Origin of the sequence: Paenibacillus vini (assembly GCF_018403325.1) — a bacterium.
In the GTDB taxonomy this organism is placed as follows: Bacteria; Bacillota; Bacilli; order Paenibacillales; family Paenibacillaceae; genus Fontibacillus; species Fontibacillus vini.
In genome coordinates, this window is record NZ_BOSL01000026.1 from 1 (window position 1) to 50823 (window position 50823).

The following is a 50823-nucleotide window of genomic DNA, read 5'->3' on the forward strand; positions in this document are numbered from 1 at the left end:
ATATTACAACCATCACAGGTATCAATGGGGATTAAAAAAGATGACCCCTGTTCAGTACAGGAATCATCTATTGTCTGTTGCCTAAGCCTTCTCTTTTTTAAGTGTCCTTGACAAGGGTACCAGTTTATAGTCCGGGGACTTTCTTTTTTTTACGTATCCGGAACATTTCTCTGACATTCCCCTAATACTGGCCCTTTAAAATCTACATAGTGTCAATAAATGGGAGGGGACAAAATGAATAAATTCTGGAGAGGGCTTGCAGCTTCCGGGTTAGCATTATCCGTCATCGCAGCCGGACCGGCGGCCGTCGCTAAAGAAAACGGGAATGATGCGGCAGGCGGGAAGTCGAAAAATCTGATCGTATTGATCGGGGACGGCATGGGGCCGGCGCAAGTATCGGCAGCACGTTATTATCAGCAGTATGTCAAAGGAATTGATAAATTGAACCTCGACCCCTATTACGTCGGGCAGGCTACTACATACGCCGACCGCGGTGAAGACGGCGGTACGATCGTCTCCGGAATCGTTACGGATTCGGCTTCGGCCGGAACCGCTTTTGCAACCGGACATAAAACCTATAATGCGGGCATCAGCGTCTCCAATGAGGATGTTTCCAAGCCTTTCGCTTCCATTATTGAAGCGGCCGAAATTAACGGAAAATCTACAGGCCTCGTGACGACTGCACGGATTACTCACGCTACACCGGCCGTATATGCTTCGCATGTCCGGAGCCGCGACAACGAAAGTGCGATTGCTTCCCAATATCTGGACAGCGGAGTGGATGTATTGTTCGGCGGAGGCAAATCTTTCTTCGTGACCAAAGAGGAGAAGGGCAAACGGACTGATAAAAACCTGCTCCCTGATTTTGAGGCCAAGGGCTACAAAATAGTAGAGAATGCACAAAGTCTGAAGTCGCTGACCGCGAAAGACGCCAAGGTGCTTGGGCTGTTCGGTGGCTCGCATGTTGCTTACGTACCGGATAGATCGTCGGAAACGCCAAGCCTTGCGGATATGACATCCAAAGCGCTGGAAATCCTGTCTGCAGATTCAGACGGCTTTGCGATCATGATTGAAGGCGGCCGGATCGACCATGCCGGACATGCCAACGATCTTCCGACCATGGTGCAGGAAGCCCTGGACTTCGATGCCGCTTTTAAAGTTGCGATAGATTTTGCGAAAAAGAACGGAAATACTTCCGTCGTAGTAACCGCGGACCATGAGACAGGCGGACTGTCGCTGTCCAGAGATAATATTTACGAGGTGAATATCGATCTGTGGGATAAGCAGAAGCATTCGTCGGAGTCCTTGATCGGCGCATTGGATGGAGCCAAAACGGTAGCCGATATCAAGAAAATCGTGTCCGAAAACACTTGGATTAACGATTTGACCAATGAGGAAGCACAGCAGATTTTGGATGGAGACGGTTCTTCCTATAAGCGGGAAGGCGGATATAACGCCGTCATCTCCAAGCGTTTGCTGATCGGCTGGTCCGGTCACGGCCATTCGGCGGTGGATGTAGGCGTTTGGGCTTACGGACCGATTGCCGATAAGCTGAAAGGGCAGGTCGACAATACGCAAATCGCGATTGCCGGGGCGGAAGTGCTTGGTGTTGACTTATCCAAAGCCACCTCCAATTTGCAATCCAAGCATTTGTATCCGAAGTTCAAAATTAACCGTGACAAAGAGGTGCTCTATCCGGCTAAAGCTTTAACCGAATCGCTTGGAGGAACTTACCAGGCAACCGGAAATAACGTGACATTAACCGGAAAAGGCGCAACCATAACCGTCGATCTTGGCGCGGGAACGGCCAAAACGGGCGGCAAGTCCGCTTCCTTTACCGTAGACATGGACAACGGAACCTTATACCTGCCGCTGTCGGCATTCAATCAGCTTACCGGCAAAACGCTGAAATGGGATGCTTTGTCGGAACGGATCCAATTAAATTAACGGAACAGGTCAGGACAAAACAAGGCAGAAGAAAACAGGAGAAGCCGCTTCTCCTGTTTTCCTTTTCATGATGGTTAGGGGGAAGAGTCATGCTTCAGATCCGCGGTTTGAGGAAACAGTTTCATGTGGCGGGAAAAGAGATTCCGATTCTGGACATTCCGGAATGGCATGTCGGACAAGGCGAAAAAATCGCGATTACCGGACCGAGCGGCTCCGGCAAAAGCACGCTGCTTCACTTGATTAGCGGCATTATGCGGCCGGATGAAGGGGATATCCTGATCGGAGAGAACAAGCTATCCGGCATGAGCGAGGCACTCCGAGACCGTTTTCGGGGAGAGCATATTGGTTACATTCTTCAGGATTTTCATCTTATACCCTCTCTTACGGCGAGAGAAAACGTGGAGATCGCTTTAGCCCGGAACCGGAATACCGGGCGGGGTGAACGCCTTGAACTCATCAACCACTGGTTTGAACGGGTTGGGATGCTGGAGCGGAGGGATCATAAGCCCTCCCAGCTCTCCAGAGGACAACAGCAGCGTGTGGCCATTATCCGGGCGCTGATCTCAGGACCCACGCTGGTCCTTGCCGATGAACCGACAGGCAGTCTGGACTGGGAGACCGCGGACGAAATCGCGGAGCTCCTGCTGGAGCTATGCGGGAGCGACCGTCATACCCTGCTTGTCGTTACCCATGATTTAAGAATGGCGGAGCGTTTCCCGACATGCAGGCACATTCATGAAATTAACGAAATTCATCGCCGGGTTCGTAAGCAAGGGGGGCTTGCGATATGAGTCTCCTCCGTTATTTATTTAAAAATTTGCTGCACCGTAAATATTTATCGCTGCTGACGATTGTGTCCGTCTCCGCAACCGTCGCCTTTATCATTTTGCTTACCTTGTCAAAAGCGGGTGTAGAGCAAGGAGCGGAGAAAGGCTATGGTCCGTTCGATTTGGTGATCGGGGCGGCGGGCAGCGAAAGTCAGCTTGTGTTGAACACGTTTTATCATGTTGGTGCACCAACCGGGAATATACCTGGTGAAACACTGGAGAAGGTGCGTAAGAACAACTCCGTCGAAAAGGCGTACGCTTTGACGACAGGGGACCATTATAACGAATATCCGATTGTCGGTATCGATCCGCAATATTTTATGACCAGGTACGGCGATCAGCCGATGACAGAAGGGCATTTATATGGGCAGACCGGAGAAGTCGTGATCGGTGCTTATGCGGCGAAAATGCTTCATGTGCAGGTCGGAGATACGTTTTCAGGGGCGCATGGCCTGGTGGAAGAGGTTCATCTCGAAGAAGAGGAGAATCACGGAGAGCATGATGAACATGAGGGTTTTGTCTATACGGTCAAGGGAATTTTGCCGCGGCTGAATACCCCGGATGACCGGGCTATTTTTACGACGGTGGACTATGCATGGGCTGTTCATGGGGAAGCCGCAGAAGACCGCGATATAACGGCTATCCTTGTGAAGCCAGGAACGCTGCAGGCCGGGCAGGATTTACGGTCCTTGCTTGAAGGAGAAGGCCGGGTTCAAGTTAATTATACAAGCAAAGCGGTTGCCGATGTGGTTAATCTCGTGGATAAAGGCTCCGAACTGCTTGGAATCGTGACGGCGCTATGTATTTTGCTGGCTGCGGTGTCGATCCTGCTTTCCTTGATCGCCGCTGCAGGAGAGCGGACGAAGGATGCGGGGCTGCTGCGTCTTTTGGGGAAAACGCGTGGTTATATCGTGATGGCCATGTTGGGCGAAGGTCTGGTGCTGACAGGGGCCGGGCTCGTCCTTGGGATTGCGGCGGGTCATGTCGGTGGTTACTTTTTGCGGGACGCTCTGTTTCAATACGCCGGAATTCAAATTTCACCGTTCCTTGTTTCAGGTAATCACGCTTTAATCGCAGCAGGCACTCTCGCGATCGGAATCGCAGCTGCATTGCTGCCCGCTGTCCGGATGTATCGGCTGGATCCGCTCGCCTTGTTCAAAGCTTAAGGAGGTAGATGAGGTGAAAAAAACATGGGTATGGGGGCTGCTGCCTTCTATCATCGTTTTTGCGATGCTTATGCAGGGCTGCGGTCAAAACAAGGCGCTTACTCCGTCTGCTGGTTCTTTTGGAGAGGCCGCCGGTTCTTTGCCGTCAAAGTCCGGTTCGAGCGAAGAAGTTCCTGCGAAGACGGGGTTAGCAGAAGCTGAATCGGCTTCAACAGGAGTACCGAGCCAAGTACAGGAAACAGAAAAAGCCGGAGATAAAGTGAAGGAAGAAGATCCAACCGCTGAGGAGAAGAAGGCAGCTCTAGCTCCATTGCCAAAGTCCGCTTCAGAACAGCCGAAGGATTTGGAAAGCCAGGTGGAGAACAAGCCGGATGGACGGACGAACTCCACGGGCGGAGCGGTTTCGGCGAAGGAGCAAACGGCGTCAAAGGAGCTGAAATCGACGGAAACGCAAACCAAGGTAAAGGCGGGAACGGGGAAAGATAGCAACGCGGTCTCCGGTAAAGCGACAGCAAACGTTGCTTCTACTAAGCCCGATACATCCCAAGGGAATAAAGCCACATCAGGTGTTAAGGATAAAAAGGGGGCTCAGCCGATCGGATGGTCCCAATTTTTTGACGGTGACGATCAAACGACTCCATCCGAAGCATTCTGGGACCTTAGCGGATCAACCGTAACGATCAAGGGGTTTATGGGAGAAGTGTTGTCTTTTGAAAATAACTGGTTCCTGCTTATTCCCGAACCTGGAGCGGAGTGTCCTTTTGATAACGGGGACGAAACTTACTGGAACAAAATTATGATTGTGTTTGTGCCGGAGGATGTCAAATTGAGATATAAATCCGAGCCTCTCGAAATAACGGGCCGGCTCGATGTCGGGATCAAAATAGACGAATCCGGTTATAAAACCATGTTCCGTCTTTATGATGCCTCCTTTAAAGAGATCAAGGAGTAGCTTTGGATAGAATCAAAACCCCCGCAGCGCCTTGTTTACAAGGAACTGGCGGGGGGTCTTATCAGAACAGAACCGTTTGAACCAGCAGGTATACGTTCAGCACGACGATAATTCCGGCGATAAGCCAGGCCAGAAGGTTCAGCCAAAGCTTGTTGGCGAATTCGCCCATCTTCGTTTTACTCGAAGTGAACCTGACCAGCGGGATAACGGCGAACGGAAGCTGCAAGGACAGAATGACTTGGCTAAAAATAAGCAGATCCTGAGTCCCTCTTTCCCCGTAAATGGCGGTAACGATAACGGCCGGAATGATAGCGATCAGGCGCGTAATCAAGCGTCGCAGCCAAGGAGTCAGGCGGATGTTCACGAAGCCTTCCATGACGATCTGCCCGGCGAGCGTCCCGGTCAACGTAGAGTTCTGCCCGGATGCAAGCAGCGCGACCGCAAACATGACGCTTGCCAGAGTGGTGCCTACAATCGGAGTAAGCAGGTGATAGGCTTCGCTGATATCGGCGACCTGGGTCATTCCCGCAGAATGGAATGTCGCGGCGGAAACGATCAAGATCGCCGAGTTAATAAACAAAGCGAATGTTAGCGCGATGCTCGAATCCCAGGTCGCGAACTTGATCGCCTGCCGTTTGCCGGCCGGAGTCCGGTCATACTGTCTGGTTTGCACGATGGAGGAGTGCAAATACAGATTGTGCGGCATGACTGTCGCTCCCAATATACCGATCGCGATATAGAGCATTTCCGGCCGGCGGATGATGTCCGCGTTAGGAATATAACCGAGGGCGACCTGCCCCATATCCGGTTTGGAGAGAAACAGATCGATGCCGAAGCAAATCCCGATCGTAGCGATAAGGACGACGACGAAAATTTCCAGCGTTCGAAATCCTTTGTTCTGAAGCAATAGTATAAGCAAAACGTCCACGGCGGTGATCATCACCCCGTAAATGATCGGCAATCCGAAAAGCAGATTAAGCGCAATTGCGGCCCCGATGACTTCAGCCAGGTCCGTCGCGGCGATCGCCAATTCGCAGAGCAGCCAGAGTGTGATGACGACAGGTTTGGAATAATTGTCACGGCAGGCCTGCGCCAAATCCTTGCCGGTTACAATGCCGAGCTTGCCGGAGAGGGACTGGAGCAGGACTGCCATAAGATTGGATAACAAAATAACGGATAAAAGCGTGTAGCCGAAGCGTGAACCGCCTTCGATGTCGGTCGCCCAGTTCCCTGGATCCATATAACCGACGGCAACCATATAGCCGGGTCCGGCAAAGGCCAGAAATTTCCTGAACCAAGAGCCAGTCGCCGGAATGCGCATGGAGCGATGGGCTTCCGGCAGAGAAGGCTGATCGCCGTTCATTCTCCACCCGGGGATACCGGCCTCTGCTTTATCTTGAGTCTCATTCATGGTATCTCACCCTATCTATTGAAAAGATCTTTTTATATTGTACACCTCCAAGAGTTTTTGTCTAGGGAAACTTTTTGGGGTTTGTCCGTTTCAAATCGGCCGTATTGCTTTAAATGGACTGTGACCCCCCCATTTTATATTGGCTTTAAGGAGGTATTGCCATGAAGACTTTATATACGGCTACTGTGACAGTAAAAGGCGGACGCACAGGTTCGCTTGAATCCTCGGATGGCGTCTTGAAACTTGACCTTAGTATGCCCGAATCCATGGGAGGACAGGGAGGCAGCGGAAGTAATCCGGAGCAGCTCTTTGCTGCCGGATACGGAGCGTGCTTTGCAAGCGCGTTGGCCAATGTAGCGGAAAAGGCTGGAGTGAATGCGGAGAACGCGGAAGTAACCCATCATGTCGGCATCGGAAAAGACGAAAGCGACGGCGGTTTTAAACTTGCCGTGGAAATCGACGTCAAGCTGCCGGGTGTGGAACGTTCCCAAGCCCAAGATCTGCTGCATAAGGCTCATGATTTTTGCCCTTATTCCAAAGCGACCCGCGGGAATATCGAAGTGAAACTAAATCTTGTTGAATAGGCCGGAACTTCTTCTCAATAAAATGACTTCCTTTGGGTATAATGTAAAGGAAGTCTCTTTTTTGACCGGAGGGTATGCATCTTGTTGCAATCGAGAGTCTTTGTCATCCCCTTCCAAGTTGACACGCCGCCCAAAATTAATTAATATGTCTAAGTACTAAAACAGGATTCTAATTTGATAATGCGGGTGATGACCATGTCTTACAGACCGAGTGTTGATAACGTGACCAAGGCCGGGAGCAACGACAAAGAGGGATTGTACGAATTTATCGTCAAGCTGGCCGACGGCACCGAATGCCGTGTGTTTTACCATCGTTTTCCTGAATGGCGGCTAACCAATATCAGCCGTTTGCAGAAAACGCCTTGTCCGGTCTGCCGCAAAGATTTCATATGCAAATGCATGGATAGTTTTGCGGGAGATATCGGACGTCAAGTCGAAGACGGACAATGGATTGACAAGGCTTTGGCCGAGTAACGGCGCAAGGTTCTGGATAGTAGGCGCGGGGCTGTTGGCTCCGTGCTTTTTTCTATAGTTTCTCGGGAGGCGAGGATACTGGGACAAAATAATCGTGAGGTCGATACAGTGATTTTATTTGATGGGGTCTGTCACCTTTGTCAGGGGGCTGTGAAGTTTATTATCAAACGCGATCCGCGCGGCATATTTCACTTTGCTTCTCTTCAATCCCCTGCGGCCGATCGCCTGCTCGAAGGAAAGACTCCGGAAGGCGGTTTTTTGAACACGATCGTCCTTGTGGAGGACGGAGTTCATTATACCCGCTCCACGGCTGCGCTGCGAATCGCCAGACGGCTGCGCTTCCCTTGGCCGCTGATGTATCTCTTTATTGTAATTCCCCGCCCGCTCCGCGATGCTGTGTACGGCTGGATAGCAGCGAACCGCTACCGCTGGTTCGGTAAGGATGACGCCTGCATGATGCCGACGCCGGACATCAGGAAGCGTTTCTTGGAGAAATAGGACTTGTCCGAACAGCTCTTCTATGTTATTCTAATTGTAAATTTTAGGAATACGGAACGGAAGCACCGTCCAATTGACCGAGAGATCGGTTATTGGGCGGTGCTTTTTTGCGTTCCCAAGAAGAGGTGGTGGACCGTGTTACCAGTCAGAGTCGTGCTTGCCGTTCAAGATGAGCAATATATCGAGCCGTTTCTTCATTACGTACGATGCAGCGAGTTTGCCCGGCGACTGATCATGACGGCATTTAGCCGGAAGGAGGCGTTCTTGAAGTTTTTGGCGGAGTCTTCGGAAATAGTGGATGCCGTACTTGGCGAATCGTCTTTTCTTGAAGCCGCAGGGGAAGGAAATCATGGGAGAATCACATTTATTCGCCTGAGCGACGGGGAGCAAGAGACTTTTACAGGCAAGCAGTTGGCCAAGTATCAACCGCTGCATTTATTGCTATCTTCCCTTCTTGAGATTGTGCGTGGGGGTAGCGAAGGAATCGCTCCGATGGACGGCAGGGCCAGGATTATCGGGGTTACGTCTACCGTAGGAGGCTGCGGCAAGACGACGGTGGCGCTGAACATGGCCAGACAGTTGGCGGCCGAGGGAGCCAAAGTCTTTTATTTGAATCTGGAGACGATCCAGAGCGGATTTATGCGCGAAGGGCATGAAACCCGGGGCGACGGGCATCGCGCGGGATTGGCCCGGCTGCTGTACGACCTGAAAGCTGCGGAGGACAGGCGGGAACCTTTGAAATTTCCGGTCTCCGCCTATGTCTACAGACATCCGTTGCTCCAGGGGGATACCTTCGGTCCATTGGACAACTTGAATGAACTGTTGGAGATGGAGCGGAAGGATACGTCCGAATTGATCGACTATATCGCGGGGAGCGGGCTCTATGACTCGGTGATCGTCGATACCGATTCGTTTCCGAACGGGCGGACCGAAATGGTTCTCGAGCGATCGGACAAGCTGGTCTGGCTTGTGACGGAAGACTGGAGCGTCATGAGAAAGACGGAAGTATGGCTGGCCCATCTCGAGCGTTCCCATCCTTCCTTATACAACTCCGTGATCGGCAAATCGCTGTTTGCGGCTAATCGGGTTACCGGGGAATATGCGCTTTCTCCGGCAAGAAAAGAAATGGCCGTGGCGGTAACATTATCGTTTATTCCGGCTTGGAGCCAAGGAAATGGGGAAAACGGCGCCTTGATGCATTCGCCGATCTACCAGCGCGATGTCATGAAGCTGTGCCGATTGTTGAATCCGGGTATGGCGGGAGTGGATGAGATAGGGAGTGCGGCAAGATGAAGGAAGATATATTCGCCTTGCTCCGCAGGGAAATCCGCTCCGGTTTGGATGTGACTTCTTCCATGCAGGACGATCAACTGATGGATTATATCGAGCGCCAGGTGCTTGAAGAACAGCGCCTCGCGGGTCTGACGGCAGCGGATAAACGCAGGTGGGTAAGGCGGTTGTATGATTCATTCCGCGGTTTGGATGTCCTTCAGCCGCTTGTCGATGACCTTACCGTAACCGAGATCATGATCAACGGACATGAGGAAATATTCGTGGAACAGGATGGGCAAGTGCGGCGCCTGCCGGTTCATTTCGAGTCCAGGGAAAGGCTTGAGGATATTATTCAGACCATAGTGTCAGGAGTCAATCGGGTCGTAAACGAATCCTCGCCCATCGTCGATGCAAGGCTGAGGAATGGATCCCGGGTAAACATCGTTCTTCCGCCTATAGCGCTTAAAGGACCAACCATGACGATCCGGAAGTTCCCGGAGCGTCCGATGACCATGGAGGATCTGGTTGAGAAGGGATCTCTGGATACGGAGACGGCGAACTGGCTGCAGACATTAGTAAGGAGTAGGTACAACATCTTTATCAGCGGGGGAACCGGATCCGGGAAAACGACTTTTCTGAATGCATTGTCCCAGTATATCCCGGGTGATGAGCGGGTTATCACGATTGAGGATTCGGCGGAGCTGCAGATCGTGACTGTTCCCAATCTGGTGTCCCTGGAGACGAGGAATGCCAATACGGAAGGCAAGGGAGAAATTACGGTCAGAGATTTGATCCGTTCTTCACTACGGATGCGGCCCAATCGGATCATCGTCGGCGAGGTACGGGGAAGGGAGGCTTTGGATATGCTTCAGGCGATGAATACTGGCCATGACGGGAGTCTATATAATATAAAATGGTATTGAAATTTAGTTAAACTTTATCTCATCAATATAGGCATCAAAGAACTTGTTCTTCACACCTTTTACGTTTGTTAAATTAGTATTGACTGTTATCTTTTCAAATGTAGTGAAGACAATTTCTTTCCTCTCTTCATCGTTCGCAATTTGCCAAGATTCTTCGTAACTCATTAATGTTTTTAGCCTAGGTAATCCGGAAATATTGTTTTTACTTTCAGCAATTTTCCGTCTTAGTTCTTGTTCAATTTCTTCCTCGTTCTTGATTCTTTTACGAATGTCTTCTTTCGATATTAACCCTTCTACAAACATGAATTGCCAGTTTTCCTTACGTTTCAGGACCTTCGCTAATTCCTTTTTGGCTAATTGCACCGAATCTTCTACATCGATTTGCTTTGTTGTTAAAGACTTCATTTCTGATTCAATCATACTAGAATCAGCTTTAATGATGTTCTTAATATACTCGTTTACTAAATGTTCAATATGAACTTGCCTAAATGTTGGCATGCTACAGGATTTATTCGCATGTTTGTTTGAACAAATATAATATTGGGTTCTTACGACTTCTCCAGATTTCTTCGATCGTTTAGTGGTCAATCTACCAAACATGGCCGCTCCACAACGCCCACATCGCAATACTCCCGAAAACCAATATATTTTATTTTTGCTGTATCCCCCGGTTGCCCTTCGCTTCATGAGATCCTTAGTTTCTTCATATTCTTCAGTTGTAAATATTGGTTTGTGCGATCCTTTACCATATATGCAATTAACTCTTTCATCTCGTTTTGAATTCACATAGGTTCCATCGGAGGTTTTAGAACCCAATCTGATAATACCGGCATAATAAGGGTTTTCTAAAGTATATTCGACTGTAGCAGCGGTCCACTCACGCCCTCTACGGAGCAATCCTCTTGAATTAAGTTGAAACGCCACAGACATATAACCAAGTCCGGTATGGTATAAACGCCGCGCTTCTCGTATTATCTCTGCTTCTTCTTGTACAAGTTCTTCATCTTGGGTATAGCCGTACGGTATAATGCCGCCCGGACGTTTTCCTTCTCTAACCATTTGTTCGACTCCGAATCGCACACGCTCAGAAATCGTTCCACGTTCCCATTCAGCCATTGCACCTACAAGCGTGATGAAAAATCTTCCCATTGCCGTGGTTGTTTCAAATATTTCCGTTGAAGATCTGAACTTAACACCGTACTTATCGAAGGTCTTTAATAACTTATGGAGGTCGCCTACTGATCGAGTAAGGCGATCTAATTTATAGACCAGGACCACATCGAATTTTTTCTCTTCCATGTTTTTTAGAAGTCGTTGCATTTCAGGACGCTCCAAGTCTTTAGCTGAATATCCATCATCAATGTACTCATCAAAGATGATCCAGTCCTGAGATTGAGCGTAACTTGCTAACTTTTGCCGTTGTCCTTCAACGGAGAACCCTTCTTCGGCTTGCATATCAGTTGAAACACGAATATATATAGCCGCTTTCATGGTTATCACCTCACTTTGGCCAGAATTTTACCTCTACAACCTTTCCGATTATTTCAACTTGCTCAGCTGGGATTAGACTTGGCTGCATAGTTGGGTTGGAAGGTATGAGAAGGCACATAGAACCCTCTTTCCGAACACGTTTCAATGTAACTGTTTCGTGATCAATAACTACAACAGCAATATCGTGCGGATTGACCTCTTTCTGCTTCGCAATAATAACCATATCCCCATCATGAATTCGATCACCTATCATACTGTCTCCTTGAACTGTTAAGGCAAATCCTTCTTTTCCTCTTAAGATTGCAGGATCCACAAGAGTGTAACCTTCAATATTTTCAATTCGTTCAATTGGAACTCCGGCAGCGATTCTACCGACTAATGGTATCTGCAATAAACTTTCAGAATTAAAGGGAAGTACATTAGATTTTTCATGAAATCTTTTTTGATCTAAGTCAGAAATATATTTTTCTAGAGTTTTATTCTGAGAGAAAGAATCTTCTATAAAAACCTTAAGGACCTCTAATTTTTCTTCAAAACTCATTACGTCGATAAGATCATCAATTGTAATATTGGATATTTCTTTACCACACAATTCCTTAATTTGTTCTTGAAAAAGTGTATTGTCCATTCCGACTTTCTTTAAAAGAGTGCTTATGTATGTATCAATATCATTTATATTTTCCAATACAGCTTTAATCGTTTCTGGTGCGCGATCTATAAAAGAAGTAAATACCAGTTTTTCAGGATCTCCCCCGGTTACTTCTGCAAAGGCTCTATTCACTTCTTCCGAAGCTGGGTTCTTTGTCTTGTTATTTTTCAACATAGAGATATAAGAGCGATCTATTTTTATTCCTCTGTCAGTCATTCTCTTAGCTATTTCCCCTAAGCTCAATCCACTTTTCTCAATGTACTCATTTACCAAATCCGAATACGTCACAAATGACACCGCCTTAGTAGATTTCCTATTACTAATATTACCATACTGTTGATAAATTATTCAATAGAAAATTATAAATAGTGAATAAATGTTTATTGACTTGGATTACCAAAAGAATTATGATGAAGGCATCAACTAGTGAATAATCATTTACTACCCATACTTGGTGTTAATGTTTATTCAACAACGAGAGTGAGGTGAAAAAATGAATTATGCTGATTTGCTGAAACAAGCAATTCAAGAAGCGGATCTATCGCTTGGTCAGATTTGCAGAAGACTTGCAAAACACGGGATTAAAATGGACCGTGCGATTCTGAGCAAAATGCAAAACAACAAACTTCCCCCTGCAAAAGATGATGTGAATATTGTGTTGGCAGAAATCCTGCAAACCGACCCTGATGCCCTTCGAGTTGCTGCTGTTAAAGAAGTCGTGTCTCCGGAATTAATCGGGCTTATTAAAAAAGTCGGGTAAAACCAATCACATCAAGGGAGATGATGTAATGCCTGAAAACATTAGTAATAATCAAGCAAAAAAACCAGAAGGGATGTCAGATAGAGCATGGATAAACCTCCATAAGGTCTTAGCAAAGATTCATGTGAATCACTTTAGTGAAATTCAAGAACTTCAAAAAGAAAGGGAAAGAAAAAAAGAAGCCATATGAAAGGAGTAACCAAATGGAAGCAAATGCAATCGTACTAACTCAAGAACAGTATGAGCAAATGCGAGAATCCCTCAAAGCAGAACTGATGAATGAACTCGAAAAACTTCAGCCATCAACAACAAGAGGGATTTACACACCTGAATGGATTGGTGTGAGGGAAGACTTGGAGTCTCTTTTACAGAGTGACTATAACAATGGATGCGGTCACTGGTACCAGAACCAACAAGGATTGTATGCGGCGTTCAGGTTGGCGTTCAGGAAGGAAAGGGCGAGTCACTTTCGATTTATTGAACAAGGCCGTATGAGGAACTTCTACTCTGAGTTGATGGCATTGATCAATAAATATCGTAGTGGACAAGACTTAACCGATTAGGAGGTGAGAAGAGAGATGGAAAACAAAAACGTTGCTGAAGTGAAACTGAATATCAACACGGAAGATTTGAAGAGAAAGCTGGATGAAATAGAAAACCAACTTGATCGGATTTTGACCAAGCTGGCAAAGGTTCACGAATTGCAAAACTAATTACCGGAACTTTTTGAATGCCTTCTCTAACTTGTCAAATGACTTATTGAATTCATTTAGAGATTTATCGGCATCTTTCAATGACTTTTCGGTGGTCTCATCATGGTTGATTACAATTTCTTGACCACAATTCGCACATTCGACAGAAGAGTTTGGAGTTAGGACCTTCTTGAATTCAACCTGGAACGTTTTATTGCAAGATGGACAATCGACCTCAACCTCTTCATCACCAAACAAATTTTCTAGAGTTAAATCTTTCAGTATAATCACCTCCCTTTTATTCCAGTATTCGACAGGGAGAACAAAAGTCCTATTAGAAAGGCTGGTGAATATGAACGAATTACAACTATCGACTGATCTGCAAGTGATCACAGCGGAAATAAACAGCTACAAGCAAATAGCTGGGCAGTCAGTGTTTGAGATCGGGAAGAGATTGAAGCACGTGAAAGAAAACGACTTGGCGCATGGCGAGTTTGGGAAATGGGCAGAGGAAAAGTTAGGCTTCCATGTTACAACAACCAGCCGAATGATCGCAGCCTATGAACAATTTGGAGAAATTAGCGACGTCGCTAAAATTGGAAACGCCAATATATTTGAAATGCTAACCTTGCCCGAATCAATAGATCGATCCGAATTCATCGAACAAGAACATGTCATACCTTCAACCGGCGAATCTAAAAAAGTCGATGATATGACGGTAAAAGAACTTCGAGAAGTAAAGAAGTCATTAAAAGCGGCAGAACAACGGGCCGAGGATGCAGAAAAGAAGGTGGGTTTCCTCTCGGACAAGTTGCAAGAGGAAATGAACAAGCCCCGGGAAGTCGTTACAAAAGAGGTTGTTCCAGCCAAGATACAGCAAGAACTAAGCGAAAAGGACAAGCTTCTGCAACTCGCAAAGAGTCAGTTGAACAGTCTCCAAGATGAATTGAAAGCTATTAAGCTGAACAGCACGAACGACTTCGACGACGAATTTGCGGATAAGAAAATGAAACGGCTGGAACGTGAAGCAAACATCGAAACTCTGCAACTTGCGGTTAGTATCAAACAGTTTTTGAAGGATGCATCTTTAACAGCGTTTCAGGAAGGTGCACTCGCGGCGGCAAGCCCTAACGTTAAGCAAAGGATGTTCGAGAACGTGGAGCTTCTGGAAAGCTTCACAAAGTCAATCAAATCAGCCTTACAAGGCAGAATCCAAATTTGAGGAGGAATATGAAATGGCTATGAATTTACCAGTTTCAAAAAACGAAAATGTATTCTCCATCCTGGAGCAATCGCTCTCCAATCAAAGAAACAACCTGCAAACGATGGAAATGATGGTCGGTGAGATGAAGTCCATCAAAGAAGATGTTTCGAAACAGCACGAAGAAATTCAGGCGCTGGCTAAGCAGATCCAAGATGAGAACCGGCTACTACCTTCTGAAATTGACGATCTGTATCAAGCGGTCGTGCTTAAATCCATCAATACAGTAAGGGCTACATCTACCCTTGAAGGGAAAGAATTCAAAGCCGAAGTCGGCAGAACCAGAAGATTTATCTGGAACAAGTTAAATCGGAAATTCGGTACCAGCAAGTACATTCATCTTCCACGGAAACACTTTGACGAGGCTCTTGAGTTTGTCAGAACGTTTTCTATCCTGGATCACATTTAGGAAGAATCGGCGTAAGGAGGGCGACAAAGTGCCATCAACCTATGACACTGCTCAAATGACAGTCTTTAAAATGCAGTGGGAAATTATTGCGGACAAGTTGAAGCAAGGCGTAAACGGCATTGAATGGCTAGTCCTAAACACCACTACAAAGAAAAGCAGAACGGAGACATTAGCGGATTGGATTGAACAGTTAGCAGCTTATGGGCATACGAATTTAGACACAGTTATGAAAGATGCACTGACTATGGATTCCGAAAAATTCTATAGCGTGTATGGATTTAACTGGTGGATGTCAGTGAGCTATACACTAACATACCTAGTTCTTTTGAGACAGCGGGATTATGATCGTTATTTCGACTTTCTCAATTCTATACAACGATCGTAAAGGAATTATCTATTGGGACTTTGGTGTGAAAGGGGTTAAAGAATGGCGGCCAAAATGGAATTATACCATGATCATTTTCAAAATTTTAAACGATACAACATACCCAGGGCTCAACTTGTTATAGCCGATATCCCTTACAACCTAGGGAACAACGCCTATGCATCAAGTAACCAGTGGTATATCGACGGGGACAACAAAAACGGCGAGAGCAAGCTGGCGAACAAGTCATTCTTCAAAACGGATGAAAACTTTAACTTGGCTGAATATATGCACTTTTGCAGTAAGTTATTGCGCAAAGAGCCAAAAGAAAAGAATGAAGCCCCGGCTATGATTGTATTTTGCTCATACCAGCAGATGCCCATGATCGAGGAATACGGCAAGAGATATGGCTTTAAAAACTCGTACCCTTTGTTCTTTGTAAAGAACACCAGTTCACAGGTTCTTAAGGCGAATATGAAGATCGTAGGGGCCACAGAACATGCTGTAGTGCTGTATCGGGACAAGTTACCGAAGTTCCGCAATGGCAAGACGGAAACGTCAACGGGGCGCATGATCAAAAACTGGTTCGAGTGGAAACGAGATAACGCTAAAGAGTACCCGAAAATTCATCCTACACAGAAGCCTGTGAAAATCCTGAAAGAACTGATTGAGATTTTTACAGATGAAGGCGACGTAATCATCGACCCGTGCGCCGGAAGCGGTTCTTCCTTACGGGCGGCATACGAATTAAACCGTCCCAGCTTCGGATTCGAGATTGAAAAAGAATTTTATAATGCCGCAAAAGAATCGATGCTGAACCTTGAAAACATAAACCCGATCGAACAGCTTGAAATGCTGGAAATCTAACGAAGGAGGGACAAGCCCATGCATATGGACCCGGCAGAAGTGTTAAGAGAAACGTTTCAGAATCTGCTTAACCGCAAAGTAACACCGGAACAGCTTCAGGACTTTATCGACCGCTCACGCAATTATCATTCTGGTGATCAGGAAATGTCCGCTGTGTTGGACGAACTACAAAACAAAATACCGAAAGGAGCATGACAATGATACTCAGCGTTTGTCCTGACTGTTACAAAAACGGAAAGATTGTTGAAGGCAGATTCTTGAACCATGTACGACAAGATTTCATGTATGTATGCACTATGTATCATTGCGATACCTGTAAAAAGAGTTACCAAGAACGCAAATGAAAGGAGCATGACCATGAACGCTGTCGAACGCAGAATTGCTGAACTCCGCTGGATGTTAGAAAGCGGAATTGTAACAGACCCATGTTGGATTAACTTTTTGAAAATGGAAATCGAGGAACTGGGGGATGGATTCACAAGATCGGAGGCGGCATAACATGTGGGTTGACCAAATGACAGACGAGCAAAAGCGCGAATATGGATTTGTAGATTTAAGCATTTATGAAATGGAGCGCCTTGGTTACGTACTTGCTAAAAACGGATGGAAGAAGGTGCAGCCTAGTGATCATGTGCGGGTGTGGCAGGGAGGCGAAATACGAAGTCTACGAACACAATGAGCCGCATTGCGAAAGTTGCCTTAAAGAGGCCATTGATTGCTCAGTATATGTACACGTTAGGAGGTTAGATCCGCTTGAATACACCACAGCGCAAGAAAGCGAGAGATGATTTCAAAGCACTTTTTGCGCTCAGCAGAGTAGCCGGGGAAAACAAAAACGGATACTTCATTTTTAAAAGTTTGGTACACATGCAAGAATACGAACGCATTTTGCGAGAAATGGAGAGTAGGAATGAGCGATTATCTCAGCAGAGCAATCCAGAAGCTTAAGCACTTGCAGGATCAAACTACTAATGTCACTTTTGGAGCGGCTCAGCAACAGGTTGGTTGGTTCTTCATGAATGATTTCCAGTCTGTTATCGACGATCTGGAGACGCATAAAATCATGTTGGAACAGACGAAAACGCCCCCGGCGGCAACCGAGGACGTTGGATAAGCAATTTGAAATTAAATGTTACGGACACAATAACACATTTTTTAGGAGGTTGTAAAGGGGGAGAAGTTTTGCAGGCTATCAGACTTGTAAGCACAAAAGACATGTCACATGATGATTGGTTGGATTGGAGACGTAAGGGCATAGGCGGATCTGATGTAGCTGCTATCTGCGGTTTGAGTCGTTACAGATCACCTATGGAAGTGTATTTGGACAAGCTTGGCGAAATACCGCCGATTGATGACAATCCAAAAATGTTGGCAGGGCGTAAACTGGAACCATTTATAGCTGATTGGTTCGCAGAAGAAACGGGATTGAAGGTATGGCGACAAAACTATATATTCCGACATTCAGAACATGAATTTATGTTTGCCAATATTGATCGGTGGCTTCCGGGTCTAAATGCAGGTTTAGAAATAAAAAACACGTCCGAATATGGACGCGAAGACTGGTCAGGGACACAAGCTCCCCAAGAATATGTTTTACAGTGCAATCATTATATGGCTGTTACCGGTGCTGATCGGTGGTATATAGCGGTTCTGATAGGTGGATGGGACTTTCAATGGCGCATCATCGAAAGGGATGACGAACTGATCAATAACCTGATCGTAGTCGAGCGTGAGTTCTGGACAAACCATGTTCTAGCAAAAGTACCACCAGCATTTTCGCATCAAGACACACAACGGTTGGGCGAGATGTTTCCACAATCTAATTCAGATAGCATCGACCTAGGAGAAGACGCTTACCCGATTATACAACAATTATTGGAAGCCCGTAAGGTTAAAGCTAATGCAGTTATGCAAGAACAGACTGCAAAGAATCAAATCAAAGGCATGATGGGCGAAGCGGAGCGCGCTTATTGGCAAGGTGAATTAGCGTTTACGTGGAAGACCGGAGCTAAGAGTCGGACATTTAGAGTAATCGGAGGTAATGACTAATGACTAATAAAACTGTGGATCAATCTAATCTTTCAAATCAGTTAGCGGTTAAGGCCGGAAAGAAGTTCGAAGACTTCAACTCTGTAATTAAAAAGGAATTATCTGATAATTTTCAAGCTATCAAATCTCTTGTACCAAAACATATGACTCCTGAACGCCTGGCTAGAATCACACTAACAGCAATCAGCCGCACTCCTAAATTAGCGGAATGTACACCAGCATCAATTGTCGGGGCAGTTATGAATTGCGCAACACTGGGCCTTGAACCAAATTTAATAGGACATGCATATCTTGTGCCGTTCTATAACAACAAAGTTGGGGCGATGGAGTGTCAGTTCCAAATAGGATATAAAGGACAAATTGACCTGATTCGGCGTACTGGTGATGTGTCAAAGATTTATGCTGAGACCGTTTATGAGAATGATTTATTTGTATATATCAAAGGCGAAGATAAACGACTAGTTCATGTTCCGTTCGATATGCTCCATCTTCTGGATAACTTCATACCCGATAGAAACAAAGACTTTATGGACCTCATGATCGAGGAAGCCATTAAAGACATTAAGAATAAGAACCCTAAAGATCAAGGGAAAGCAGTTAGGTATTATTCTGCCTATCGCTTAAAAGATGGTTCATTCGACTTCACAACGATGACCGTTGAACAAAGCTTAATGCATGCTAATAAATTTTCAAAATCGAAATATAATGGCAAACTTACCGGGCCATGGGCTGACCACTTTGACAGCATGTGTAAAAAAACATGCATTAAGGAAATGGCAAAGTATATGCCAATCAGCATTGAGATTCAAGAAAAACTCGCACTTGATGAAGCTGTGTTAAAACCAAGAAAAGATAACGGTATTGAATCAGACAATATTTTTGATGTTGATTACAAGGTTTTAGAAGACGAACAGGGTGGTGAAGATGGTGAACCAGTTCCATCCAGTACCGAAACCCAATCACAGACGACGTAAGCCCACTAGCAAGATGAGAGGGCGAATCACACCGGAAGTATACCAAGCGGCGCTAGAGCGATCAGGAGGACGCTGTGAACGATGTGGAGGCCCCGGACCATTGGAAGCTGCACATTTAGTCCGGCGTTGGAAAATTGAAGTTAGTACCACAGTAAACGACATTGCAATGTTATGCGGTCCCTCAGTTAATACAGGGACCTGTCATAACTGGATTGATTACACAGCTAAGGGCCGAGAGTGGGCCGAGGATTACAGGAATCGACTTTATCAAAAGGCAAAAGAGTAGGTGGTGACATGTCGGGATGGATTAAGCTCCATCGGAAGGTTACAAAAAGCCCCATGTACCGACAACTGAACAGCAAGCAGAGGGATGTGATGATGACCGTTCTTCTGCTTGCAAATCATGAATCTAACACATGGGAATTTCGCGGAGAAATTTACGAAGTACAGCCGGGACAGTTCATAACTTCACTTGATAGCTTGAAAGAACATTGCGCTTCTGACGTAACGACACAAAACATAAGAACTGCTTTGTTGAAATTAGAAAAGCATGGTTTTTTAACAAACGAATCAACAAAGAAGAACAGGCTGATAACCGTTGTAAACTGGGGTATTTATCAGGGTTGTGCTGAACCGACTAACAAAGGGACTAACCGACAGCCAACAAACAACCAACAGACAGGTAACAATCAACTAACAACTAACAAGAATGATAAAGAAGTAAATAAAGAAGAAGAAGAAGAAGCCGCGTACGCGCGAGTGATTGACTATTACCAGCGAAACATTGGCTTTATGGCTCCATTGCAATATGAGTATGTGATTGACTGGCTTAAAACTTTTGAAGCTGATGTGCTGATGTACGCTATACGGTTAGCGGTAGATCGGGGAGCGCCGAAGTGGGCATATGTTAATCGCACTCTGGAAGCGTGGCATAGAGACGGAGCAAAGACGCTGGAAGATTGCAAGGCGCTAACAGTCCAGTTTGAGAACAAAAACGAAAGCAAGGGCCGGGGAAGAGTGGAAGAGAGAAAAGCGCCACAACTTGATCTATACGTACCAACAGAAGAAGAGGTGAAATTCCTTGAAAACATCAACAAACGCAGAAGTGAGGCAGGCAACAGCTAACGAGGAACTGTTAGGGGCCTTTTTGAAAGACCCCTCACTTTTCCCAAACTATAAAGCAGGACTTACACCGGATCATTTCGGGGAGTATGACTGGCTATACAAAATCATGCTGGAGACGGATGCCGAGGAAGGATTGAGTTTCAAAGGCGTTGTCCAACGGTGTGAAGCTACAGAACTAAAGACCCTACACTTTTTACGATCATCATATTTCAGCGAGACCCGGATCCCGGGATTGATTCGCACTTTGAAAAAGTCACTCTTACAACAAAGGCTACTCGGACTATCCCGGCAAGTTGTAGACGATGCGGTAGGCGGCAAGGACCCGGACGAAATGTTAAGGGACATACAAAAGACAGCCTTTAACCTTACAACCAGCGAGAGCAAGGACACTAGCGATCCGGACAGGGACGTAGAGGATTGGGTACAGCATGTATTTGAACTTGCGAATGATCCATCCATAGCGTTCGGACAAATGACTGGACTAACCCCTATCGACAGCATGACAACCGGCTGGCATCGAACAGACTTTAGCGTCATCGGCGCACGTACCAGCATGGGTAAAACGGCGTTCGTGGTAGAAATGCTGCTGAGACTAAGCCAAAAGGGTTATAAGTGCGCAATGTTTTCGCTCGAAATGTCCAAGAAGCAACTTTATTTTCGGATGATGTCCAATCTGATGGAAGTAAACTTCGAACAATTCCGGACTGGGAGACTTGCACCGAACCACTATGAACGAGTCAACAAGTACAAGGACGAGCTTAAAAGGCTGTATATCGACGATACCCGAGCAGTGTCGGCGGATTACATTACCGACGAGATGCGGCGCTTAAAACGAACGAGAGGGCTTGATTTCGTGGTAGTCGATTATCTGCAGGACGTGAAGGAGCAAGGTGAAGTAAACGACAACGGAGGCAGCGCACTTGCTAGGGTATGCAGGAAGCTGAGAGCAGCGGCACAGGAAAATGACTGTCATATCATGGGCCTATCTCAAGTAGTTCGAGGCGTGGAGGATCGGAAGGATAAACGACCAGGTAACGCGGACCTATCGGGCAGTACAGGGATTGAAACGAGCGCCGATGTGATCGCCTTGCTTTATCGGGATGACTACTATGACCCGAACACAGACAAGCCGAATGTCCTAGAAGTCAACTTCACAAAGCAACGCAACGGTAAAACCGGAAAGGTGGAACTCCACTATGACCGAACAACCCAACGAATTACAGAACGTTACTGAGGATAAAGACCAGCTAATCGAACGATATCAAGAAATCCTGATGCGGCAAGTTGAAGCGGCCTACGAAAAAGGCGATATGGAACCCGATGTGTACATGCTTTTCATGAGCAAGGTTTGTGAAGCGGAAACGAAGGAAGAAGCTTACGACTACTATCAGGATGTATTCGCAGAACTAGCAGACTACCATGAAGACCGCTTGCAAGCTCGGATATTGAAAGGCGCGGAGTACATCGAATCTATCGGGCCAGAACATCCGCACTATACAGCCGCAATGAAAAAATATGATGACCTTTGCGAACAATTGAACGAACAAAAAGAAAGGAGACGAGCGAATGATCGCGGTGGAAGAAAGAGAATCTCCGAAAAGGCAAATTAACCCTTTAGGCTTGGCTGATCGAGTCTACGTTGCTAGATACTACGAATACGATGGGCCAAACACACTAGGGGCGTTGTTTGGGAAAAGCAAGCAAACCATTGAATCACTCATGAAAACAATGAAAAATTCCGGCGAGTACGATATATACCGCAATCTAACGGATGAAGAGTACGAAAAGATGATTAACGCAGCTGAAAGGAGTGGGAAATATGACATGTGAAATGCCAGGATGCGAACGAGTGGCGAAAAAGAGATGGAGAACAATACCAATTTGCAATAGTTGTCACGGCAAACTAAGAAAGGAAACACTCTCGTTTTATGACGGTCGGACGAAACCAGAGAATCGCAGAATGTACAAGCAGTTTAAGGAAGTGGAGGCGAAGGCGAAATGAGATTTGTAGGAATCGACCCAAGCACCAAAACAGGACTTGTTATCTTAGACGAGCAAGGAAATGTGTGGGACAAAAAAGAAATCCATCTCAAGAACGGCATATATTCCAGCAGCGAGGAACTTCATGAATACGGGATAGACATTGTTCAAAGCATCCCCAGTAACTCTGTAATCTGCATTGAAGGCTTCTCATACGGTTCCAAAGGTAAAGGAGTGAGCACCCAATACGGCGTAGGGTTTTCAATCAGATTTGCTTTAGCGGATGTAGGATTGAAATTTATCGAAGTCACTCCAAGCCAGGTGAAGAAGTTCGCCACCGGAAAAGGGAACACACCGAAAGATGGAATGGTATTGCCGATCTATCGCAACTGGGGATTCGAGGACAATTCAGATAACATACGTGACGCGTTTGTACTGGCTGAAATAGCCCGGCATATCCGTGGGGGTGCAGTTGGTCATAAATATCAACAGGAAGTCGTACAAGCCATCCTAGAGCCCTCAAAACCTAAAAAGAAATCAAAGGCGGTGTAACATGAATCTCACTAAACTTTTTGAAATGCAACGCGTACTGGACGAACGGATTGTGAAGGAGAAAGGTTTGGAAGGACAGGACCTATTGCCACAAAAGATTCTAGCGCTCCAGGTTGAACTTGGGGAGTGTGCACAAAATTGGCGAGGGTTCAAGTATTGGAGTAAGGACCAGAAGCCACGGACGATTATGGAGCATCTTTGTACCGAATGTGATGGTAGAGGGCAAACGGAAGATCGATTCGGAATTTACGATTGCGAAGGGTGCGGTGGAAATCCGGTAATTAAAACTTCTAACCCGCTCCTGGAAGAGTATATCGATTGTCTCCATTTCATATTGTCGATTGGATTGGTTGATGACCTGTACGAGAACTTATCAATTGATCTTGTATCACTCAAAACGGATTCAATCACTAAAAGTTTTATTCGAATTTTTAATCAGATCGGGCAACTTGAATGCGACTTCGACGCTTACGAATATCAAAACTTAATTGAATACTTTCTTGGACTAGGTGAAATGCTCGGTTTCACCTGGGAACAAATCGAAGAGGCATACATGAGCAAAAACCAGACGAACCACAAGCGGCAGGACACCGGATATTAATAGATACCGTTTCAAGCCCCTAAGAGCGTGATTCTGGCGGCTTTGGACATACGGAAGTATAAACGGAAGGGTAAAACAGACGGAAGCCCATAAGCCCATAGAAACGGCTTAACCATTAAACAGAGTTTTCGGATAGATAAACTGTGAGAGGAAGATGAACGGATGGAAGATTTCAAAAAGTTACTTGTTCGGTGTTCGCCTGGAATGTACGAAAGAGTTGTAATTGGGGATTTCGGATTGTCGATTCAAGCGAGTTCCACACATTACAGTTCGCCAAGGAAAACATTGAGTGACGCGCAGGATTATAACGAATTTGAATTGGCGATTTTCGAGAATGACGAATGGATTGATCCCCTAGAAGATGAACGGTTTGTTGAAGTTATAGGTTTGCTCAAAGACAGATATGAACCCGGACCATTTGGAGTGGGCGCATACATTCCTGACCACATTATTCAAACGGTTTGTAATTTTATCGAAACGAATCTAGCTGTCTAATCACCCCTCATCATCTAAAGGAGGAATAACAAATGAAAGTACAAATCGAAGGACAACTATATCTGGAATCGGACGAAAGACAGTTTGTGATTAAGCAATATAACGGCAAGGTAGACGATAAAGGCAAAGAGTTATTTCAGGCAAAAGGGTACTTTTCGAGCATTGAAGGAGCGATTAAGCACCTTGTAAAGATGAAGTTAATGGAGAGCACCTCTACAACACTCGGAGAGCTTCTAAGAGAAATTGAAAGCATCAAGGGGTACATTGAATCCAAGGTAACTATATAACGCCTGTAATGGGCTATAAGGAGGCTCCCCATGAATGACAAAACAATCCCGAGATTAACGAGCCGGGAAAGAAAATATAAAGACGCTGAATTCTTTGAAGAGGTAATCACTATTCTCAGGGATGAAGGATATAGCAGACATTGGAAAGACTTACGCAGAAAGCTCCATAAGTTGCTGGATAGATGTGAAAAGGCAGGTGAGTCCCATGAATGACCGGATACAAGAGATAAGAGAAAGACTTGAGGCGGCTAGTCCTGGTCCCTGGACAATTTATGAATATTCGGACTACAGAGGTTATGAGGTACACAAATACCCCATTGGTTATAAATCAGCCATAACAGGCTGGGGAAAAGTTTTACAGACGAAAGAAGACGCTTCGTTAATCGCAAATGCGCCGACAGACATTTCCTATCTCCTATCTGAAGTAGAAAGACTACAAACGGCGTTAGAGTTCTACGCAGACGAGAAAACATATGAAACGAATGTTGTTGATCAATGGGGACCCGTCACAAAAATTGATTTTGACTCAGGTGAGAGGGCCCGTACTAACCTATCCCACCTTAAAGGATAACCCTTATACACCCTTATACGGCTCGGGATTATTCGGACGATACGATGGCGGCATACGCCGCAACAAGCGCTAAACACGAGAGGGTGAACAGCATTGAGCATAAAAGATGTAATGTCTGTAAGCGGAGGCAAGGACTCTGCTGCTATGTGGATACTTGCGGTAAAGGAAATGGGCAAGGACGTGCTTCCTGTTTTCTGCGATACCGGCAATGAGCATCCAATGACTTATGAGTATGTAGATTATCTCGAAACTAAGTTGGGGCCGGTTATGAGAATTAAAGCTGATTTCTCTGAACGGATCGCTAATAAGCGCCAATACATCTTGGAACATTGGGAAGTTGACGGCGTACCTGTTGAGTTTATTAACAAAGCTGCTGAATTAATGGTTCCGACAGGAAACCCATTTCTGGACTTATGCATCTGGAAAGGTAGATTTCCTAGCACTAAAGCCAGATTCTGCACTCAATTCTTAAAGATTATACCGACTATGGAACAAGTGTATATGCCTCTCTTGGAAGAAGGCAATCAAGTTATCAGTTGGCAGGGAGTAAGGGCAGCCGAATCCGCAGCCCGAGCAAAGTTACCGGAGAGAGAAGATACACCAGAGGGATACAGCATATACAGGCCGTTATTGAAATGGTCGGCACGTGATGTGTTTGATATGCACCGTAAACACAGAATTGAACCCAATCCACTATACAAGCTTGGAATGGGGCGAGTAGGTTGCATGCCTTGTATCAACGCCAACAAAGCGGAACTATTCGAAATTCAGAGACGTTTCCCGGAAGAAGTGAAGCGCATAGCAGAGTGGGAAAACATTGTTTCTCAAGTTGCTAAGCGGCAAAGAGCAACATTCTTCCCAGATCGTGAAGGAAGCGGAATGACTGATATTCATGAGTGGGTTGAGTGGTCAAAGACATCTTATGGCGGTGGACAATACGACCTTCTGAAAATGATTGAACAAGAGGAATTTCCACAGTGCAGTAGTGTTTACGGGCTTTGCGAGTGACGAAGGAGGTAGAGCGCATTGAGAAAGCTCAGCTTATTCTCCGGGATCGGTGGAATTGACTTAGCAGCTCATTGGGTCGGTATGGAGACCGTGGCTTTCTGTGAAAGAGAGCCATTTCCGCAGAAGGTTCTTAAAAAGCACTGGCCCAATGTACCAATATACGACGATGTATGTACATTAACAGCCGAAAAGCTAAAGGAGGATGGAATCATTGGACCAGGCAGAGCAATTGGAATTATTTCCGCCGGATATCCTTGCCAGCCTTACAGTCTTGCCGGGGAGCGAAAAGGCTCGGAAGATGACCGCGCACTCTGGCCAGAAGTTAAGCGCCTACTTGAAGATATCCGACCCCGTTGGTTTGTTGGTGAAAATGTTGCTGGACACATCACTATGGGCCTCGATGACGTGCTTTCTGACTTGGACGACATCGGGTACACCTCACAACCGGTTGTTATTCCAGCTACAGCCATCGGAGCCTTACACCGCAGAGACAGGGTATTTGTTCTTTCCCACTCCTACGGCGAGCGATTATCGTGGCGGAAGATCGCCGGAAGCAGCGAAAAGATGCGGAAGAGGGGCGAACAACAATTTCAGGGATTATTGCAGACAGGTTTATGGACTCAAGTATCCGCCTCCGACTTTAGTGGAGAAAGCTATGGGATTTCCAGAAGGATGGACGGACATCGAGTGAAAGCATTGGGTAACGCAGTATTTCCGGCGCAAATCTACCCAGTAATGGCGTTTATCAAGGCGATAGACGACATGATGCACAAGGCCGAAGGCCATCAATCGACTGAATAAGCTTAGGGCAAAGCCCGGAGGCCGTATAAGACAATTTTAGAGGGGAGAAGTAAAAGGGATGAAAGAACGAATGACTGAAAGATTGACTGAAAAACGAATAGTCGAAATCACGAATGCGGCCATTGATGCGCCAAGTCATTTATTCAAAATCAAAGGTCGGGAATGGTGTATTGATTTACTCGGAGAAATCGAATTGCTTAACCAGCAGCTTACCGAGAAGGACGCAACCATAAAGAAGTTGCAAGACATGTCTCAACGTTGGGAAAAAGCTTTTACCAATGCAGATAAGCAATACCTGAAGAAAGAGAAAGAAGTAGCAGAGTTAAGAAAGATGATTGAATGGCGCGATGAACGCTTTAAAAACGCAAACGAGCAGTGCGACAGACTACGTAAAGCACTAGAAGAAATAGCTAGAATAGAATCTCACATCAACATCACAACAATCAGGATGCAGGAAATTGCAAAGTCTGCTTTAGGGGAAGGTGATAAGGAATGAACTATTACATTCTTAGTCTTAAGTGGTCAGCAGGAAAAGGCGAATATGTTTGGTGGCGTCCAGATAACAGCGGATACACCAATAACTTAAATCAGGCAGGGATATACAGCGAGGAAATGATAAAGGCAAAACCGCTTTACTACAAAAACACCTCAACTTATCCGGTTCCTGTTGAAACAGTAGAAAAGATGATCATTAACAGGGTTGTTCCTACGCTCGATGGCAATTGGAGTTTGATGGGGATTGATATCGGTACGTTGCAACACTATTAGCCCCTATACGGCTATAGAAGTGTAGACACAAAGAGAGAAAAGGTGGTGCTTGCTGTGATTTGTGATTATTGTAGCCAACCAAAGAATACAGAGGAAATTTACGGGGACTTGCAAATCTGCAAAGACTGCAAAGCTAACGAGGAAGAAGTTGCGGCAATAGCTGAGAGCATTGAAGGGTAAACCATTATACCCCTTACGGCCTCCATACCGGGGGCCTAAGGTTAGGGAGGGGAAGGTATGAGAGAGTATAAGTTTCGCGGTAAGCGAGTAGATAACGGGGAATGGGTATGCGGCAACCTTGTTACGTATTTCAATAAGCCGTCAATACAAGACTATGCGCAGTCTAATGGCGAGATATTTGCAGTCGATCCCGAAACAGTAGGTCAATACACAGGCCTAAAGGATCGTAACGGAAAGGATATCTATGAAGAGGATGTTTACTATGACCCTAATAAAGAAATGAATATGGTTGTCTGCTATGACTCTATACAAGCGAGATATAAGGCGGTCCCGATTGAATTGTACAAAGCTAATGCAGGTAACGGTGGGTGGACGGGGTACGAAGTAAAAGGTTATGCGGAAGTCATCGGCAATATTTTTGAGGACGGAGGTCTAGTGGATGACTATAAAAAATCAAAAGACGATTGAGTTTGTGAATACATGTGGTTGCCTTGTGGATGAAGAAAAATTAAAAGAAGCTGTGTTGTGGTATGCAAAGAAACCTGTCATGGCTAAGAAAAAGATATTTATGCATGGCAAATATCCTGCTGTAGCCATTGGAAAGGAAAAAATCCATGTACACAGGCTGCTAATGATGTACAAGGAAGGCAGAAAGTTAGATTACACAGAGTATGTTCACCATATAGACGAGAACAAGAAAAATGCTAATTATGAGAATCTTCAAATTGTTTACCAAAGAGATCATCAAAGTTTTCACAACAAAGGAAAGGTTTTCACCGAACAGCATCGAGAACGGATTTCTATGGCAAACCGTAGGAGACGAGGGGTGAGACATAGAAAGCGCAGGGTGATTCCTAATGAAGAATTACTAGCAATGGTCGGCAAAGGCATGTCAATTAATTCAATTGCTAAACACTTTGGAGTTGATTGGAGCACTATAAAATCTCGTTTGAACGATAACCTTGATATTCAGGAGGCCTCTAATGGATAAAAGGCTAATTGACATTGATAAAGTCGTTGAATACATCGAAGAACGAATGAAGTCTGCGGATAATACCGAGGAATTATGGCGATTACAATGCAAGTTAGTGGACGGACATTTTGATTCCGATCCCATCCCCTTACCGACCATAAAGCCGGGAGATAAGGTGAGACACGAAATACACGGATACGGTACGGCTCATGGTTTAGGCAATGAGAACATATTGGTAGCTTTTAACACACTCCAACATGCATTAATCGTACCTGCGAAGGAAGTGGAGGTAGTTGAATGAGTAGAGACTGGCAGCTAGACATGGAACGTTGCAAGGACTTTACATCAATGGAGAGTAAAAGCGTGTATATAAAGGCGCTGGAATACTGGCTCCAACAATACGCAGCAGAGAAAGAACGGGGAGATAAGGCAGAGGAACTGTTGAAGGACGCATTAGGATGCATGGTGATGTTCGCTGGAATAAATGAACATACGCAAAGGATCGCCGCTGGTATGGCATCCCTTTATCCAAAGGAGGAAGAAGCATGATACCTTGGCAGAAATACGATCCAACAGATAGAAGCATAGAAAGCCATGTGCCGCATCTTGTAACGGACGGAAAGCAAGCTTTGATAGCGGTCCATGCCAAGCGCTTAGATGGAGATGGGTACGGATGGCGTAGACAGGGAGGATATTCCTTCAACGGAGTTACTCATTGGGCACCTATTAACCTACCAGGGGAGGAATAAACCCCTAAACAACCAACCTTATACGGCTCGCGCGGATTCGGTCGGCCCGGAGAAAAAGACGAAGGAGGGAACAAGGTGCTTAATCAGATTATTAACGCGGACTGTTTCGATATTTTCCCAAGCATTCCAACGGGATCTATTGACATGATCATATGTGATCCACCATATGGAACGACACAGAGCCAATGGGATGCAGTTATTCCATTCCCTCTCATGTGGAAACATTATGAACGGATTATTAAAGACAACGGGGCAATCGTACTTTTTGCCAAGGCTCCATTCGATAAGGTTTTAGCAGCCAGCAATATGAAGTTGTTTCGGTATGAATGGATTTGGGAGAAAAATAAAGCTACAGGTCATCTAAACGCCTCTCATATGCCAATGCAAGCACATGAGAACATACTTGTATTCTACAAAAATCCACCAACGTATAACCCGCAAAGTACAAGTGGGCATAAGCCGATGAACAAAGCTGTAACCAAACATACATCCGGGGTGTATGGGTCTGGACGAGAATCGGCAAACAACGCCGGGACCACTGATAGGTTACCGCGCAGCGTCCTTTATTTTCCGGTAGTCAACAACGATGATCCCGAACGAATACATCCCAACCAAAAACCTGTCGACCTGTTTGAATACTTAATTAAAACATACACAAATGAAGGTGATACAGTGCTGGATAACTGCGGAGGAAGTTGTGTTACGGCAATTGCTGCAGAACGCTGTAAACGAAATTTCATCGTAATAGAGAAAGATAGGATATTCGCTAAAAACGGTCAGTTGAGGTTCAATAATGCGCCTGCAGTCTTGTTCTGAATTATAAACCAAAGGGAGAGATAAAGAGTATGGCAAAGTTTAAATTTACAATTAGCACCGGATACGTTGGATCAAAACGAGAAGAAATAGTCGAGATCCCAGACGAAGAATTTGAGGGGTTGAACGAAATCGAGAGAGAGGCCTTGATTCAGGAATCATGGGAAGATTGGCTTTGGAACGGAAACGTCGATGGTGGATGGGAAGAAATCGAATAAGCGGGAGGAAACAACCATGAATTGGTGGGAAGAAGAAAAGGTAAAGAACGAAACGCCGGAGCAACGAGAGGAATCCTTGAAAAGAGCACTCGAAGAAATTTGGAAACAAGGAAGAGACTATACTAAATCATCTATGGCATGGCGTATGGCCTTTAAAGCCCGGAATATACTTAAACAAGTGTATGGAGACAAGAAATATGACCGTATCAGCTAAGACTCACTGGGTATGGACGCAAAAGGCCGAGAAAGAGAATCCACAGCGTTCAAGGGCCGGGGAAATGATATGGCCGCACTACTCCAAGGAAGCTCCGTCAGAATGGCTACAGGACGGGTTAATCATAGATAAAAGTGAATACCTGGAAGAAGGACAAGTAGAACTATTTGATTTGCTGGAGGGGTGAACATGCGCGACCTGCTCAAAAGTTACAGGCTAACAAGATACCAGCTCCACAAGGTAAAGATAAAGGCAGACCTCAGGAAGAAAGACATTGAAAAATTGAGCGAGGAAGCACCGGAGGATGAAGATATAAAATATATGCTCCGAGAAGCAGAACAAGATTGCGAAAGAATCAACTGGTACATGTCAAATCTCAATTATGCCATAGGCTGGCTAAACCGAGGGCATGGTAGAGGCTCCAGAAGGTCGATACACAGGCGTTCAAGGGAACAGCTAGAGATCATCATGGACCCGATTAAAATGCAGTCATTCGCCAATCCTGCCGCTTGTGGAAGCCCAACAACTATTACAGACAGCGAAAGGGAAATGATTAACGAAGCGCTATATCTTCTAACACCTAGGGAACGGGAATGCTATGAGATGAAATATTGCGGATGCTACTCAGAAAGACAGATCGCAAGCGCATTGAATATTTCTCAAGTAACGGTGCATGAATACATCGTAAAGGCCGAGAAGAAGGTAAATGAGAGCCTGAATAACAACATCTTTCTTTTGGCACTCTGAAAACGGATTTTAACCCTATCACTTGCCACCTAAAGGGTAGAGAGGCACATAATCATGTGCAACAGTGAAGCGCTAGGACGGAGCCGGACAATGGACGAGCAGACGGACGGCGCTTCACGTATTTTAGGTAACTCTAACCTTAACATATCGTATACTCCAAAACTGCTAATAGCGCAATGACATTAAACGCGCCTCCTTTTAGCCGTGACGACAGCGGTTAAGGTTGTGGATCGTCGGGGCTGCCGCTGCCTAAGTAAAGCGGTGTACATAAATCACGAATGGAGAGTGAAAGGGTTGAGATACCGATCAAAGCCTGTTGAGATAGAAGCGTTCCAATGGAATGGGGAATCTGGCGAGATTGATGTACCTGAATGGTTCGCAGATTATGTGGGGACACATTGCAATCCATTTATGAAAGATAAGTTTGGGGAAGTTGTGGTGCTGCTCGAATCATCGGAAGGGATGGCAATAGTGGATCCGGGAGATTATATTATCCGTGGAGAGAATGGCGAGTTATCGTCATGCAAGCCTGATTTATTTGGAAAGACTTATGAAATTATATAGACACCAATAAAACAATATATGGTATTATCGCCTTAAAACAAAGGTGGTAATAATATGGGTTGGTTCAGGCGCAAGGAAGATAACGTGTTGAAAGATCATCCTGACTTTGTGCAGGTGAACAAAAAGGGAGCGTTGATAAACGTAACGAACGTGACGAAAGTAAACCACGAGACGATGGAGATCGAAGGCGGCAACGGAATAATAACAAAAGCGGAACCCAAGTACTGGGATAATTTCATAAAGGTATACACGAGTCGCCAACAATAGGCGGCTTTTTTATATTGGAGGTATATATATGCCGGATGAATTGAAGCTAACAAAAAAGATTGTTCTTGAATTGGATGTAGTAAATGGCGAAGTTACATTTGACAACCCGGACGATATGACGAACTTCGAAGCTATAGGGCTTTTAGAATATACAAAGATGATGCTGTATCGCGATTCGCAAGATTGATTTTACTTAATACACTCTAAGAGGGGAGAAGGTGGGTGGTGTGAAGTGACCAACTGGGCAGAGATACGTAGAGAGTGGGAAGAATCAAAAGTTAGCTTTAAAGAACTGGCTGAAAAGCACGAGCTGAAAGATGCTACTATACGAAGTCGAAAGAATAGGGAGAACTGGCAACGCAACGATGCAACGCAACGCAAAAACGTTGCAATGAAGAAATGTGAGAAACCGCCCGAGAGAGAGCCGCCGATAACAATAGATGGTGAAGGTCTAAATGATAAGCAAATACTGTTCGTATCGTACTATCTTAAGTATTGGAATGCGACAAAAGCTTACCAGAAAGTGTATGGATGTGATTATGACACAGCTAGAAATAACGGAAGCCGGATGCTTGCAAATGCTAGCATAAAAGAGGAGATAAAAAGGGTTCGTGATGAGCTATTTGCGGAGTCTTTTTTTTCGTCCAAGGCCATTATCCAAAAATATATGGACATTGCCTTTGCTGATATTACCGACTTTATGGAGTTTGGGTCAAAGGAAGAGCCTTATCTCAATGATAAGGGTGAACAAATACTTGATCCCGGAACCGGCGAACCTCTTACCTATAAACGTAATTTCGTTTACTTCAACAATAGCGGTCTTGTAGACGGCACGATACTAAGCGAAGTCAAGCAAGGCAAGGACGGTGCTTCTATCAAGCTCTCGGATCGCATGAAAGCCTTGGAGAAGTTGGAGAAGTATATGGGCATGTTGAGCGAAGAGGAACAACTTAAAGTAGGCAAACTTAAACTGGAAATAAAGCAAATCAGTGGCGATGGTGCTGGTGATGCTCATGAGCAGAACAAAGGCTACGTTGACGCTCTGAACAATAGAGTTGAGCAAGTATTTGCCGATGAGGTGAACCGCGATGAGGAGGAATAAAAAGACCACCTCGTTTAAGTTCCAACCGTTCAGTTTGAAGCAACAAAAGTTACTTATGTGGTGGGCTGACAAAAGTCCTTACAGAGATTATGACGGGGTTATTGCCGAAGGGGCGATAAGGTCCGGTAAGACTATTTCCTGCATTGATTCATTTCTATCCTGGTCACTTGAAAAGCATAGGGATCAAAACTTTATCATAGCTGGTAAATCAATGGGAGCGCTGAAGCGTAACGTTTTGGAGCCGATGTTCCAGATACTCACCGCTAAAGGCATAGACTATCACTATCATCGTTCAGAAAATCCCCATGTGATTGTTGGGACGAATACCTATTACCTGTTTGGAGCAAATAACGAAACAAGCCAAGACACACTACAAGGGCTTACAGCGGCTGGGGCGTACTTGGATGAAGTTGCATTGTTTCCTAAGTCGTTTGTAGATCAGGCTATTGGTCGTTGTTCGGCGGAGACGGGTGATAACGGGGCGAAGGTGTTCTTTAACTGTAACCCAGGTGGTCCGTACCACTGGTTCAAGTTGGAGTATATCGATAAGGCAAAAGAAAAAAAGATGTTAGTCCTGCATTTCACTATGGAGGACAATTTGTCGTTGTCGGAAAAAGTTAAAGAACGATTTCGTCGGATGTTCTCGGGTGTGTTCTTTAAACGTTACATCTTGGGTCTGTGGGTCATGGCTGAAGGTGTTATATATGATATGTTCACGGATGACCATAAGGTCAAAACAGAACAGCGGCGTTATAAACAGTACTATGTCAGTTGTGACTATGGTACGCAGAACCCTATGACATTCGGTTTATGGGGTCTTTGTGATGATGTTTGGTATAAGGTGAAGGAATACCACTACGACGGCAGACTTCAAAGCAAGCAAAAAACGGATGAAGAGTATTGCGACGATTTGGAAGAATTCGTGGGGGCGCTGACGGTGACCGGGGTTATTGTTGACCCTTCAGCAGCTTCGTTCATTGCGGCGTTAAAAAAGCGCGGAAAATTCAAAGTTATCAAAGCTAATAATGACGTGGCTGACGGAATACGAAACGTAGCGTCTGCATTGGTGGAAGGATTGATAAAGTACAATGACTGCTGCAAAGAAACATTTCGGGAGTTTGCTTCCTACGTGTGGGATGAAAAAGCGGCGGCAAGAGGCGAGGACAAGCCGGTTAAAGAGAACGATCACCAAATGGACGGAGACAGATACTTTGTGAACACCATAGTTAAAAACAAGTCGGGCGTTTGGTTCGGCAAGTAGGAAGGAGGAAACAATGAACGCACTACAAGAGATCCTGGATAATCTGGACGCGAATGCTCCCATGTCACTAGAGGAAATCATTCATATGGAAGTGAGCCAGTGGGAACGATCCGAAGAACGCAAGAAGATGGTTGCCGGGAAAAAGTATTACCGGAATGAAAATGACATTCTGGCTCTGGAACGAAAAATGATTGATGAAGACGGTCGGCTTGTTGCGGTAAAGAATCTTGCCGATAACCGCATTCCTCATGGATTCGTCCGCAAGCTGGTAGATCAGAAGCTAGGGTATCTATTGGCCCGGCCGTTTATGGTCGAGACAGAGAAGGAAGATTACCAAAAGCTACTCGATGGTTACTTTGACAAGGGATTCAAGAAGATGCTAAAGAACCTTGGGAAAGATGCCATTAACGCCGGGAAAGCGTGGTTGCAAGTCTACTATACCGAAGATGGTGAACTAGCATTTATGAAGATTCCTTCAGAGGAAGGCATTCCGTTTTGGAAGGACGCGGCGCACACGGAATTAGCCGCATTTATTAGGGTCTATGAGACCGAGGAATATGAGGTAAAGAGGAAGAAAAAGGTCAAGAACGTACAATTCTGGACCACTGAAGGCGTGCGCTTCTACCGTGAAAATGCAGGTCGCTATGAGTTAGTGAAAGAAACAAGCCATTTCTCTATGATGGTAACCGAAGGCGAGAACGTTGAAGAGCGTGGGGTGAATTGGGAGCGGATCCCGTTCATTTGCTTCAAATACAACGATGAGGAACAGCCGCTTATTGACCTGATAAAGAAACTGGTTGATGACTACGACAAACGCACATCGGGCAATTCAAATGATCTGGAGGACTTACCGAATAGCGCTTACGTGGTCAAAAACTTTAACGGTACCGGTGCCGGAGAGTTCCGAAAGAACATGGCTCAATACCGGGTGGCGTTCGTTAGTGGTGATGGCGACCTGAAAACAGTATCCATCGAAATGAACAACGAAGGGTACAAGAACCACATAGAGCAGTTACGCCGGGACATATACGAGTTTGGCCGGGGTGTAGATACGCAATCGGATAAATTCGGGAATAGCCCTTCGGGCATTGCGCTACGCTTCCTATTTTCGGACCTGGACATGGACGCGAATGACCTGGAGCTTGAGTTTCAATCTAGCCTGGAACAATTGCTTTGGTTTATCGATACGCACATTTTGAATACTATGAAGGTTGATTACTCCGAAGAAACGGTAGAATTTATCTTTAACCGGGATATCCTCATCAACGAGACAGAAGCCGTGACAAACGCCAAAGACAGCGTAGGCATCATTTCCGATGAAACCATCGTTGCTAATCATCCGTGGGTTACAAACACGAAAGATGAATTGGATCGCATCAAGGAAGAACAGAAAGCGGATGAAATCAATTATCCCAACCTCCCGAATGATGGAAAGGTGATCACCGATGAAACCGGCTGATTACTGGAATAAGCGCGCTGAAATAAACGCCCGAGCCGAACATGACAAAGCTGATATTTACATTGATCAACTGACAAAAGAATACCGCAAGGCAGCGAATAGCATTGTCCGGGAGATAGAAGCATTTTATGGGCGCTATGCCAAAAACAACGAAGTGTCATTAACCGAAGCTAGAAAACAGCTTGAAAAAGGTGAATTAGCTGAGTTTAAGATGACGCTTCAGGAGTTTACGGCCAAGGCCAAGAACAACGCAGACGGTAGATGGACACAACAACTCAATAACGTTTATTACCGGACCCGTATAAGCCGATATGATGCCCTGCTTACTCAGATCAAGCAGCGGGTTGAGTCTTTGGCAGCAGAACAGCAAACCGGATTCGAGGATTTGCTCACTGGCAATTACACGGATACCTATTACCGGACGTTGTTTGATATTCAAAGCGGCACGGGTTTGGGCGTTACATTTGCTAAAGTCGATGACCGTGTGATCGATAAAGTTCTGTTTACTGACTGGGCCGGGAGCAACTTTTCAAAGCGCATATGGGAAAATCGGGATAAGCTGGCGAGAGAACTTCAAACCAACTTAACGCAGGCTTTCATCCGCGGCGATGGCTTGGATAAGGTGATTTCATCTTTACAGAACCGGTTTGACGTTTCTAAATCAAACGCTGCTCGTTTGGTACGTACTGAGAGTGCACATATAGCCGCTGAAGCCACGTATGACGGTTATAAGGCTAGTGGAGTGGTAAAGCAATATCAATTCCTCGCAACGCTCGATATGCGAACCAGCGCCGTATGCCAAAGTATGGACAATAAAATAATTGATCTCTCTGATAAAGAGATCGGAACGAACTGGCCCCCGTTACATGCGAATTGTCGCAGTACAACGGTGGCTTATTTTGATGATGAGGAAGATCCGGGCGAACGGATTGCTCGAAACTCTGATGGTCATGTCTACTATGTACCGGCTGATATGACATATGAGGAATGGAAACAGAAATACGTTCCAGAGCAACCGGACAAAGAGACGAAGCCTAAAGCCGTATCGCTGAAAGCCTACGAAGATGAAATAAGAAGCAAGGTCGTTGAATATTCGGCTGTATTTGATCAACAGGGCCGTAAGGTGTGGGAATCCGAAGAGGGAACCGAAACGGATGTGAGTATTGGTGCGGCAATTGATAGCGGACTGATCAAAGGAAATGTCCTGACTCATAACCACCCTGTGGATGCTTCTTTTAGCCGGGGTGATATCAAAATACTAGCTCAGGAGGAAGCAGCAGAAATAAGAGCTGTGACACCTAAATATGATTTCTCAGCAAAGCTGACGGATGTATTCAGTAGGTTGGACGATCCCGGCAAACTCAAAAGGTTCAATGCCGAAATCGACAGCCTGTTTACGGAACAAATCAAGAAATACCGCGAAAAGATTGCTGCTGAAGAAATGACAGTTGATGAAGCGACTTTTGCCTTACAGCACGAAATGTGGAAGGAATTCGAAAAGCGCACCGGTTGGATTGAATACAGACGAGTCAAGCGCAATTAAATGCAAGTTATGATGAAGCATCCGAATAACCTTCTCTCCTGTCGCATGAGGATAAACTAGGCGAACTCAATGGCTGGAGTATATCGGCCAACTCCGAACTGGCACTGACCAGTATAAAAAAGTATGGGGGAATGAAAAATGGATTGGTTAAAAGAATTGCTCAAGAATGCGGGAATCGAGGAATCTAAAATAGATAGTATCGTGACTGATTATAACAAAGAGGTCCCGAAATATCTGATTCCAAAAGAAAAGTACAACGAAGTCGCTGAGGCTAAGAAGAAGGTCGAGGAAGACATTAAGGAGCGTGATAAACAACTTGAAACGCTAAGCAAATCGGCCGGAGATAACGAGACGCTGAAAAGCGAAATCAAAAAGCTCCAGGATGAAAACAAAGCGGCTACTGAGAAATACGAGGCCGAAGTAAAGGACCTGAAGATTAACACCGCTTTGAAATTGGCGCTTGCTGGTGAAGTGCATGACGCTGACCTTGTAGCCGGTCTAATTGATCGTAACACCATCAAGGTAAAAGATGATGGAACAATTGAATCTGGATTCGATGATCAAGTGAAGGCTTTGCGAGAGAGCAAGGCTTTTTTGTTTGTCGAAAAAACCAATACGAAGCCTAAAGGGTGGAAACCTGCCGATCCGAGCGGAAGCAAAGACGAGCCGGGCGGTCTTGGTGAAAGTTTCGCAAAAGCAGCAAATGATAGCGGAAAAGCCCCCGCTGCTGCACAGAATCTTTGGGGCTAAGAAAGGAGCATTAACATGCCATATGTAAAACCTGTATCGAATTACGAGCGTATTAACTTTCTTGCATCTGCTAAATTCCAAGCGTTTACGGACTTGGTTAGTAATGTTGGAGTTAGCGCAGGCGAAGACGGAAGGAAAATTGTAAAGGCCGGAACGATCCTCCCAGCAAACGACGGGACGGCGAAAGGTATTTTGCTTAACGATGTTGATGTAACCTATGGGCCGCAACCAGGTTCTTTGGTTGAAGAGGCTTATATTCTTGAGGATCGTCTCCCTGCAGTTCCAACGGCAGAAGCAAAAACAGCACTTAAAGAAATTAAATTTAAATAAGCGGAGGGTACCAATATGACTGATGTATTAGAATTGTTTAATCAAAAAACTGTATTAGATTATTTGAAAGAAAGAACGTTCCAAACTTATGCAGCAGGCGAAGCGTTATTCCCTGAACAGAAATTCGATACGCTTGAATTTGAATACTTGGTAGGGGCGAATGATTTGCCGGTTGTAGCGAAAGTGCACGCTTTTGATACTGAGGCGGAGATTGGGTCCATCGAGGCCGCTAAGCAAGCTCTCGAAGCGGCTTATATTAAGAAAAAGTATCAAATCAAAGAAAAAGATCTGATCGCATTGAAATTCCCGCGAACGGAGCAAGAACGGACCTATCTTATTCAACGTGTATTTAACTTGATCGACAAGGCTGTTAATGACGTTCGTGCGGCAGCGGAGCTTATGCGTATGCAGGTTCTTGCTAATGGTGTGTTGGAATTACAGTTACATGTCCCGGGAGAACCAAAAACGTTGACGCTGGATTATCATGTGCCAACCAACCACAAGGAAGTTTTATCTGGAACAAGTTTGTGGGATTCGGAAACAGCAGATGTTCTCGGTGATCTGGAGCGTTGGGCGAGTGCGTTGGATGTTGTGCCAACACGGGCGCTGACATCTAAAAAGGTTGCTGGTTCTATGTTGCGGAACTCTAAGATCAGAGGATATCTGTACGGCACTGATACTGGCAGAGTGGCTAACCTAGCTGATCTGAATGCATTTATGATCCAACAAGGATTGCCTGCTGTAGCAGTTTATGATGCCGGACAAAACTCCAAGTACCGTGAACAAAATGCAGACGGAACCTATGCTACGAGCAGTTACTTCCCAGACAATAAATTCGTCATGTTTGGTGATGGTCCATTGGGTCAAACTTTGTACGGCCCAACCCCTGAAGAATCCAGAATGGTTCTTAGTGGCGCAGATGTTTCTAACGTCGGGAAAGTAATTGCTATGTTGTATGAAGAGGGTAAAGACCCGATTTCTACATGGGCAAAAGCAGCAGCAACGGTGATCCCTTCCTTCCCAGAAGCAAATAACGTATTCCAAGCTCAAGTTGTATAAGGAGGTACGCGACATGAAAGTAGAAGTGCTGAATATCCCGGTAAGACACAACGGCTCCCGCTATGTAAAAGGGGAGTCGTTTTCTATCTCGGAAGAGGATTACGAGCGGATTAAGACGGCGGTAAATGTCATCGAACAAGGTGAAGAACCGGAATTTGATCTGAACAAGCCGGTAGAAGAAATGAAACTGGATGAGCTTAAAGCGCACGCCAAAGAAAAACAAATTGACTTGGGTGGAGCGACCAGGAAAGAGGATATCCTAGGCGTTATCCTCGGTGCGCAAGGCGGCGGTTCTAATGACGGAGCAGGAGAATAAGGTTCTTAATTTGGTCAGGGCGCGGTTAAGGCTTCAAAACGAGGAACTTAACCCCCTGATCGAATCCTATATCCCTGAAATTGGCTGGCGTATTAAGAACTATTGCCAAATATCCAACATCCCTGAAGGCTTGGAATTCGTATGGGCTTCTATGGTGATCGATGTTCTTAAAGCAGAGCATTCGACCATCAAGGAAATCGGAAGCACCATAGACAAGAGTGACAAGTCAATCAAGATCGGTGATACATCCATTTCCCCGGCTAAATCAAGCGCATCAAATCCGAAAACAGTCATCGACGGTATTGTTTTAAACTACGCCGTCGATCTGAACCGGTACAGAAGGTTGGTGTGGTAATGGATATTGATTATGCTGAATACCGGGCATCGCTCGAAGAAACCTATGAGGATAGGGCTTCTATAAAGCGTTGGGAGAAAACGAAAGTCAACGGAGAGACGAAATTAGATTGGGCGCTGAAACTTGCGGATGTGCCTTGTCGGATCTCTCAAAAGGCCCTAGCTTCAAACGGTCAGACAGAAACCGTGAACAAAATCACCTATGAAACCAAACTATTCATCTCACCAGACATAGAGGTCTTGCAAGGTGACTTAATCGAAGTAATGCGCGGCTCTCAAATGCGGATGTATACCGCAGGGGAGCCGTTTCCTTATCCTACACATCAAGAAATAAGCTTACAGCGCAGAGAGAAGGCATGATATGGCTAAGTGGGGCGACTTTGATTTTGGTGAGTTTGAACAGTTAGCCAAGACGTTTAAAAAGGCTCTCGATGAACGTGTTATTGAACGTTGGATACGAGAGTTTTTGCTGGAAATGGCTTACCGAGCCGATCGGAAGATTAAAAAGCGTACCCCAGTAGATTCCGGTGAGCTTCGCCGCAGATGGCAAGTTGGACAGGTTATAAAAAAAGGCAATGCCTATGAGGTCGAAATATTCAACAATACGGAATACGCCGGGTATGTTGAATACGGTCACCGAACCGGCAAAGAGTTGACTGGCTGGGTTGAGGGTCGCTTCATGATGACGATTTCCATGAAAGAGATGGAACGAGAATTACCTAAATTCATCGAGAAAAAACAAATGGAGTTGCTAGACCAACTCATGAACGGCAGAAAGGGGTAACGCCGTGATTAAGGTAACAGTAGACAGTATCCGCAGCGGCGTTATTCTCGCTCTGTCAAACCTCTTCCCAACCATGGACATATACGGAGAAGAGATTAAACAGGGCTTTGAAACGCCGTGTTTTTTTGTGAAGTTATTGACCCATGCACAGGACCAGGAAATGAACAGGCGTTATAAGCGCTTCTACTCGTTCGATATTCACTTTTTCCCAGCGGGCAATGACTATAACCGGGGAGCGCATGAAATGGCTGAGAAGCTGTATGATGCGTTTAGGTGGGTTGGTATTGATGGATCGCGGTACAAAGGGACCGGGATGAACCATGAAGTTGTGGATGGCACACTTCATTTCTTTGTGGATTTCAATTTCCACGTGATGGCCGAAAAACAATCAGATCCAAAAATGAAAACTCTCGACCAGGAGGGATATTTGAAAAATGGCTAATAAAGAGAAGCAAACACCAGATATTGCAGCCGGATTTACGAAGGAACAATTCCTCGGCTCTCGGCAATGGACCGGCACAGATAAAGATGTATTGTCTGTGGTCCTGGAAGATGGCAAGACATATACGCTTGCTGAAGCAAAACGGCGAGTGGAAGAATTTAAGAATGGTGAGGTGAAGTAGGATGGCTGGAGGCACTTGGAACACAATGAACAAGGTTAGACCGGGCGTTTATATCAATGTCGTATCCGAACCTAAGGCAATTGGCACAGTCGGAGAGCGCGGTATAACTGCAATGGCCCTCTCGCTTCCGTGGGGTCCGTCTAAACAGTTGGTAACGGTGGAAGCCGGAGCAGACACGATGGATGTTCTCGGCTTTGATGTAAATGATCCGACATTGCTGCTAGTGCGTGAAGCGCTTAAACGGGCTAAGACATTGCTTTTGTATCGGCTCAATGATGGCGTGAAGGCTACAGCGACCGAAGGCGACTTGACCATCACGGCCAAATATTCCGGGGTACGCGGTAATGATATCTCGGTCGTCATCCAAACCAATATCGATGATCCGGCCAAGTTTGATGTAAAGACTCTTGTAAAAGGAGTGGAGGTTGATGCTCAAACCGTTGCCAATATCGCTGGACTTGTCTCAAATGTTTGGGTGGATTTCTCGGGAACGGGCGCTCTTACTGCGACCGCCGGAGTTAATTTGACGGGTGGCACAACCGGAACGGTAACAAATGCGGATCATACGGCATTTCTCGCGGCGCTGGAATTGCAAGACTTTAACACGGTGGGCCTGACCACAGATGATGCAAGCCTTAAAGCGGTCTATACGGCCTTTGTAAAGCGCCTGAGAGAAGACGAGGGCAAAAAGGTACAGGCAGTATTGCCAAACTACCCAGCAGCCGACTATGAGGGTGTGGTAAGCGTTAAGAACGGCGTTATCCTCTCTGATGGCACAACACTGACACCAGCGCAAGCAGTAGCCTGGGTATCTGGAGCGACAGCAGCGGCCACGGTGAGCCAAGCACTCACATACACGGCATATGATGATGCTGTGGACGTATCTCCGAGATATACCAATACGCAGATCGAGACTGGATTAAAAGCCGGTGAGTTTTTGTTTACGGCTTCCAATGGCCGGGCTATCGTCGAGCAGGATATTAACTCGCTTACAGGCTTCACACCGGACAAAGGTAAGCAGTTCAGCAAGAACCGTGTCCTCCGGGTGCTTGATGGCATTGCAAACGATCTGAAGCGTACATTTGAAAACTTCTATATAGGCAAAGTGGATAATAACGACGATGGGCGAAACCTATTAAAAAGTGAAATCATCTCATATATCTCAGCTTTGCAAAATGCCAATGCTGTACAAAATTTCGATGCTCAGAATGACGTGATTGTAGTAGCCGGTGCGGAGTCAGATAGCGTATATGCCGAACTGTCCATTCAACCGGTTGACAGCATCGAGAAAATTTACATGAAAGTGCGGGTGAAGTAAGATGGCATTCTTTCGCGCGGGTGACGCTATTTCCGGACAAGAGGGCCGGGCTTATGCAACGATTGCTGGTCGTGTAGAGGAATTGTTCTATGCAAAGACCATTGAAGCGACAGCCGAAAAGAATAAATCAGAATTTAAATCTCTTGGCCGCCGCGGTGTCCAATCTAAGGCAATTGGCTGGACCGGTACGGGGAGCATGACTATATATTATGCCACTCCGACATTCCGGCAAATGATGCTGGATTATATCAAGACGGGCAAAGACACCTATTTTGATTTGCAAATTGTAAACGAAGACCCGAACAGTACGCTTGGTAAACAAACTGTAGTCTTGCGAAACGTCAATTTAAACAGCGTTATTATGGCTAAATTGGATGTTGATGCCGAATTCCTGGAAGAAGACATTGACTTTACCTTTGACGATGTTGATATCCAAGATAGCTTTACAATGCCTGTAATGGGCTAAATTTAAACGAAAGAAGGAAAAATATAAATGAGTAATCTTAGCGCGTTTTTCGCTCAAAATGTTAATTCGGAAATCATTGAGGAAGTGGTGATTTCTGATAGATTCAAGGATGAAGCTGGCAAACCGATTCAATGGAAAGTCCGCAGCATGACAGAAGAAGAAAACGAAGCAATTCGTAAATCGGCGCAACGCAAGGTAAAGGAAAAGGGCATGATTACAATTGACACCAATTCAGAGGAATACCTTGCCAAATTGGTTGTGTCCAGTGTTGTATTCCCTGACCTTAAGGATGCCGACCTACAAAAGTCTTATGGTGTAATGGGGGCCGACAAACTTCTTCGCAAAATGTTGTTACCGGGCGAATATGCAGGCCTTTTACAAAAGGTTCAGAGTATTAATGGATTTGATAAAGACATCAATGAGCTGGTGGATGAAGTAAAAAACTAATCAAAGAGGGCGATAGTGAGGCGAACGTTGCCTACTACGCCCTCCATAAACTTAATATAATGCCTTGGGACTTTGTGGAATTAGATCCGAGGAAAAAGGCGTCACTTATCGGTATGATAGAATTTAGAGTGAAGGCAGAAAAAGAAGCAGCTAAAAAATGAAACGAAAACAGTCGCACTCCGTAAAAATATGGTAGTATTGTGGGTGATATTACCTAATTAGGAGGAGTCTAGTTTGAGAAAAATCATGTCAGTAGTTGTTATTTCTGTCTTATTGCTTGTAACAGGTTGTTCTGGGGGAAAAGAGGTTAATAACCTTACTCTTGATAAGTTTATTGAAGCTTATACTTCTCAAGGGATCGAAGTTGACAAAAACGAAAAACCGTTATTCGAAATGATTAAGGCTAATGATGGTGTAATTTTCTACTACGACAATTCACCTGTGAAGATTTATGAATTCGAGTCTGAAAAGAAGTTGGACAAAGCTAAGAAAGAAAATGATGTTATAAAAGACTTTGTTTCTAACGGGAAATTCCTTTTAGAAACCAAGAAGCAGGAAGCAGTAGAAATTTTCAATAGTGTAAAATAGCATCCTTTCAAGGGTGCTTTTTATTTTGCCTTGAAAGAAGGTGAACACGTGACAACTGTATCTTCAACATTAAAAATGTTTGATGCCATGACCGGGCCGTTAAAGAACATAACTAACGGCATGAACATGATGATATCTACAATGCATAAAATGCAGGATGTGACGAATCGCAACACAAATATCGACAAATCATTGATCGCAGCCAAACAGCAAATAGCTTCGGCTGAAGCGGAAATAAACCGACAAATTCAAAATGCAACAAATTCACAAAACAAGTTCAATCAATCGGTCAATAACGGGACAACTTCTTCTTCGGGCCTAAAGAGAAGTATCGCGGGGGTTGCTGCTGCCTATCTTTCCCTACAATCCTTGAAATCTGTCATGAACCTAAGTGACACATATAGCAATACAACGGCTCGGTTAAATCTAATGAATGACGGTCAACAGACAACGGCTGAGTTACAAGATAAAATCATGGATTCCGCTAATCGTGCCCGGGCATCTTACCAGCTTACCGCTGATGTGGTTGCAAAATTAGGACAAAGGGCCGGTGATGCTTTCAAGTCTAACGATGAGACAATTCAGTTTGCTGAAAACCTAAACAAACAGTTTGTTATTGCGGGCGCATCACAAGCGGAAATGGCTTCTGCTTCCCTGCAATTAACCCAGGCTTTGGGTTCAGGAGTACTGCGTGGTGAAGAGTTGAATGCGGTCTTTGAAGCAGCGCCAAACGTCATTCAAACGATTGCGGATTACATGAAAGTGCCAATAGGCGCAATCCGTGAAATGGCTTCAGATGGTCAAATCACTGCTGACATTGTTAAAAATGCAATGTTGTCAGCAACCGATGAGATCAATAAAGACTTTGAATCTATGCCAATGACATTTGCTCAAGTGTGGTCACTTATTCAAAACATCTTGATAGATGCATTCGGTCCGTTATTACAGGTGATTGGACAAGGGGCGCAATTCATATATGACAATTGGTCTAAAATCGAACCAATTCTCGTTGGTGTAGCGGCAGGAGCAGTCACATTAGCAGTCGGGCTTGGAATACAAGCAGCGGCAACATGGATTGCAACCGGGGCAGCCGCAACATTCTTTGCAACATTGCTTGCAAACCCATTAACTTGGATTGTCCTTCTCATTGGTGTAGTAGTAATGGCTATTTATAAATGGGTCCAGTCAGTAGGTGGCTTGAAAATCGCCTGGATGATTGTCTGTAATGCGCTATTAACCACTTGGGACTGGGTTAAAATTGGCTTTATGACCGGAGTATATTGGGTCATCGAGCTATTTAATAAACTACAGGTGTCCTTCAAGACCGTTAGTACAAATATCCAAAATTTTATGGGTGATATGAAAGCTGGGTTTTTGACGATCTTACAAAACATGGTCAATGGTGGGATCGACATTATAAATGGATTTATTAACACTCTAAACAAAATCCCAGGTGTTAGTATCGACTTAATTGACCAAATGACTTTCGGCACAAATGCACAGCTAGAGAACGAAGCCGCGAAACAAGCCAGGAATAACGAGCTAGCTCAGTATAAGAACAAGATCGATCAGCAGATTGCGGAGAGAGACGCAGCGCTAGAAACGATGAAGTCAGAGGCGAAATTAGCAACGGCTGCTCGTAGTGCTGAAATTTCAGCTGCGCAAGCTGCAAAAGCTGCCAGTGATGCTGCAAAGAAAAATGATAGCTTTTTAAAGGTACCTAACGTGCCTGCCGGTGGAACAATCGACAAAGTAAATAAAGTTGGTAAGATTGAAGATAAAGTTGATATAAGTAGCGAAGACCTGAAAACAATGCGGGAATTGGCTGAAATGAAATCAATTCAGAACTTTGTAACTTTGACACCGACTGTCTCGGTAAATGGCGATATGCATGTAAGAAATGAATCGGATATTGATCTAATTGTTAGCAAACTCGAAGAAAGGTTGACCGAGGAAATCAATTCTGGGGCTTCGGGGGTGCACGAATGAACGATTACTCTATGATGCTCAGTTATAACAACAGGACAGAAGTGATTGAGTTTCCAGTCCTCCCAGAAAGCATTGAAATACCCGAGCCTGGAAGCAGTAAAACATTCGAAATATCCAACCTTGGGGAAATCAATGTATTCAAGGGTCTGAAACTTAGAGAGATTAGTTTTGAGAGTTTTTTTCCGGCAAACTGGTTTCCTGGAGCTAGTGTCACCGAACGAGAACTTTTTGAGCCCAAACATTATGTTGAGGCCATTCAAAAGTGGAGAAAAGCAACGCCTCCAATGGAATTTGTTTTTGCGGGATCAACATTAGACCTAAACATGCTCGTCACAATCGAGAAATTCACATGGTCAGAAGATGGCGGCGCGGTAGGCGATATCAAATTCCAGATAACCTTTAAAGAATATCGTCCATATGCCGCAAGGAAAGTGCAAGTCCAGACAACAAGCGGCAGTAAAACGGTTGTGATGAACAAGAACAATTCAGCCCCGGCACGTCCTGACACAAGGGTTAAGCCAAAAACTTATACTTTGGTTGCCGGGGATAACCTTTGGAAGGTTGCTCAGAAAGTTCTCGGGGATGGATCGAAATACAAACAAATCCAAACGCTGAACGGGATCAAGGACAGCGAACTGAAAAAGCTTCCGGTTGGCAAGGTCCTAAAGCTACCTTAGGGGGTAAAACATGCTGCAAGTTGTTACAGACGATAAACAAGGTAATGTATATGACATATCGGAACTCGTGACGGATGCGACTTGGAAAACATCTCGGATCGGTAAGCCGGGAAGTTTTGACTTCACGATGCTCCAGGATAGCAAATACATCATAAATAACGGGGATATCGTCGCAGTCAAATACGATGATAAGCCCCTTTTTTATGGCTATGTGTTTACGGTTGGCCGGAGTGAGGAAGAGACAATCAAAATCAAAGCCTATGACCAGATTCGGTACTTAACAGCTACAGATACTTATGTATTCAAGAACACCACAGCGGCAGCTATTGTCAAACGTATCGCAAATGACTTCGGTTTGAAGTGGGGTCATATTGTTGATACAAAATACACGATCCCGAGCATGGTCGAGGACGGACAGAAACTGATTGATATCATCGATAAAGCTTTCGCGCTAACCACGGTCAACACTGGCAGCATATACGTTTTTTATGATGATTACGGCAAGTTGGCTGTCCAAAACGTCAAAGACTTAATGCTTGATATTGTGATTGGTGACCAGAGCTTAATGACGGGATTCACATTCGAAAAGAGTATCGACAAAGATACTTACAACCGGATAAAACTGGTGCGAGACAACAAGAAGACCGGAAAACGGGACGTACACATTGCTCAGGACAGCGCCAACATAGCTAAATGGGGCAGACTCCAACACTATCAAAAAGTCGATGAAAGCATGAACGATGCTCAGATTAGGAAACTGCTCGATCAATTGGTGAAGTCAAAAAACATGGAAACAAAAACTCTTAAACTCGAAGCTCTCGGTGATCCATCTGTTCGTGCTGGGTGTTATTTACATGCCGAAATTAAAGAATTGGCGATTAACCAATTGTATTTGGTGGAAGAATGCTCTCACAAATTTAGCGGTGGCGATTACACAATCCAAGTTGAATTGAAGGTGTTTTAAATGTCGCTTGCAAATCTGATAAAACAATTGGGGACAGATGCCGTGGGTGCGAGTAGCCCGGTGGCCGTTTTATTCGGATCCGTTACAAAAACAAACCCTTTAGAGATCCTTATCGATCAGCGCTTTACGCTCGATGAGGATTTTTTAATTATGCCGGAACGATTGACTCGGTATGAAGTCGATCTGAAGCACAAGCACGGCACAACCGGAGAAGATACAAAGGATGCGCTTGACGAAAAGATAGTCATTCGTGAGGGTTTGCAAGTCGGAGATCCCGTGCTGTTACTTCGAGTGCAAGGCGGCCAAAGATATGTAGTCTGGGATAAGGTGGTGAATCCATGATACCTATAGGCGGTAGTTTGGAGGACGTGGAAGTCCAAGAAGAGACGAGCAGGACATACGGTATAGATTTCACGAGCGGTAAGGCTACGGGCATTATAGACGGCTTAGAAGCTGTGAAGCAAGCCGTATACAAGATCCTGCAAACGGATCGGTTCGCTCACCTTATCTACGATGCAAACTATGGTAGCGAAATAAACGGGCTGCAAGGACGTAGTCAAGGATATGTACGGTCGGAAATTGAGCGGCGAATCCGTGAAGCCCTTCTCCAGGATGACCGCATTCAATCTATTGAGAATATGCAAATCAATATCACTGGGGATGAAGCGCTTGTAACGTTCACAGTGGCTTCTATCTACGGAGACTTTAAACAGGAGGTGAATGCGAATGTATGAGGGTCAGACGTTCGAAACGATCTTAGAACGAATGCTTAACCGAGTAACAAATAATGTTGATAAGCGGCAGGGATCGATCATTTTTGATGCTTTGGCACCGGCTGCCGTTATGTTTGCGCAATACTATATTGATCTGGAAATAAATCTAGATTTGGTCATGCCTGACACTGCGACCGATGAGTACCTGGACCGTGTGGCCGTAGAGTTGGATGTTGTGCGTAAGCCAGCGCAGAAGGCGATTCGGGCAGGTCAATTTTACGATAGCGGCAACGGTCCAATTGATATCCCCATTGGTAGTCGGTTTTCCATCGATGATGTAGATTTTACAGCCATCAGCAAAACTGGCCCGGGAACCTATAAGTTGGAGTGCGAGACGGCTGGAGAGATCGGCAACACGATAGCCGGTCAGTTGATTCCGATCGACTACATCCCGGGGCTGGCAACAGCCGTTTTGGGCGCGGTGCTTGTAGCTGGATCTGACGCAGAGGACGATGAGTCATTACGGGCAAGATATTTTGATCGTGCGCAAAAACCAATCACCAGCGGCAACAAATATCATTACGAGTATTGGGCCAAACAAGTGCAGGGGATTGGAGACGCACGCGCTATACCCGTTTGGAACGGGCCGAATACGGTCAAAGTCGTACTCATCACAGACAACAAGCGCTCACCAGCACCAGAAAAAATCGCCGAAGCCGATAGCTATATTCGATCTGTCATGCCTATTGGCGTTGATCTAACTGTGGCAGGTGTCAGGGAATTGGCAATTGATTTAAGTGGTGCTCTAACGCTTGAAACTGGCGTGAACGTTAGCGTGGTGTTAGGTGCTGTATCAGACGGGTTAGACGATTATCTGAAGTCTATCGCTCTGAAAGAGGCTGTGATCAGATACTCGAAAATTGCAAATATAATCCTCGATGCAGACGGAGTTATCGACTATGCAAATCTTACGGTAAACGGCGGAACAAGCAATATTGTGCTGGATCCTGATCAAATCGGCATTGTCGGGACGGTGGATCTATCGTGATTGATGTTAGGCGAGAGATGGCGGAACTGGTCCCTGATATTTATGATGGTGTGTTTGAAATACAAGAAATCCAACGAACGATCGCGGAGGAATTCGAGAAGCTCATGGCTGCCCAGGATGATGTCCATAGCCAAAGCAGAATCATAACTGCAACGTGGAATTTGGGTCGATGGGAGCGCATCTTCGGTCTCCCCATTAACCCACGCGGTTATCTCACCTGGTCGGCCGTGGAGGATAGCGGCCTTACGCTCGGAGACTTAGAGGTGTACACATGGGAGACGCTCGAAAAGGCCGAATTTTTACGCAGGCCTTATTCAGAGCGCCGGGCGATCATCCTCGCCAAGTTGCGCGGCAGCGAGACAACGACGGAAAAGGTGCTGCGTGACCTGATTCGGTCGTTTACCGGGCTGGACGTTGATATTGCCGTGGATTACCCGCATTACACCGTTACATTTACGTTTTTAGACAACATTGGCGTACCAAAGAGTTTTGCCGATGCTAAGCGAGCTGTTGGCGAGGTCATCCCGGCGCACCTGGCCTACGAGTTTA

At 45.3% G+C, this 50823-nt stretch carries 78 protein-coding genes and 1 pseudogene; 76 read left to right on the forward strand and 3 right to left on the reverse strand.

Annotated elements, in window-relative coordinates:
* The 5 genes from KJS57_RS24510 to KJS57_RS24530 all read left to right on the forward strand — a co-directional run.
* On the forward strand, positions 1-85 hold an 85-nt coding region (locus KJS57_RS24510; RefSeq protein WP_211020181.1), incomplete at its 5' end, for an IS3 family transposase.
* 149 nt (positions 86-234) lie between these two features.
* Positions 235-1947, forward strand: coding sequence for an alkaline phosphatase (locus KJS57_RS24515; protein ID WP_213656647.1), 1713 nt, complete (start codon positions 235-237; stop codon positions 1945-1947).
* A gap of 89 nt (positions 1948-2036) precedes the next feature.
* Positions 2037-2738: an ABC transporter ATP-binding protein gene (locus KJS57_RS24520; protein ID WP_213656648.1), complete on the forward strand. Its 702-nt coding sequence runs from the start codon at positions 2037-2039 to the stop codon at positions 2736-2738.
* The gene (locus KJS57_RS24525; protein WP_213656649.1) at positions 2735-3940 is read left to right on the forward strand and encodes an ABC transporter permease; all 1206 of its coding nucleotides are present in this window, start codon (positions 2735-2737) and stop codon (positions 3938-3940) included. Before KJS57_RS24520 ends, KJS57_RS24525 begins: the two co-directional genes overlap by 4 nt.
* Positions 3941-3953: 13 nt before the next feature.
* Positions 3954-4892: a hypothetical protein gene (locus tag KJS57_RS24530; RefSeq protein WP_244861699.1), complete on the forward strand. Its 939-nt coding sequence runs from the start codon at positions 3954-3956 to the stop codon at positions 4890-4892.
* Between the two features lie 61 nt (positions 4893-4953).
* Here KJS57_RS24530 and KJS57_RS24535 read toward each other — a convergent pair whose 3' ends face one another.
* A complete protein-coding gene (locus KJS57_RS24535; RefSeq protein WP_213656650.1) occupies positions 4954-6303 on the reverse strand; it encodes an Nramp family divalent metal transporter in 1350 nt (449 codons plus the stop codon).
* A gap of 161 nt (positions 6304-6464) precedes the next feature.
* Here KJS57_RS24535 and KJS57_RS24540 point away from each other — a divergent pair, with 161 nt between their 5' ends.
* The 5 genes and pseudogenes from KJS57_RS24540 to KJS57_RS24560 form a co-directional block, all read left to right on the forward strand.
* Complete coding sequence (locus KJS57_RS24540) at positions 6465-6887, forward strand: organic hydroperoxide resistance protein (RefSeq protein ID WP_213656651.1); 423 nt, start codon at positions 6465-6467, stop codon at positions 6885-6887.
* 195 nt (positions 6888-7082) lie between these two features.
* Positions 7083-7361 carry a hypothetical protein gene (locus tag KJS57_RS24545; protein WP_211021726.1) on the forward strand — a complete coding sequence of 93 codons (279 nt, stop codon included), beginning with the start codon at positions 7083-7085 and terminating at the stop codon, positions 7359-7361.
* Between the two features lie 75 nt (positions 7362-7436).
* Positions 7437-7859 (forward strand): thiol-disulfide oxidoreductase DCC family protein, encoded by a 423-nt coding sequence (locus KJS57_RS24550; RefSeq protein WP_211022171.1) that lies wholly within the window; start codon positions 7437-7439, stop codon positions 7857-7859.
* Between the two features lie 135 nt (positions 7860-7994).
* Complete coding sequence (locus KJS57_RS24555; protein WP_211021727.1) at positions 7995-9152, forward strand: nucleotide-binding protein; 1158 nt, start codon at positions 7995-7997, stop codon at positions 9150-9152.
* Positions 9149-10033: pseudogene (locus KJS57_RS24560) on the forward strand (TadA family conjugal transfer-associated ATPase); the annotation flags it as partial. The gene KJS57_RS24555 and the pseudogene KJS57_RS24560, both read left to right, overlap by 4 nt.
* A 24-nt stretch (positions 10034-10057) precedes the next feature.
* Here KJS57_RS24560 and KJS57_RS24565 read toward each other — a convergent pair.
* Both KJS57_RS24565 and KJS57_RS24570 read right to left on the reverse strand, forming a co-directional pair.
* Positions 10058-11545, reverse strand: coding sequence for a recombinase family protein (locus tag KJS57_RS24565; protein ID WP_213656653.1), 1488 nt, complete (start codon positions 11543-11545; stop codon positions 10058-10060).
* Positions 11546-11555: 10 nt separating this feature from the next.
* Entirely contained in the window at positions 11556-12482 is a 927-nt protein-coding gene (locus tag KJS57_RS24570; RefSeq protein WP_213656654.1) for a S24 family peptidase, read from the reverse strand.
* 205 nt (positions 12483-12687) lie between these two features.
* Between KJS57_RS24570 and KJS57_RS24575 the strand changes: the two genes are divergently transcribed.
* The 66 genes from KJS57_RS24575 to KJS57_RS24895 all read left to right on the forward strand — a co-directional run.
* Positions 12688-12954, forward strand: coding sequence for an XRE family transcriptional regulator (locus KJS57_RS24575; protein ID WP_179014399.1), 267 nt, complete (start codon positions 12688-12690; stop codon positions 12952-12954).
* Positions 12955-12982: 28 nt separating this feature from the next.
* Positions 12983-13144, forward strand: coding sequence for a hypothetical protein (locus KJS57_RS24580; protein ID WP_213656655.1), 162 nt, complete (start codon positions 12983-12985; stop codon positions 13142-13144).
* Positions 13145-13157: 13 nt separating this feature from the next.
* A complete protein-coding gene (locus KJS57_RS24585) occupies positions 13158-13517 on the forward strand; it encodes a hypothetical protein (RefSeq protein WP_213656656.1) in 360 nt (119 codons plus the stop codon).
* Between the two features lie 15 nt (positions 13518-13532).
* Positions 13533-13667: a hypothetical protein gene (locus tag KJS57_RS26645; RefSeq protein WP_280520405.1), complete on the forward strand. Its 135-nt coding sequence runs from the start codon at positions 13533-13535 to the stop codon at positions 13665-13667.
* A gap of 331 nt (positions 13668-13998) precedes the next feature.
* Positions 13999-14868, forward strand: coding sequence for a DUF3102 domain-containing protein (locus tag KJS57_RS24590; RefSeq protein WP_213656657.1), 870 nt, complete (start codon positions 13999-14001; stop codon positions 14866-14868).
* Between the two features lie 13 nt (positions 14869-14881).
* A complete protein-coding gene (locus tag KJS57_RS24595) occupies positions 14882-15316 on the forward strand; it encodes an ORF6C domain-containing protein (RefSeq protein ID WP_213656658.1) in 435 nt (144 codons plus the stop codon).
* A 28-nt stretch (positions 15317-15344) separates the two neighbouring features.
* Complete coding sequence (locus KJS57_RS24600) at positions 15345-15701, forward strand: hypothetical protein (RefSeq protein ID WP_213656659.1); 357 nt, start codon at positions 15345-15347, stop codon at positions 15699-15701.
* Between the two features lie 42 nt (positions 15702-15743).
* Positions 15744-16547 carry a DNA-methyltransferase gene (locus KJS57_RS24605; RefSeq protein ID WP_213656660.1) on the forward strand — a complete coding sequence of 268 codons (804 nt, stop codon included), beginning with the start codon at positions 15744-15746 and terminating at the stop codon, positions 16545-16547.
* Positions 16548-16565: 18 nt separating this feature from the next.
* The gene (locus tag KJS57_RS24610) at positions 16566-16742 is read left to right on the forward strand and encodes a hypothetical protein (RefSeq protein WP_213656661.1); all 177 of its coding nucleotides are present in this window, start codon (positions 16566-16568) and stop codon (positions 16740-16742) included.
* 162 nt (positions 16743-16904) lie between these two features.
* Positions 16905-17045, forward strand: coding sequence for a hypothetical protein (locus KJS57_RS24615; RefSeq protein WP_213656662.1), 141 nt, complete (start codon positions 16905-16907; stop codon positions 17043-17045).
* 1 nt (position 17046) lies between these two features.
* Positions 17047-17226, forward strand: a complete 180-nt coding sequence (locus KJS57_RS24620) for a hypothetical protein (protein WP_213656663.1) — start codon at positions 17047-17049, stop codon at positions 17224-17226.
* Between the two features lie 74 nt (positions 17227-17300).
* A complete protein-coding gene (locus KJS57_RS24625) occupies positions 17301-17495 on the forward strand; it encodes a hypothetical protein (RefSeq protein WP_213656664.1) in 195 nt (64 codons plus the stop codon).
* On the forward strand, positions 17458-17661 hold the full coding sequence (locus tag KJS57_RS24630) for a hypothetical protein (RefSeq protein ID WP_213656665.1): 204 nt from the start codon (positions 17458-17460) through the stop codon (positions 17659-17661). Before KJS57_RS24625 ends, KJS57_RS24630 begins: the two co-directional genes overlap by 38 nt.
* Before the next feature lie 68 nt (positions 17662-17729).
* Entirely contained in the window at positions 17730-18596 is an 867-nt protein-coding gene (locus KJS57_RS24635) for a YqaJ viral recombinase family nuclease (RefSeq protein ID WP_213656666.1), read from the forward strand.
* The gene (locus KJS57_RS24640) at positions 18596-19570 is read left to right on the forward strand and encodes a recombinase RecT (protein WP_213656667.1); all 975 of its coding nucleotides are present in this window, start codon (positions 18596-18598) and stop codon (positions 19568-19570) included. Before KJS57_RS24635 ends, KJS57_RS24640 begins: the two co-directional genes overlap by 1 nt.
* A gap of 294 nt (positions 19571-19864) precedes the next feature.
* A complete protein-coding gene (locus KJS57_RS24645) occupies positions 19865-20695 on the forward strand; it encodes a DnaD domain-containing protein (RefSeq protein WP_213656668.1) in 831 nt (276 codons plus the stop codon).
* On the forward strand, positions 20652-21929 hold the full coding sequence (locus tag KJS57_RS24650) for a replicative DNA helicase (RefSeq protein WP_213656669.1): 1278 nt from the start codon (positions 20652-20654) through the stop codon (positions 21927-21929). The genes KJS57_RS24645 and KJS57_RS24650 overlap by 44 nt, the downstream gene beginning before the upstream one ends.
* Complete coding sequence (locus KJS57_RS24655; protein WP_213656670.1) at positions 21892-22305, forward strand: hypothetical protein; 414 nt, start codon at positions 21892-21894, stop codon at positions 22303-22305. The genes KJS57_RS24650 and KJS57_RS24655 overlap by 38 nt, the downstream gene beginning before the upstream one ends.
* Entirely contained in the window at positions 22262-22525 is a 264-nt protein-coding gene (locus tag KJS57_RS24660) for a hypothetical protein (protein ID WP_213656671.1), read from the forward strand. The genes KJS57_RS24655 and KJS57_RS24660 overlap by 44 nt, the downstream gene beginning before the upstream one ends.
* A 168-nt stretch (positions 22526-22693) precedes the next feature.
* Positions 22694-23227: a RuvC family protein gene (locus KJS57_RS24665; RefSeq protein WP_213656672.1), complete on the forward strand. Its 534-nt coding sequence runs from the start codon at positions 22694-22696 to the stop codon at positions 23225-23227.
* A gap of 1 nt (position 23228) precedes the next feature.
* On the forward strand, positions 23229-23828 hold the full coding sequence (locus KJS57_RS24670) for a dUTP diphosphatase (protein WP_213656673.1): 600 nt from the start codon (positions 23229-23231) through the stop codon (positions 23826-23828).
* Between the two features lie 162 nt (positions 23829-23990).
* Positions 23991-24323, forward strand: coding sequence for a hypothetical protein (locus tag KJS57_RS24675; RefSeq protein WP_213656674.1), 333 nt, complete (start codon positions 23991-23993; stop codon positions 24321-24323).
* A gap of 32 nt (positions 24324-24355) precedes the next feature.
* A complete protein-coding gene (locus KJS57_RS24680) occupies positions 24356-24610 on the forward strand; it encodes a hypothetical protein (protein WP_213656675.1) in 255 nt (84 codons plus the stop codon).
* A 30-nt stretch (positions 24611-24640) separates the two neighbouring features.
* A complete protein-coding gene (locus KJS57_RS24685; RefSeq protein ID WP_213656676.1) occupies positions 24641-24823 on the forward strand; it encodes a hypothetical protein in 183 nt (60 codons plus the stop codon).
* Positions 24816-25181 (forward strand): hypothetical protein, encoded by a 366-nt coding sequence (locus KJS57_RS24690; RefSeq protein WP_213656677.1) that lies wholly within the window; start codon positions 24816-24818, stop codon positions 25179-25181. The genes KJS57_RS24685 and KJS57_RS24690 overlap by 8 nt, the downstream gene beginning before the upstream one ends.
* A 93-nt stretch (positions 25182-25274) precedes the next feature.
* Complete coding sequence (locus tag KJS57_RS24695) at positions 25275-26189, forward strand: phosphoadenosine phosphosulfate reductase domain-containing protein (RefSeq protein ID WP_244861700.1); 915 nt, start codon at positions 25275-25277, stop codon at positions 26187-26189.
* A gap of 18 nt (positions 26190-26207) precedes the next feature.
* Positions 26208-26990 carry a DNA cytosine methyltransferase gene (locus tag KJS57_RS24700; RefSeq protein WP_213656678.1) on the forward strand — a complete coding sequence of 261 codons (783 nt, stop codon included), beginning with the start codon at positions 26208-26210 and terminating at the stop codon, positions 26988-26990.
* Positions 26991-27048: 58 nt separating this feature from the next.
* A complete protein-coding gene (locus tag KJS57_RS24705; RefSeq protein ID WP_213656679.1) occupies positions 27049-27486 on the forward strand; it encodes a hypothetical protein in 438 nt (145 codons plus the stop codon).
* The gene (locus KJS57_RS24710; protein WP_213656680.1) at positions 27483-27758 is read left to right on the forward strand and encodes a hypothetical protein; all 276 of its coding nucleotides are present in this window, start codon (positions 27483-27485) and stop codon (positions 27756-27758) included. The genes KJS57_RS24705 and KJS57_RS24710 overlap by 4 nt, the downstream gene beginning before the upstream one ends.
* Positions 27759-27995: 237 nt before the next feature.
* Positions 27996-28406 (forward strand): YopX family protein, encoded by a 411-nt coding sequence (locus KJS57_RS24715; RefSeq protein ID WP_213656681.1) that lies wholly within the window; start codon positions 27996-27998, stop codon positions 28404-28406.
* Positions 28378-28929 (forward strand): HNH endonuclease, encoded by a 552-nt coding sequence (locus KJS57_RS24720; protein ID WP_213656682.1) that lies wholly within the window; start codon positions 28378-28380, stop codon positions 28927-28929. The genes KJS57_RS24715 and KJS57_RS24720 overlap by 29 nt, the downstream gene beginning before the upstream one ends.
* A complete protein-coding gene (locus tag KJS57_RS24725; RefSeq protein ID WP_213656683.1) occupies positions 28922-29212 on the forward strand; it encodes a hypothetical protein in 291 nt (96 codons plus the stop codon). The genes KJS57_RS24720 and KJS57_RS24725 overlap by 8 nt, the downstream gene beginning before the upstream one ends.
* A complete protein-coding gene (locus KJS57_RS24730; protein ID WP_213656684.1) occupies positions 29209-29460 on the forward strand; it encodes a hypothetical protein in 252 nt (83 codons plus the stop codon). The genes KJS57_RS24725 and KJS57_RS24730 overlap by 4 nt, the downstream gene beginning before the upstream one ends.
* The gene (locus KJS57_RS24735; protein WP_213656685.1) at positions 29457-29660 is read left to right on the forward strand and encodes a hypothetical protein; all 204 of its coding nucleotides are present in this window, start codon (positions 29457-29459) and stop codon (positions 29658-29660) included. Before KJS57_RS24730 ends, KJS57_RS24735 begins: the two co-directional genes overlap by 4 nt.
* Positions 29661-29735: 75 nt before the next feature.
* Positions 29736-30476, forward strand: coding sequence for a DNA-methyltransferase (locus KJS57_RS24740; RefSeq protein ID WP_244861701.1), 741 nt, complete (start codon positions 29736-29738; stop codon positions 30474-30476).
* A 29-nt stretch (positions 30477-30505) separates the two neighbouring features.
* A complete protein-coding gene (locus tag KJS57_RS24745; protein ID WP_213656686.1) occupies positions 30506-30691 on the forward strand; it encodes a DUF7167 family protein in 186 nt (61 codons plus the stop codon).
* Between the two features lie 16 nt (positions 30692-30707).
* Positions 30708-30905: a hypothetical protein gene (locus KJS57_RS24750; RefSeq protein WP_213656687.1), complete on the forward strand. Its 198-nt coding sequence runs from the start codon at positions 30708-30710 to the stop codon at positions 30903-30905.
* The gene (locus KJS57_RS24755; protein WP_213656688.1) at positions 30889-31092 is read left to right on the forward strand and encodes a hypothetical protein; all 204 of its coding nucleotides are present in this window, start codon (positions 30889-30891) and stop codon (positions 31090-31092) included. Before KJS57_RS24750 ends, KJS57_RS24755 begins: the two co-directional genes overlap by 17 nt.
* 2 nt (positions 31093-31094) lie before the next feature.
* Positions 31095-31652 carry a sigma factor-like helix-turn-helix DNA-binding protein gene (locus KJS57_RS24760; RefSeq protein WP_213656689.1) on the forward strand — a complete coding sequence of 186 codons (558 nt, stop codon included), beginning with the start codon at positions 31095-31097 and terminating at the stop codon, positions 31650-31652.
* Between the two features lie 294 nt (positions 31653-31946).
* Positions 31947-32216 carry a hypothetical protein gene (locus KJS57_RS24765; protein WP_213656690.1) on the forward strand — a complete coding sequence of 90 codons (270 nt, stop codon included), beginning with the start codon at positions 31947-31949 and terminating at the stop codon, positions 32214-32216.
* Positions 32217-32270: 54 nt separating this feature from the next.
* Positions 32271-32483, forward strand: a complete 213-nt coding sequence (locus KJS57_RS24770; protein WP_213656691.1) for a hypothetical protein — start codon at positions 32271-32273, stop codon at positions 32481-32483.
* 28 nt (positions 32484-32511) lie between these two features.
* Positions 32512-32670 carry a hypothetical protein gene (locus tag KJS57_RS24775; RefSeq protein WP_213656692.1) on the forward strand — a complete coding sequence of 53 codons (159 nt, stop codon included), beginning with the start codon at positions 32512-32514 and terminating at the stop codon, positions 32668-32670.
* 45 nt (positions 32671-32715) lie between these two features.
* Positions 32716-33585, forward strand: a complete 870-nt coding sequence (locus KJS57_RS24780; protein WP_213656693.1) for a terminase small subunit — start codon at positions 32716-32718, stop codon at positions 33583-33585.
* Complete coding sequence (locus tag KJS57_RS24785) at positions 33572-34846, forward strand: PBSX family phage terminase large subunit (RefSeq protein ID WP_213656694.1); 1275 nt, start codon at positions 33572-33574, stop codon at positions 34844-34846. The genes KJS57_RS24780 and KJS57_RS24785 overlap by 14 nt, the downstream gene beginning before the upstream one ends.
* A gap of 13 nt (positions 34847-34859) precedes the next feature.
* Positions 34860-36305 (forward strand): phage portal protein, encoded by a 1446-nt coding sequence (locus KJS57_RS24790; protein ID WP_213656695.1) that lies wholly within the window; start codon positions 34860-34862, stop codon positions 36303-36305.
* Positions 36292-37848 (forward strand): minor capsid protein, encoded by a 1557-nt coding sequence (locus KJS57_RS24795; protein ID WP_213656696.1) that lies wholly within the window; start codon positions 36292-36294, stop codon positions 37846-37848. Before KJS57_RS24790 ends, KJS57_RS24795 begins: the two co-directional genes overlap by 14 nt.
* 138 nt (positions 37849-37986) lie before the next feature.
* Complete coding sequence (locus KJS57_RS24800) at positions 37987-38598, forward strand: phage scaffolding protein (protein ID WP_213656697.1); 612 nt, start codon at positions 37987-37989, stop codon at positions 38596-38598.
* A gap of 15 nt (positions 38599-38613) precedes the next feature.
* Positions 38614-38928 carry a hypothetical protein gene (locus KJS57_RS24805; RefSeq protein WP_213656698.1) on the forward strand — a complete coding sequence of 105 codons (315 nt, stop codon included), beginning with the start codon at positions 38614-38616 and terminating at the stop codon, positions 38926-38928.
* Between the two features lie 15 nt (positions 38929-38943).
* A complete protein-coding gene (locus KJS57_RS24810) occupies positions 38944-39987 on the forward strand; it encodes a major capsid protein (RefSeq protein WP_213656699.1) in 1044 nt (347 codons plus the stop codon).
* Between the two features lie 13 nt (positions 39988-40000).
* Entirely contained in the window at positions 40001-40303 is a 303-nt protein-coding gene (locus tag KJS57_RS24815) for a DUF7210 family protein (protein WP_213656700.1), read from the forward strand.
* Entirely contained in the window at positions 40284-40658 is a 375-nt protein-coding gene (locus KJS57_RS24820; protein ID WP_213656701.1) for a DNA-packaging protein, read from the forward strand. Before KJS57_RS24815 ends, KJS57_RS24820 begins: the two co-directional genes overlap by 20 nt.
* Complete coding sequence (locus KJS57_RS24825) at positions 40658-41017, forward strand: ABC transporter ATP-binding protein (protein ID WP_244861702.1); 360 nt, start codon at positions 40658-40660, stop codon at positions 41015-41017. The genes KJS57_RS24820 and KJS57_RS24825 overlap by 1 nt, the downstream gene beginning before the upstream one ends.
* 1 nt (position 41018) lies before the next feature.
* Positions 41019-41441 carry an HK97 gp10 family phage protein gene (locus KJS57_RS24830; RefSeq protein ID WP_213656702.1) on the forward strand — a complete coding sequence of 141 codons (423 nt, stop codon included), beginning with the start codon at positions 41019-41021 and terminating at the stop codon, positions 41439-41441.
* A gap of 4 nt (positions 41442-41445) precedes the next feature.
* Complete coding sequence (locus tag KJS57_RS24835; RefSeq protein WP_213656703.1) at positions 41446-41883, forward strand: phage tail terminator family protein; 438 nt, start codon at positions 41446-41448, stop codon at positions 41881-41883.
* Complete coding sequence (locus KJS57_RS24840) at positions 41876-42064, forward strand: hypothetical protein (protein WP_213656704.1); 189 nt, start codon at positions 41876-41878, stop codon at positions 42062-42064. The genes KJS57_RS24835 and KJS57_RS24840 overlap by 8 nt, the downstream gene beginning before the upstream one ends.
* Position 42065: 1 nt before the next feature.
* Entirely contained in the window at positions 42066-43382 is a 1317-nt protein-coding gene (locus KJS57_RS24845; protein ID WP_213656705.1) for a phage tail sheath family protein, read from the forward strand.
* A gap of 1 nt (position 43383) precedes the next feature.
* Entirely contained in the window at positions 43384-43848 is a 465-nt protein-coding gene (locus tag KJS57_RS24850; protein ID WP_213656706.1) for a phage tail tube protein, read from the forward strand.
* A 27-nt stretch (positions 43849-43875) separates the two neighbouring features.
* Positions 43876-44295 carry a phage tail assembly chaperone gene (locus KJS57_RS24855; protein ID WP_213656707.1) on the forward strand — a complete coding sequence of 140 codons (420 nt, stop codon included), beginning with the start codon at positions 43876-43878 and terminating at the stop codon, positions 44293-44295.
* 234 nt (positions 44296-44529) lie between these two features.
* Entirely contained in the window at positions 44530-44883 is a 354-nt protein-coding gene (locus KJS57_RS24860; protein WP_213656708.1) for a hypothetical protein, read from the forward strand.
* Positions 44884-44931: 48 nt separating this feature from the next.
* Positions 44932-46872 carry a tape measure protein gene (locus tag KJS57_RS24865; protein ID WP_213656709.1) on the forward strand — a complete coding sequence of 647 codons (1941 nt, stop codon included), beginning with the start codon at positions 44932-44934 and terminating at the stop codon, positions 46870-46872.
* Positions 46869-47549, forward strand: coding sequence for a LysM peptidoglycan-binding domain-containing protein (locus KJS57_RS24870; RefSeq protein WP_213656710.1), 681 nt, complete (start codon positions 46869-46871; stop codon positions 47547-47549). Before KJS57_RS24865 ends, KJS57_RS24870 begins: the two co-directional genes overlap by 4 nt.
* A 10-nt stretch (positions 47550-47559) precedes the next feature.
* Positions 47560-48513: an XkdQ/YqbQ family protein gene (locus tag KJS57_RS24875; protein ID WP_213656711.1), complete on the forward strand. Its 954-nt coding sequence runs from the start codon at positions 47560-47562 to the stop codon at positions 48511-48513.
* Entirely contained in the window at positions 48514-48855 is a 342-nt protein-coding gene (locus KJS57_RS24880; RefSeq protein ID WP_213656712.1) for a DUF2577 domain-containing protein, read from the forward strand.
* The gene (locus KJS57_RS24885; protein ID WP_213656713.1) at positions 48852-49247 is read left to right on the forward strand and encodes a DUF2634 domain-containing protein; all 396 of its coding nucleotides are present in this window, start codon (positions 48852-48854) and stop codon (positions 49245-49247) included. Before KJS57_RS24880 ends, KJS57_RS24885 begins: the two co-directional genes overlap by 4 nt.
* Positions 49240-50274, forward strand: a complete 1035-nt coding sequence (locus tag KJS57_RS24890; protein WP_213656714.1) for a baseplate J/gp47 family protein — start codon at positions 49240-49242, stop codon at positions 50272-50274. The genes KJS57_RS24885 and KJS57_RS24890 overlap by 8 nt, the downstream gene beginning before the upstream one ends.
* Positions 50271-50823: putative phage tail protein (locus KJS57_RS24895; protein WP_213656715.1), on the forward strand; the 553-nt coding region annotated here is incomplete at its 3' end. The genes KJS57_RS24890 and KJS57_RS24895, both read left to right, overlap by 4 nt.

Bases quoted from the DNA above. Each gene is read 5' to 3' on its own strand.
- KJS57_RS24690 (WP_213656677.1), top strand. From the start codon at position 24,816: ATGAATGACCGGATACAAGAGATAAGAGAAAGACTTGAGGCGGCTAGT.
- KJS57_RS24820 (WP_213656701.1), top strand. From the start codon at position 40,284: ATGACGGAGCAGGAGAATAAGGTTCTTAATTTGGTCAGGGCGCGGTTA.
- KJS57_RS24850 (WP_213656706.1), top strand. From the start codon at position 43,384: ATGGCATTCTTTCGCGCGGGTGACGCTATTTCCGGACAAGAGGGCCGG.
- KJS57_RS24685 (WP_213656676.1), top strand. From the start codon at position 24,641: ATGAATGACAAAACAATCCCGAGATTAACGAGCCGGGAAAGAAAATAT.
- KJS57_RS24675 (WP_213656674.1), top strand. From the start codon at position 23,991: ATGGAAGATTTCAAAAAGTTACTTGTTCGGTGTTCGCCTGGAATGTAC.
- KJS57_RS24620 (WP_213656663.1), top strand. From the start codon at position 17,047: ATGTGGGTTGACCAAATGACAGACGAGCAAAAGCGCGAATATGGATTT.
- KJS57_RS24880 (WP_213656712.1), top strand. From the start codon at position 48,514: ATGTCGCTTGCAAATCTGATAAAACAATTGGGGACAGATGCCGTGGGT.
- KJS57_RS24745 (WP_213656686.1), top strand. From the start codon at position 30,506: ATGGCAAAGTTTAAATTTACAATTAGCACCGGATACGTTGGATCAAAA.
- KJS57_RS24615 (WP_213656662.1), top strand. From the start codon at position 16,905: ATGAACGCTGTCGAACGCAGAATTGCTGAACTCCGCTGGATGTTAGAA.
- KJS57_RS24595 (WP_213656658.1), top strand. From the start codon at position 14,882: ATGGCTATGAATTTACCAGTTTCAAAAAACGAAAATGTATTCTCCATC.
- KJS57_RS24885 (WP_213656713.1), top strand. From the start codon at position 48,852: ATGATACCTATAGGCGGTAGTTTGGAGGACGTGGAAGTCCAAGAAGAG.
- KJS57_RS24795 (WP_213656696.1), top strand. From the start codon at position 36,292: ATGAAACCGGCTGATTACTGGAATAAGCGCGCTGAAATAAACGCCCGA.
- KJS57_RS24665 (WP_213656672.1), top strand. From the start codon at position 22,694: ATGAGATTTGTAGGAATCGACCCAAGCACCAAAACAGGACTTGTTATC.
- KJS57_RS24640 (WP_213656667.1), top strand. From the start codon at position 18,596: ATGACTAATAAAACTGTGGATCAATCTAATCTTTCAAATCAGTTAGCG.
- KJS57_RS24655 (WP_213656670.1), top strand. From the start codon at position 21,892: ATGACCGAACAACCCAACGAATTACAGAACGTTACTGAGGATAAAGAC.
- KJS57_RS24735 (WP_213656685.1), top strand. From the start codon at position 29,457: ATGATACCTTGGCAGAAATACGATCCAACAGATAGAAGCATAGAAAGC.
- KJS57_RS24875 (WP_213656711.1), top strand. From the start codon at position 47,560: ATGCTGCAAGTTGTTACAGACGATAAACAAGGTAATGTATATGACATA.
- KJS57_RS24670 (WP_213656673.1), top strand. From the start codon at position 23,229: ATGAATCTCACTAAACTTTTTGAAATGCAACGCGTACTGGACGAACGG.
- KJS57_RS24815 (WP_213656700.1), top strand. From the start codon at position 40,001: ATGAAAGTAGAAGTGCTGAATATCCCGGTAAGACACAACGGCTCCCGC.
- KJS57_RS24825 (WP_244861702.1), top strand. From the start codon at position 40,658: ATGGATATTGATTATGCTGAATACCGGGCATCGCTCGAAGAAACCTAT.
- KJS57_RS24890 (WP_213656714.1), top strand. From the start codon at position 49,240: ATGTATGAGGGTCAGACGTTCGAAACGATCTTAGAACGAATGCTTAAC.
- KJS57_RS24525 (WP_213656649.1), top strand. From the start codon at position 2,735: ATGAGTCTCCTCCGTTATTTATTTAAAAATTTGCTGCACCGTAAATAT.
- KJS57_RS24720 (WP_213656682.1), top strand. From the start codon at position 28,378: ATGACTATAAAAAATCAAAAGACGATTGAGTTTGTGAATACATGTGGT.
- KJS57_RS24770 (WP_213656691.1), top strand. From the start codon at position 32,271: ATGGGTTGGTTCAGGCGCAAGGAAGATAACGTGTTGAAAGATCATCCT.
- KJS57_RS24540 (WP_213656651.1), top strand. From the start codon at position 6,465: ATGAAGACTTTATATACGGCTACTGTGACAGTAAAAGGCGGACGCACA.
- KJS57_RS24710 (WP_213656680.1), top strand. From the start codon at position 27,483: ATGAACTATTACATTCTTAGTCTTAAGTGGTCAGCAGGAAAAGGCGAA.
- KJS57_RS24545 (WP_211021726.1), top strand. From the start codon at position 7,083: ATGTCTTACAGACCGAGTGTTGATAACGTGACCAAGGCCGGGAGCAAC.
- KJS57_RS24645 (WP_213656668.1), top strand. From the start codon at position 19,865: ATGTCGGGATGGATTAAGCTCCATCGGAAGGTTACAAAAAGCCCCATG.
- KJS57_RS24870 (WP_213656710.1), top strand. From the start codon at position 46,869: ATGAACGATTACTCTATGATGCTCAGTTATAACAACAGGACAGAAGTG.
- KJS57_RS24520 (WP_213656648.1), top strand. From the start codon at position 2,037: ATGCTTCAGATCCGCGGTTTGAGGAAACAGTTTCATGTGGCGGGAAAA.
- KJS57_RS24535 (WP_213656650.1), bottom strand. From the start codon at position 6,303: ATGAATGAGACTCAAGATAAAGCAGAGGCCGGTATCCCCGGGTGGAGA.
- KJS57_RS24705 (WP_213656679.1), top strand. From the start codon at position 27,049: ATGAAAGAACGAATGACTGAAAGATTGACTGAAAAACGAATAGTCGAA.
- KJS57_RS24725 (WP_213656683.1), top strand. From the start codon at position 28,922: ATGGATAAAAGGCTAATTGACATTGATAAAGTCGTTGAATACATCGAA.
- KJS57_RS24590 (WP_213656657.1), top strand. From the start codon at position 13,999: ATGAACGAATTACAACTATCGACTGATCTGCAAGTGATCACAGCGGAA.
- KJS57_RS24790 (WP_213656695.1), top strand. From the start codon at position 34,860: ATGAACGCACTACAAGAGATCCTGGATAATCTGGACGCGAATGCTCCC.
- KJS57_RS24800 (WP_213656697.1), top strand. From the start codon at position 37,987: ATGGATTGGTTAAAAGAATTGCTCAAGAATGCGGGAATCGAGGAATCT.
- KJS57_RS24580 (WP_213656655.1), top strand. From the start codon at position 12,983: ATGCCTGAAAACATTAGTAATAATCAAGCAAAAAAACCAGAAGGGATG.
- KJS57_RS24680 (WP_213656675.1), top strand. From the start codon at position 24,356: ATGAAAGTACAAATCGAAGGACAACTATATCTGGAATCGGACGAAAGA.
- KJS57_RS26645 (WP_280520405.1), top strand. From the start codon at position 13,533: ATGGAAAACAAAAACGTTGCTGAAGTGAAACTGAATATCAACACGGAA.
- KJS57_RS24805 (WP_213656698.1), top strand. From the start codon at position 38,614: ATGCCATATGTAAAACCTGTATCGAATTACGAGCGTATTAACTTTCTT.
- KJS57_RS24775 (WP_213656692.1), top strand. From the start codon at position 32,512: ATGCCGGATGAATTGAAGCTAACAAAAAAGATTGTTCTTGAATTGGAT.
- KJS57_RS24810 (WP_213656699.1), top strand. From the start codon at position 38,944: ATGACTGATGTATTAGAATTGTTTAATCAAAAAACTGTATTAGATTAT.
- KJS57_RS24730 (WP_213656684.1), top strand. From the start codon at position 29,209: ATGAGTAGAGACTGGCAGCTAGACATGGAACGTTGCAAGGACTTTACA.
- KJS57_RS24605 (WP_213656660.1), top strand. From the start codon at position 15,744: ATGGCGGCCAAAATGGAATTATACCATGATCATTTTCAAAATTTTAAA.
- KJS57_RS24755 (WP_213656688.1), top strand. From the start codon at position 30,889: ATGACCGTATCAGCTAAGACTCACTGGGTATGGACGCAAAAGGCCGAG.
- KJS57_RS24715 (WP_213656681.1), top strand. From the start codon at position 27,996: ATGAGAGAGTATAAGTTTCGCGGTAAGCGAGTAGATAACGGGGAATGG.
- KJS57_RS24610 (WP_213656661.1), top strand. From the start codon at position 16,566: ATGCATATGGACCCGGCAGAAGTGTTAAGAGAAACGTTTCAGAATCTG.
- KJS57_RS24845 (WP_213656705.1), top strand. From the start codon at position 42,066: ATGGCTGGAGGCACTTGGAACACAATGAACAAGGTTAGACCGGGCGTT.
- KJS57_RS24760 (WP_213656689.1), top strand. From the start codon at position 31,095: ATGCGCGACCTGCTCAAAAGTTACAGGCTAACAAGATACCAGCTCCAC.
- KJS57_RS24785 (WP_213656694.1), top strand. From the start codon at position 33,572: ATGAGGAGGAATAAAAAGACCACCTCGTTTAAGTTCCAACCGTTCAGT.
- KJS57_RS24565 (WP_213656653.1), bottom strand. From the start codon at position 11,545: ATGAAAGCGGCTATATATATTCGTGTTTCAACTGATATGCAAGCCGAA.
- KJS57_RS24830 (WP_213656702.1), top strand. From the start codon at position 41,019: ATGGCTAAGTGGGGCGACTTTGATTTTGGTGAGTTTGAACAGTTAGCC.
- KJS57_RS24750 (WP_213656687.1), top strand. From the start codon at position 30,708: ATGAATTGGTGGGAAGAAGAAAAGGTAAAGAACGAAACGCCGGAGCAA.
- KJS57_RS24840 (WP_213656704.1), top strand. From the start codon at position 41,876: ATGGCTAATAAAGAGAAGCAAACACCAGATATTGCAGCCGGATTTACG.
- KJS57_RS24855 (WP_213656707.1), top strand. From the start codon at position 43,876: ATGAGTAATCTTAGCGCGTTTTTCGCTCAAAATGTTAATTCGGAAATC.
- KJS57_RS24575 (WP_179014399.1), top strand. From the start codon at position 12,688: ATGAATTATGCTGATTTGCTGAAACAAGCAATTCAAGAAGCGGATCTA.
- KJS57_RS24515 (WP_213656647.1), top strand. From the start codon at position 235: ATGAATAAATTCTGGAGAGGGCTTGCAGCTTCCGGGTTAGCATTATCC.
- KJS57_RS24585 (WP_213656656.1), top strand. From the start codon at position 13,158: ATGGAAGCAAATGCAATCGTACTAACTCAAGAACAGTATGAGCAAATG.
- KJS57_RS24660 (WP_213656671.1), top strand. From the start codon at position 22,262: ATGATCGCGGTGGAAGAAAGAGAATCTCCGAAAAGGCAAATTAACCCT.
- KJS57_RS24630 (WP_213656665.1), top strand. From the start codon at position 17,458: ATGAGCGATTATCTCAGCAGAGCAATCCAGAAGCTTAAGCACTTGCAG.